Source organism: Streptomyces sp. NBC_01428, from assembly GCF_036231965.1.
Lineage (GTDB): Bacteria > Actinomycetota > Actinomycetes > Streptomycetales > Streptomycetaceae > Streptomyces.
On the sequence record NZ_CP109499.1, the window covers coordinates 3,602,523 to 3,659,011 of the forward strand.

Genomic DNA, 56,489 nt, shown 5'->3' on the forward strand with positions numbered 1-56,489 from the left:
GAAGATCGACCTGAACCAGCCGATGGAGGACATCCTCGCCGCGCTGACGCAGCAGCCGGTCAAGACCCGGCTCTCGCTCACCGGCCCGCTCGTCGTGGCGCGCGACATCGCGCACGCCAAGATCAAGGAGCGGCTGGACGCGGGCGAGGAGATGCCGCAGTACCTGAAGGACCACCCGGTGTACTACGCGGGCCCGGCCAAGACGCCCGAGGGGTACGCGTCCGGCTCGTTCGGCCCGACGACGGCCGGCCGCATGGACTCCTACGTCGAGCAGTTCCAGGCGGCAGGCGGTTCCAAGGTGATGCTGGCCAAGGGCAACCGGAGCAAGCAGGTCACCGACGCCTGCGGCACGCACGGCGGCTTCTACCTCGGCTCGATCGGCGGCCCGGCCGCCCGTCTCGCCCAGGACTGCATCAAGAAGGTCGAGGTCGTCGAGTACGAGGAACTCGGCATGGAGGCGGTCTGGCGCATCGAGGTCGAGGACTTCCCGGCGTTCGTCGTCGTCGACGACAAGGGAAACGACTTCTTCCAGGACCCGGCGCCCGCGCCCACGTTCACGTCCATCCCGGTGCGGGGCCCCGGCCTCGCGCAGTAGGACGCGCGCGCTGTCCCCGGTGACGTCGTAGCCCGCTCCCCCGGGCTTCCCACGAGCCTCACGAACGGCCGTCGAGCAGGCGGCCGTTCGTCGTGTCCGGGGACGGCGCCCGGACACGGGTTCCGCGTGCCGCGCGTGCCCGGGCGGGAACACGCGTCGCCTCCTGGATGCTGTCCCCCATGGAGGTGTCACCAATGGCAGATGGCCAGGGCGAAGGCGCGTACCGGATCGAGCACGACTCCATGGGTGAGGTGCGGGTGCCCGCGGACGCGAAATGGCGGGCGCAGACCCAGCGCGCCGTGGAGAACTTCCCGATCTCGGGGCAGCACATCGAGCGCGCGCACATCGAGGCCCTCGCCCGGATCAAGGCGGCCGCCGCGAAGGTGAACGGCGAGCTGGGCGTGATCGACAAGGATGTCGCCGAGGCGATCCAGGAGGCGGCGGAGGAGGTCGTCGAGGGGCGCTGGGACGAGCAGTTCCCGGTGGACGTGTTCCAGACGGGCTCCGGGACGTCCTCCAACATGAACACCAACGAGGTCGTCGCCACGCTCGCGACCGAGCGGCTGGGCCGGGACGTGCACCCGAACGACCACGTGAACGCCTCCCAGTCGAGCAACGACGTGTTCCCGTCCTCGATCCACATCGCCGCGACCGCCGCGGTGACCCGCGACCTGGTGCCCGCGCTGGAGCACCTGGCCGCCGCGCTCGGCCGCAAGGCGGAGGAGTTCGCCGACGTGGTGAAGTCGGGCCGCACCCACCTGATGGACGCCACGCCCGTGACGCTGGGCCAGGAGTTCGGCGGCTACGCGGCGCAGGTCCGGTACGGGGTCGAGCGGCTGCGGGCCTCGCTGCCCCGCCTGGCGGAACTGCCGCTGGGCGGCACCGCCGTGGGCACCGGCATCAACACACCGCCCGGGTTCTCCGCGGCGGTGATCGCGGAGGTGGCCCGGACGACCGGTCTGCCGCTGACGGAGGCCCGCGACCACTTCGAGGCGCAGGGCGCGCGCGACGGGATCGTGGAGACGAGCGGGCAGCTGCGGACCATCGCGGTCGGCCTGACCAAGATCGCGAACGATCTGCGGTGGATGGCGTCGGGACCGCGCACCGGGCTGTCCGAGATCAGCCTGCCGGATCTCCAGCCGGGCTCGTCGATCATGCCGGGCAAGGTGAACCCGGTGATTCCCGAGGCGGTGCTCATGGTCGCCGCGCAGGTGACGGGCAACGACGCGACGGTCGCCGTCGCGGGCGCGGCCGGGAACTTCGAACTGAACGTCATGCTGCCGGTGATCGGCAAGAACGTCCTGGAGTCGGTGCGCCTCCTCGCGAACGTCTCGCGGCTGCTCGCCGACCGGACGGTGGACGGGATCGTCGCGCACCGGGAGCGGGCCCGGGAGTACGCGGAGTCCTCGCCGTCGGTGGTGACGCCGCTGAACAAGTACATCGGGTACGAGGAGGCCGCGAAGGTCGCGAAGAAGGCGCTGGCGGACCGGAAGACCATCCGCGAGGTGGTGCTGGAGTCGGGTTACGTGGAGCGGGGGGATCTGACGGAGCAGCAGCTCGACGAGGCGCTGGATGTCCTGCGGATGACGCGTCCGTAACGGCCCGCCGCCGGGGAGAAACACCTGATGACGCCTCCGTAACAGGTCCCAGGCGACGGCGGGAACCATGACGCGTGCCGCAGCGTCGCATGCCCCGGGCACCTAATATCTGTTCATGGCAGACGGTGGAGCGGTGAGACGAGCGGAAGCGGGCGGGCCGGCGGCGTTCTGGGAGCCCGGGCACCAGATCCTGTGGCGGTACCGGGAGAACGCCGGTGAGCACGTCCACATCTGCCGCCCCGTGACGGTCGTACGGGACGACGCCGAGCTGCTCGCGGTGTGGATGGCGCCGGGCACCGAGTGTGTGAAGCCGGTGCTCGCGGACGGGTCGCCGGTGCACGGCGAGCCGCTGGAGTCGCGCTACACCAAGCCGCGGACGGTGCGGCGCGACCGGTGGTTCGGAACCGGGGTGCTCAAGCTGGCGCGGCCGGGCGATCCCTGGTCGGTGTGGCTTTTCTGGGAGCCGGGCTGGCGTTTCAAGAACTGGTACGTGAACCTGGAGGCTCCGCTGACGCGTTGGTCGGGCGGGGTGGACTCCGAGGACCACTTCCTCGACATCTCGGTGCACCCGGACCGGAGTTGGCGCTGGCTGGACGAGGACGAGTTCGCGATGGCGCAGCGGGCCGGTCTGATGGATGCTCAACTGGCCGCGCGGGTACGGGAAGCGGGGTGGTCGGCGGTGGAGGTGATCCGCGCGTGGGGGGCGCCGTTCTCGGACGGATGGCAGCTCTGGAGGCCCGACCCGGCCTGGCCGGTTCCCGCTCTGCCGGATGACTGGGACCGTACGCCCGCGCACGTGTCCTCATGAGACCCTTGATGCGCCCCCGTGGTACAACCGTAGGATCGTCTTCCGCAAGGGCGCACGGCAGCAACAACTCCCGCATGATGAGCCGGGCTTGACCATATGTCACCGAGGGGCGGCAGGACGTGAGCGAGGGGTACGAGGGGTACGGCGGCGTGGCCGGCCGAGGTCCGGTCGCTCCGCGTGGTGGCGTCACGACGGTCGTGCGGGCGGGGGCCGCGGTCCTGACGCCGTGTTCGGCGCGGCCCGTTTCCGGCCGTCCGCAGGCCGTTCCCGGCCATGCGCCGGCTGTGCCCACCACCGGTTCCGCACCTGACGACACGCAGAATCCGTTCCTGGGGCACACATTCCGGGTATCGGGGCTGCGGGACGAACTGCGCGCACGGCGCGCAGCCCCGGACGGATGGACTCGACACGCGTGACGGAGCACCCCACCTCGCACGAGCGCCGGCAGAACGGCGCCGGCCGGCCGGCCGCCCCCGCGGACCCTCGCGGGGCGCTCCTGCGTACCCCGGACCAGCCGTCCCCCCAGCCCGGGTCCGGCGCCTTACCTCTTCAGGCCCGCGCGGGTGACACCTCGCGCGGCCCCGGCACGGACGCGCCGTCGCCGGCCGCGCCCGGTGCGGGCGCGGAGCACTCCCAGCCCTCGGCCGCCGAGCCGGATCCGCACCGCCCGCGGCCCGCGCCGGAGAGCATCCCGGTGCAGCCGGACGCGGAGCAGGACCGTTCCGCGCGCACCTCGGGCGGCAAGGAGCGCCGTACCGGGCAGAGCCTGCCGCAGGGCGGGCCGATGCCGATGCGGCGGGACGGCGACCGGCTGCGCTTCGTGGGCGCCGCGACCCGGCGGATCGCCCGGGGCATCGACCTCGACGAGATCGTCATGGGGCTGTGCCGGGCGACCGTGCCGACGTTCTCGGACGCGATCCTCGTCTATCTGCGGGATCCGCTGCCGGTCGGCGACGAGCGGCCGACGGGACCCCTGGTGCTGCGGCTGCGCCGGACCGACCGGATTCCCGAGGAGCGGGACACCGAGGGCGGCTTCCTGCCGCTCGCGCGTCCCGAACCCAACGAGCTGTCGGCGATGACCGCGGAGCTGTGCGAGGTGCGCCAGGGCGGCGCCCTGGCCGAGGTGCTGCGCGGAGTGCGGCCGGTGTTCGCCGACGCGCCCGCGGCCCGCGCCGCGCTGCCGGAGCTGCTCGGCGACGATCTGGCGGTCCCGAGCGGGCAGCGCGCGATCCTCGCGCCGCTGCGCGGCCGGCGCCGGGTGATCGGCGCCGCCCTGTTCCTGCGGCGGCCGGAGCGGATCGCGTTCGAGGCGGACGACCTGCTGGTCGCCGCCCAGCTCGCGACCCACAGCGCGCTCGGGATCGACAAGGCGGTGCTGTACGGCCGCGAGGCGTACATCGCCGACGAGTTGCAGCGCACGATGCTGCCGGAGACGCTGCCGCGGCCCACGGGTGTGCGGCTGGCGTCCCGGTATCTGCCGGCCGCGGAGACCGCGCGGGTCGGCGGGGACTGGTACGACGCGATCCCGCTGCCGGGCAGCCGGGTCGCCCTGGTCGTGGGCGACGTCATGGGTCACTCGATGACGTCGGCGGCGATCATGGGCCAGCTGCGGACGACGGCGCAGACCCTCGCGGGGCTCGACCTGCCTCCGCAGGAGGTGCTGCACCACCTCGACGAGCAGGCGCAGCGGCTCGGCACGGACCGCATGGCGACCTGCCTGTACGCCGTGTACGACCCGGTGTCGCACCGGATCACCATCGCCAACGCGGGCCATCCCCCGCCGGTGCTGCTGCACCTGGGCGGCCGGGCCGAGGTGCTGCGGGTACCGCCGGGCGCGCCCATCGGGGTCGGCGGGGTCGATTTCGAGGCCGTGGAGCTGGACGCGCCCGCCGGGGCGACGCTGCTGCTGTACACGGACGGCCTGGTGGAGTCGCGGCTGCGGGACGTCTGGACCGGGATAGAGCAGCTGCGCGAGAAGCTCGCCGCCACGGCCGCGCTGACCGGCCCGGATCATCCGCCGCCGCTGGAGGCCCTCTGCGACGAGGTGCTCGACATGCTCGGCCCGGGCGACCGGGACGACGACATCGCGCTGCTCGCGGCCCGGTTCGACGGGATCGCGCCGAGCGACGTCGCGTACTGGTTCCTGGAGCCGGAGGACGCGGCGCCGGGCCGGGCACGGCGGCTGGCCCGGCGGGCGCTCGCGCGGTGGGGCATGGAGGACATGACCGACGCGGTGGAGCTGCTGGTCAGCGAGGTCGTGACGAACGCGGTGCGCTACGCGTCGCGGCCGGTGACGCTGCGGCTGCTGCGGACGGACGTGCTGCGCTGCGAGGTCGGCGACGACGTGCCACAGCTGCCGCGGCTGCGGCAGGCGCGGGCCACGGACGAGGGCGGCCGCGGGCTGTACCTGGTGAACAAGCTGGCCCGGCGCTGGGGTGCCACCCGGCTGAGCACGGGGAAGGTCGTCTGGTTCGAGTTGAACCGGGGCTGAGGTCCGCGGCGGAGACGCAGAAGCAAAAAGAGGGGCACCCGGATCTCCGGGTGCCCCTCTCACGTGCCGTGTGCCGTCGTGGCTACTGCCCCTGGCTCTGGTCGTCCTGGCCGAACGGGTTGTCCGGGAGCTGGCCGGTCGGGGTCTGCGACGGCGTGGACGGGGGCGGTGACGACGGCGGGGTCGTCGTCGGCTTGTCCGAGGGCGACGGCGGACTGCTGCTGGAGGGCGGCTCCGACGTCGGTTCCTCGGTCGTCGGCGTCGACGACGGCGTGTCGGACGGCGACTGGCTGATGGTCGGCGTGTCGGTCGGCTCGACCGCCGCGCCCGAGGTGGTGTTCAGGTCGAACTTGCTGACCTTGCCGTCCATCGCGCCGAAGGTGTACGCCGCCCATATCTGGGCCGGGAAGCCACCGCCGTTGACACGGCCGCCCTCGGCGAAGAGGCCGGTGGCGCCCTTCATGGGCACTTGGTGGTGGTTCTTGGCGTCCTCGCCGAACAGTCCGACCGAGGTGACGAGGTTCGGCGTGTAGCCCGTGAACCAGGCCGACTTGTTGTTGTCGGACGTACCGGTCTTGCCGGCGACCTGCTGGCCGTCACGGGACGGGTTGTCCCGCACCGAGACGCGGGCCGTACCGTCGTCGACCACGCCGGTCAGCACGGAGGTGACCGTGTCGGCGGCCTCCTCGCTGATGACCCGCTCGCCGATGGGGTCGGGCAGGTCGACCGTGAAGTCCTTGTGCTCGGCCGAGGCGAGGATCGACGGGGTGACCTTCTTGCCGTGGTTGTCGAGCGTCGCGTACACGCCCGCCATCTCCAGCGGGCTGGCGCCCATGGAGCCGAGGGTCTGGGCGGGCACCGCCTGGAGCCCCTTGGTGTTCATGCCGAGCTTGCCCGCGACCTTCAGCACCTCGTCCATGCCGATGTCGACGCCCATCTGGGCGAAGGCGGCGTTGATGGACTTGTTCATCGCGGTCTGCACCGTCACGTCGCCGTAGCTGTGCTCGTCCTCGTTCGGCGGCGCGAAGGCGATGTCACTGCCCACGACGGGACGGCGGTTGGTGCCGTCGTAGATCGTGTTCGCGGTGATCGGCCTGCCGGAGCGGGTCTTGGCCTCCTCGGCGAGGGCCGCGGCGAAGATCAGCGGCTTGAACGTCGAGGCCGCCTGGTAGTCCCGGCGGGTCGCGTTGTTGATGTAGTGCTTGAAGTAGTCCTGACCGCCGTACATCGCGACGACCTTGCCGGTCTTGGGATCGACCGACGCGGCGCCCGCCTGGATGTTGGCGTCGACCTTGCGCTTCTTCGGGTCCAGCTTGCTGGTGAGCTGCTTCTTGACCGTCTTCTCGAGCAGGGCCTGCTTCTTCTTGTCGATGTTGAGCTTGATGGTCCAGCCGCCCGCGTCGACCAGCGCCTTGGCGTCGTCGAGGTCGGCCGCCTTGCCCTGGGCGACGAGCTGCCGGGCCAGTTCGTCCTGCGCCTCGGTGACCAGGTAGCCGGTCTGGCCCTGCATGCCCGCCGCGCCCTGGGGGTCCTTGGGCTTGGGGAACTTCAGGCCCTGCCGCTCGCCCGAGCCGAGCCAGCCCTGCTCGACCATGTTGTCGAGCGTGTAGTTCCAGCGGGCCTGCACCAGCCGCTTGCCGGTGTCCGTGGCGACCGCCCAGTCGTACTGGCTGGGCGCCTGGAGCAGCGAGGCGAGGTAGGCGCCCTGCGCAACGTTGAGTTCGCTGGCGTCGACGCGGTAGTAGGCCTGTGCGGCGGCTTGGATGCCGTACGCGTTGCGGCCGTAGTAGCTGGTGTTGATGTAGCCCGCGAGGATGTCGTCCTTGGACTTCTTGCGGTCCACCTTCAGCGAGATGACCATTTCCTTCAGCTTGCGCGAAACGGTCTGGTCCTGGCTGAGGTAGTAGTTCTTGACGTACTGCTGGGTGATCGTCGATCCACCCTGCTTGCCCTTGCCGGAAAGGGTGTTGAGCAGGCCCCGGGCCGTGCCCTTCAGGTCGACGCCGGAGTCCTTGTAGAAGGACTTGTTCTCGGCGGCGACGAACGTCTTCTGGACGCCCTTGGGCACCTTGGAGAGGTCGACGATCTCGCGGTTGACCTTGCCGGTGCGGGCGAGGGTCTTGCCGTCGCCGTACTCGTAGACGTTGCTCTGCAGGCGCGCGGCCGCGTTGCCCTCGGGCACCGAGACGACCATGTAGAGCACGAGGAAGGCGCCCATGCCGAGCAGGCAGACGCCGAGGAACGTGCCGAGGATCGTCTTCCAGTTCACGAACCTGCGTATGCCGGTGCGGCGGGGCTTCTTCCCGCCCGGCGTCGCGCCGCCGCCGGGGCCCGCCGACTCGTGTCCGGACGAGCGCTTGGGCGCCGCGCGGCGGCCCTGCGCCTGCCGCGCTCGTCTCTCTTCCGCTCGTCCCATGGGTCGATCCGCTCCGCTTCACTCTCGTGTGGCACACACGTTCGTCGCTCAGGTCAGCTCAGCAAGCTAACACCGCGCGCTATGACAAAGGGCCGCCGATCCGGTCTTTTCCGGACGTGACAATCAGCACGCCCTCAGCACGGGCCCCAACAAAACCGACGACCGAGAGGCGCCGAAGGTTGCGATGCGGGGTAAAGTGATATCACTTAGCTAGACCGAAGCTATGCCGTTCGAACTGGGGGACCCACCATGTCGTCACACGCTTCCCACCCGTCCTCGCCCGCCCCGGGCGCACCGGACCCCACGCCGCCGTCCGACCTCCCCGAGATGCCCGCGCCGCACGTGCGGGAGTTCACCGCGCACAGCATCGGCGGGGGGCTCGCGCTGCTGCTCGGCCTCCTCGGACTGCTCGCCGGCGCCGCCCTGTGCGCCGTCGGCGGCGGGGTCGTCCACTCCGGCGGCGCCCAGGCGGCGCTGATCATCCTGGGCGTCCTGGTCGCCGTCGCCGCGTTCTTCGCGATGTGCGGCCTCAACACCGTCGCACCGGGCGAGGCCCGCGTGGTCCAGCTCTTCGGGCGCTACCGCGGCACGATCCGCCAGGACGGACTGCGCTGGGTGAACCCGCTCACGTCGCGCACCAAGATCTCGACCCGTGTCCGCAACCACGAGACCGCCGTCCTCAAGGTCAACGACGCCTACGGCAACCCGATCGAGCTCGCCGCGGTCGTGGTGTGGAACGTGCAGGACACCGCCCAGGCCACGTTCGAGGTCGACGACTTCCGGGAGTTCGTCTCGACGCAGACCGAGGCGGCGGTCCGGCACATCGCCATCGAGTACCCCTACGACGCGCACGAGGAGGACGGCCTGTCGCTGCGCGGGAACGCCGAGGAGATCACCGAGAAGCTCGCGGTCGAACTGCACGCGCGCGTGGCCGCCGCCGGGGTGCGGATCATCGAGTCGCGCTTCACGCATCTCGCGTACGCTCCCGAGATCGCCTCCGCGATGCTCCAGCGCCAGCAGGCCGGAGCGATCGTCGCGGCGCGGCGGCAGATCGTGGACGGCGCGGTCGGCATGGTCGAGGCGGCGATCACCCGGATCACCGAGCGCGACATCGTGGAGCTGGACTCCGAGCGGAAGGCGGCGATGGTGTCGAACCTGATGGTGGTGCTGTGCGGTGACCGCGCGGCGCAGCCCGTCCTGAACACGGGGTCCCTCTACCAGTGACGTCTCCCACGGAGGGAACTCCGCCGCGTCGGCCGCAGCAGCAGCGCAAGCAGGTACTGTTGCGGCTCGATCCGCTGGTGTACGAGGCACTGGCCCGCTGGGCCGGCGACGAACTGCGGTCCGCCAACGCGCAGATCGAGTTCCTGCTGCGCCGCGCCCTCGGCGAGGCCGGGCGGCTGCCCGGCGGCGCGGGCCCGATCGCGCGCCGGGGCCGGCCACCGGTCTCCGGGGATCCGGAGAGCTGAGAGAGCCGCGGCTCACCCCTCGGTCCGCCGGGGCGCCGACGGGCCGGGGCTCGCCCCGGCCCGAGCGTCTCGCGCGGGTGGAGGCCTCAAGAGCCTCGCGATACGGGGACGTCGGAGCCTGATTCGAAACCGTGACAATGCCTCCTGACCAGGCGGCTTCCCCCCGGCCACACCCCTCCACCCCCGCTCCTCCCAGCACTCTGCACCCTGCGTATACACACCATGTATACGCACTGTGTAGAGTGCTCCGCATGTCCATCGGTCACACCCTCCTGGGGCTCCTGGAGTCCGGCCCGCGCCACGGTTACGACCTGAAGCGGGCCTTCGACGAGAAGTTCGGTCACGACCGGCCGCTGCACTACGGCCAGGTCTACTCGACGATGTCGCGGCTGCTGAAGAACGGCCTCGTCGAGGTCGACGGCATAGAGGCGGGCGGCGGGCCCGAGCGCAAGCGGTACGCCATCACCGACGCCGGGATCACCGACGTCCAGCAGTGGCTCGCCACGCCCGAGAAGCCCGAGCCCTACCTCCAGTCGACCCTCTACACGAAGATCGTCCTCGCGCTGCTGACGCATCGCGACGCGAGCGAGATCCTCGACACCCAGCGCTCGGAGCACCTGCGCATGATGCGCATGCTGACCGAACGCAAGCGCAAGGGCGACCTGGCCGACCAGCTGATCTGCGACCACGCCCTCTTCCACCTCGAAGCCGATCTGCGCTGGCTGGAACTGACCGCCGCGCGGCTCGACAAGCTCGCCGAGGCGGTGACGACCCGATGACCTCGACCACCCCTCCTCCCGGCTCCCTGCTCACCGCGTCGGAGCTGCGCAAGGCCTACGGCCCGACCACCGCTCTGGACGGGGCGGAGTTCTCCATCCACCCGGGCGAGGTCGTCGCCGTGATGGGCCCCTCCGGCTCCGGCAAGTCGACCCTGCTGCACTGCCTCGCCGGCATCGTCACCCCCGACTCGGGCTCGATCACGTACAACGGCCGCGAGATGGCGACGATGAACGACGCCCAGCGCAGTGCGCTGCGCCGCTCCGAGTTCGGCTTCGTCTTCCAGTTCGGCCAGCTCGTCCCGGAGCTGACCTGCGTGGAGAACGTCGCCCTGCCGCTGCGGCTGAACGGCAGCGGACGCAAGGAGGCCGAGCGCGCGGCCCTCACGTGGATGGAGCGCCTGGAGGTCGACGACGTCAAGGGCAAGCGGCCCGGCGAGGTCTCCGGAGGCCAGGGGCAGCGCGTCGCCGTGGCCCGTTCGCTGGTCACCAGCCCCCGCGTGCTGTTCGCCGACGAGCCGACCGGCGCGCTCGACTCCCTCAACGGCGAGCGCGTGATGCAGCTGCTCACCGACGCCGCCCGCTCGACCAACGCCGCCGTCGTGCTCGTCACGCACGAGGCCCGCGTGGCCGCCTACTCGGACCGCGAGATCGTCGTACGCGACGGGAAGTCCCGTGACATGGAGCGGATCGTATGAGTGACCGCCCGTCCCCCGCCGCCCCCACCGGGGCGGCCCGCACCGCCCCGAGGCTTCCGCAGTGGTCCCGCGACCTCGGGATGGGCGCCAGGTTCGCGATGACCGGCGGCCGTGAGGCCTGGGTGCGTGTGCTGCTCACCGCCGTCGGGGTCGGCCTCGGGGTGGCGCTGCTGCTGCTCACCACGTCGATCCCGAGCGCGCTGTCCTCCCGGCACGACCGGGAACGCGACCGCAACGACATGACCTTCCGTTCGACGGTCATGAAGAAGTCGGACCGCACGCTCCTCGTCGGCAGCACCGACACCACCTACCGCTCCGCCGACGTACGCGGCCGGCTGCTCCGGCCCGAGGGGGACCGTGCCCCGCTGCCGCCGGGCCTGCGGACCTTCCCCCACCCCGGCGAGATGGTCGTCTCCCCCGCCCTCGACCGGCTGCTGAAGTCCGCCGACGGAGCGCTGCTGCGCGACCGCCTGCCCTATCGCGTCACCGGGACGATCGCGGACTCCGGGCTGATCGGACCGCACGAACTCGCCTACTACGCGGGCAGCGACAGCCTGTCCGTGGCGGGCAAGCTGACCGGGCGGATCGAGCGCATCGACGCCTTCGGCTCGAAAAGCCGTTCCGAGTCGTTGGACCCGGTCCTCCTGCTGCTCATCCTGATCGTCTTCGTCGTGCTGCTCATGCCGGTGGGCGTCTTCATCGCCGCGGCTGTGCGGTTCGGCGGCGAACGGCGGGACCGCCGGCTCGCCGCGCTGCGGCTGGTCGGCGCGGACGGACGGATGACGCGGCGGGTCGCGGCCGGCGAGGCCATGGCCGGAGCCCTGCTCGGACTGGTCCTCGGCGCCGGGTTCTTCCTGCTCGGCCGCCAACTCGCCGGACTGATCGACCTGTTCGAGATCAGCGTCTTCCCGGGCGACCTCAGCCCCGCGCCCGCGCTGGTCGCCCTGGTCGCGGTCTCGGTCCCGGCGGCGGCCGTCGGCGTGACCCTCTTCGCGCTGCGCGGGGTCGTCATCGAGCCGCTGGGCGTGGTGCGCACCGCGCGGCCCCCGAAGCGCCGCCTGTGGTGGCGGCTGCTGCTGCCGCTCGGCGGACTGGCCCTGCTCTACCCGATGGTCGGGCAGGGGCGGGACAACGGGAACTTCAACGAGTCCATGGTGATCGGCGGTGTCATCCTGCTGCTGGTCGGCGTGACGGCCCTGCTGCCCTGGGTCGTCGAGGCGGTCGTCTCCCGGCTGAACTCGGGCGGGGTCGCCTGGCAACTGGCGATCCGCCGGCTCCAGTTGAGCAGCGGGACCGCGGCCCGCATGGTCAACGGCATCGCCGTGGCGGTGGCCGGCGCGATCGCGCTGCAGATGCTGTTCGCCGGTGTGGAGGGCGACTACACGAAGCCCTCGGCGAAGGACCTGTCGCGCGCCCAGATGTCGGTCACCGTTCCGGCCGCCGTGGCGCTCGACGAGGCCGCGGGGAAGCTCGCCCGCACCGAGGGAGTCCGCACGGTCATCGCACTGTCGACCGCCTACGCGGGAGAGCGCCGCAAGGAGGCCGAACTGTCGGCGGCCGTGACGGTCGGCGACTGCACCGCCCTGCGCGAGGTCGCCGAGCTGCCCTCCTGCAAGGACGGTGACGTCTTCGCGGTCCAGCACGCGCAGTACGACAACGACACCCCGAAGCTGGCCCGGCCGGGCCGGACGATCTACATCGACCCGAGCTACAACGGCGGTGCGGCGTCCCAGGCGCCCTTCACCCTGCCGCACGCCATCCGCAAGGTGGAGGGACGCGAGGACCCGACCGGTTACGACCGCGGGGGCATCCTCGTCACCCGGGGCGCGCTGCCGCGCGGCGCGGCGGGCGCGCTCCAGGGTCAGGTCTACGTCAGGCTGGACCGCTCGGTGCCGGACGTGAACGAGCGGGTGCGGAACACCGCCGCGTCGATCGGTCCGTTCGCGGAGGCGATGACCTGGACGGCCAGTGAGCAGTCCCGGCGCTTCACCTCGATCCGCACCGGCCTGTTCGTCGGCGCCACCTGCGTGCTCTTCCTGATCGGCGCGAGCCTTCTGGTGTCGCAGCTGGAGCAGTTGCGGGAGCGCAGGAAGCTGCTGTCGGCGCTGGTCGCCTTCGGCACCCGGCGCCGCACGCTGAGCATGTCGGTGCTGTGGCAGACCGCGATCCCGATCGCTCTCGGGCTCGCCCTCGCCTCGGTGGTGGGACTCACCCTCGGCACGGTGCTGCTGAAGATGACGAACACCCCGGTGCGGGTCGACTGGCCGAGCATGCTGTCGATGACGGGCATCGGCGCGGGGGTCGTCCTGCTCGTGACCCTGCTCAGCCTGCCGCCGCTGATCCGGCTGATGCGGCCGGACGGGCTGCGCACGGAGTAGACCGCGCCCGCGTCACGCGCCGCCGCAGGTGGCCCTCCCCCTCGGGAGGGCCACCTGCGCGCGTCTCAGATGCTGTACTCGCGCACCACGCGGCGGACCTGGGCGAAGAGCATGCCCACGTTCACCGCCTTGCGGCAGACGACCACGGCGACCACGTCCTGCTCGTCGTTCATGCGCACGAACAGATGGGTGAGGTTCTCGCTGTTGACGAGGATCTCCTGGAAGAAGTGCTGGTCGGTCTCGACGCCGCGGCGTTCCTTGAAGACGTCCTCGATCATCTGGACGGTACGCCCCTGGAACAGGTCGAGCGTCGCGCCCGCGAGCAGGTCCAGCACCTCCGGCGGGTGGTTGTCGACGGTCTCGTAGGAGAGCAGCATGCCCGTCGACATGTCGACGGCGCCGGAGGCGACGCAGTCCGGGGCGTCGGTGCGCAGTGATTTCACCAGGCCCATGATCTGGTCGGAGAAACCCGGTCGCATTTGCTTGGTGGCCATGTCGTCATACCCCTTCGTTCGCGTTCGCTGTCTCGGTCACGGCTCCGGCGAACGCGCCGGAGGTGTACGGGGTCCCGGCGGCCGGCTCGGGATCGTCGCCCGCGAGGATCGAACCGATGCGTCCGAGGACCGGGCGGGTCTGCTCGTGGAGCCGTTCGAGGTCGATGCCCTCGTCGCCGAGGACGATCATCAGCGCGGTGTCGCCGACCGCGTAGAAGGCGGCGCATCCCTGGCTGCCGTGGGTCACGGTCTGCCGGAAGACGCCCCGGCCGGTCGCGGCGGTCGCGCGGCGGGCGATGCCGAGTCCGGCGGCGGCGATCGCGGCGAGGCTCTCCGCCTCGATGGTGTCGGCGGTGTCGGCCGCGATGAGCATGCCGTCGGCGGCGGCCACCGCCGTGTCGGTGATGCCGGTCACCCGTTCCCGGAGGCCTCTCATCTCGTTGGCCAGTGCCTCGTGATTCATGAGCTGAACTCCCTGGTCATGGGGTGCGTTTGGTCGAGAAGAAGGGCGGTGCGGGGTCAGGTGCCGGAATCCGGCGTCCAGATGCGGTGCCGCAGGCGGAAGAACCCTTTCCAGCTCGTCACCGCCCTTTCCGGGGCGAGCGTCTCGGTGATTCCGCTCGCTCCGGGTTCACGGCGGGGCAGGGACGGGGCGTCCGGACCGGGGAGCACGAGAGAGGCCGACCGGGGCGCGGTGGCCGGCCCCGCGGCCTCCCGGTGGCCGGGGATCTCGTCGTCGCGCACGCCCCCGGGATCACCGTCGACCGCTTCGGGGGTGTCCGTACGGGGCGTTCGGTCGCCCTCGTCGGCCGCGGGTGGGTCGGCGGTGCCGGCGGTCTCCGCGTCCGGATCGGGAGCGGGATCGGGGTCGGGGGCGGGGTCGTCCGTTCCGGCGGTCAGGGCCGCGGCCAGTGCGGAGAGCAGTTCCGGATCGGGGCCCGGCACGGTGGACGGCGACCGCTTCCTGAGGGACTCGGTGGGCGGGATGCGTACGGTGACCGGGGAGGCGGACGCGGGCGCCTCGGGCAGTTCGAGGAGTCCGTCGCCGAGCAGGCGGGCCATCCCGACGGTGGCGGTGTAGACGCCGAGGCCGGTCACGAAGGCGATGTCGCGAGCGGTCCGCCGGCCGTCGGCATGGGCGAACACCTCCCTCTGCCGAGGGGGCAGTCGGTCCCGTAACTCGTCCGGCACCGCGGCCTGCACGGGGCGTTCGCGGTCCGGTCGTACGGGACGGGGCAGCGCGGCGACGGCCGCGAGTTTGCGCGCCGCGTCCTGCAACAGGCGTCCCGGCGTCTCCCCCTGGTCGACGGGCGCGTACGGCTCGAAGACGGCGTCCAGCGGATCGCAGGCCTCGACCTCCCCCGCGACGACGGCGAAGGCCGCGTCCTGCATCGCCATCATGCAGACCACCCGGAGCTGTGCGGCGCCCGCGTAACCGTGCGCGATCAGCCCGGCCTGCGGCCACCGGGTGCCGCCCGCCTCCCGGAGCAGGTCGGCCCACTGCTCGCCGCCGACCCGGCCGGAGCGCAGCAGACGCGCCTCCGGTCCCGGAGCGCCGGGGCTCTCGACGGCGACGACACAGCCGTCACGCAGGTGGAAGACGCCCCCCGGCCTTCCGGACACCCGCAGTCTTCCCGTCGCCCGGGCCTGTCGGCATGCGCTCAGCGCGATCGTCAGCAGGTCGAATCCGACCCGGCCGAGGGAATCCCGATCGCCCGACATCGCTCCCCTTGGACCTTCCGGCATATCGCACAGACGCCTGACGCGTCACACTGAGGGGGTATGTGTATCAGCCGGGAAACAAGGATTCGCCGGAGTCGCGCTACCTGACGGAAGTTGAGAATTCCCGCCTTTCGAACGCCTTCATCGGTCGCTCAAATGACCGCCTGTGTGCGGCAGTTCAGTCCCGGGGGCCCACCATCCGGACGGGCAGGGGGCGGAGCGCGTCGCGCAGGGCCGCCGCCAGTTCCTCGTACTCGGTGCCACGGGCGGCGCCCGCGCGCATGGCGAGCGCGATGCGCCGCGTGGGTGCCGGGTCCGCGAAGTATCCGGTCAGCAGCTGGTTGCTGCGGGTCGTCTCCACCTTGACGGCCGTGCGCGGCAGAAGGGTCACGCCGAGTCCGCCGGCGACCAGTTGGACGAGGGTGGAGAGTCCCGCGGCGGTGGTGGTGACAGGGGCGTCGGCGCGTCCGGCCTCGCGGCAGATGTCCAGCGCCTGGTCGCGCAGGCAGTGCCCCTCGTCGAGCAGCAGGAGACGCAGGTCGCGCAGCGCCTCGCGCGGGATGCCCTCCCGGCCGCCCAGCCAGTGGTCGAGCGGGGTCACCAGGACGAAGTCCTCGTCGAACAACGGGAGTTCGGTGACGCCGGGCACTCCGAGCGGCACGGCGAGGAGCAGCAGGTCGAGCCGTCCGACCGCGAGCCCCTCCAGCAGGCTCGCCGTCTGCTCCTCGTGCACCTGGAGGTCGAGGTCGGGGTAGCGCTCGTGGACGAGCCGCAGGACGGTGGGCAGGAGGTAGGGGGCGACGGTGGGGATGACACCGAGGCGCAGGGCTCCGGTGAACGGCGCGCGGACGGCCTCCGCCTCCTCCATCAGCGCGCCGACCTCCTCCAGCACCGCCTTGGCGCGTACGGCGAGACGCTCGCCGGCGGGCGACAGGAGCACCTTGCGGGTCGTACGCTCCAGCAGGGTCACGCCGAGGGTGTCCTCCAGGGCGGAGACGGCTCCGGACAACGCGGGCTGGCTCATGCCGATCGCGGCGGCCGCGTCGCGGAAGTGCAGATGCTCGGCGACGGCGGCGAAGGCGCGGAGCTGGGCGAGACTGGGCTGCCGGCGCCCGTTGCCCTTGGCGCCCGTACGGCCGATGGTGGGGCCCCGGCCGAGGGGGACCGCCCGCGCGCCGGGGACGCTTCCACCCACCGTCGGCGTGCCGCCCACCGGGCCGGCCTCGCGGCTGGAGCTCGCCACCGCCGCACCTCTCTCTCCGCATCGCTTCACCGACGGTTACTGATAGACGCAACCGATCAACCCGACCGAGTGTAGCTATTTCCCGAATCAATGCAGCCTGTGCCACGATCGCGTTCGTCCAACCCAAGGGAAACGCCCTCAAAAGGGGCGGCTCCCCGTTGCAAGGAGAATGCGTGCTCACTGTTGGTGACAAGTTCCCCGAGTTCGACCTGACCGCCTGCGTCTCGCTGGAGAAGGGCCAGGAGTTCGAGGAGATCAACCACAAGACCTACGAAGGCAAGTGGAAGATCGTCTTCGCGTGGCCCAAGGACTTCACCTTCGTGTGCCCCACCGAGATCGCCGCCTTTGGCAAGCTGAACGACGAGTTCGCCGACCGCGACGCCCAGGTCCTCGGCTTCTCCGGTGACTCCGAGTTCGTGCACCACGCCTGGCGCAAGGACCACGCCGACCTGCGTGACCTGCCCTTCCCGATGATGGCCGACTCGAAGCACGAGCTCATGCGTGACCTCGGCATCGAGGGCGAGGACGGCTTCGCCAAGCGTGCCGTCTTCATCGTCGACCAGAACAACGAGATCCAGTTCTCCATGGTGACCGCCGGCTCCGTCGGCCGTAACCCCAAGGAGGTCCTGCGGGTCCTGGACGCTCTCCAGACGGACGAGCTCTGCCCGTGCAACTGGACCAAGGGCGAGACGACTCTCGACCCGGTCGCCCTGCTGGCCGGTGAGTGATCTTCCATGGCTCTCGATGAACTGAAGTCCGCCATACCGGACTACGCCAAGGACCTCCGCCTGAACCTCGGTTCGGTGATCGGCAACAGCGACCTCCCGCAGCAGCAGCTGTGGGGCACGGTGCTGGCCTGCGCGATCGCGTCGCGTTCGCCGCGCGTGCTGCGTGAGCTGGAGCCCGAGGCGAAGGACCGGCTGTCGCCCGAGGCGTACACGGCCGCCAAGTCGGCCGCCGCGATCATGGCGATGAACAACGTCTTCTACCGCACGCGGCACCTGCTCTCCGACCCGGAGTACGGGACGCTGCGCGCCGGTCTGCGGATGAACGTCATCGGCAACCCGGGCGTGGACAAGGTCGACTTCGAGCTGTGGTCGCTCGCCGTCTCCGCCGTCAACGGCTGCGGGCAGTGCCTCGACTCGCACGAGCAGGTGCTCCGCAAGGCGGGCGTCGACCGGGAGACCATCCAGGAGGCGTTCAAGATCGCGGCCGTCCTCCAGGCCGTCGGCGCCACGCTGGACGCCGAGGCCGTGCTCGCCGGGTAGTCCTCGCTCCGCACCACGCCCAGGGCCCCGCTCACCTCGACGGTGAGCGGGGCCCTGGGCGTTCTCCGTGCCGCATCCGGTCCCCCGGAGCGGCACGGGACCGCCTACGGTGTGAGGTGTTTCGCCGGTGCCGGGTCGAGCGCCGTGGCGCCCCGGGGCTCGGGCGAATGGCGCTGGCCCGCCTCGTGCGCGTACGAACGCAGGTAGGTGACGACGGTGTTGGTGACCGCGACGAGCGGGACCGCGACGACGGCTCCGCCGATGCCGGCGACCATGCCGCCCGCCGCGACGGACAGCACCACGGCGAGCGGGTGGACGCGCACCGCGCGGCCGAGGATGAACGGCTGCAGGACGTGGCCCTCGATCTGCTGGACCGCGAGGACCACGGCGAGCGTCATGAGGGCGGTGAACACGCCCTGGGTGACGAGGGCGACGACGATCGCGAGGGCTCCGGAGATGACCGCGCCCACGAGCGGGATGAACGCGCCGAGGAAGATGAAGACGGCGAGCGGGACGGCCATGGGCACGTCGAGGAAGTAGATGCCCAGGCCGATGAAGATGGCGTCGATCATGGCGACTATCACCGTGCCGCGGACGTACGCCGTGAGGGTGCGCCAGGCGCGGGGACCCGCGCCCGCGACTCCGGGACGGGCGGCGGCCGGGACGAGCTTGAGCGACCACTCCCAGATCCGCTTGCCGTCGTAGAGCAGGAAGAGCGTCGAGAACATCGTCAGGAGGATGCCGGTGAGGCCCTCGACGATGACCGTCACGCCCTGGAGGCCCGCCGAGGTGATCTGGTCGGTGTTCGCGCCGACCGCCTCGCGGAGGTTCTTCGCTATTTCGTTGATCTGCTTGTCCGTCACGTGGAACGGACCCTTGAGGAGCCACTTGCGCAGCTCGTCGATACCGTCCTGGATCTGGCCGGAGAGGTTGTCGATGTTCTCCTGGACCTGCCAGACCACGAACCAGCCGATCAGCCCCATGATGACGAAGCCGAGGATCGCGGTGAGCGCGGTGGCGACGCCGCGCGGCACCCGGTGGTGCGTGAGCCGGGCCACCGTCGGCTGGAGCAGCGCGGTGATGAGGAGCGCGGCCACGAAGGCCAGCACCACCAGTTGCACCGCGCTGATGACGCGCATCAGCACCCAGACCGTGCCCGCGAGGATGAGCAGCCGCCAGCCGGCCTCGGCGGCGACGCGCACGCCCCACGGCACCGCGAGCGCGGGGTTCGGACGGGGCGTCAGGACGTACGACGTCGGCGAGGACGTCTTCTCGGACGCGGGGCGCCGGGCCGGCAGCACGGCCGGTTCAGGGACCGCCACCGGGTGTTCGGGGGAGCCGAGGTCGTCCAAGACGTCCAGGTCGTTCAGGTCGTCCGGGGAACCGGGCGTTTCCGGCGTGTCGGAAACCGGTCCGTCCGACTTCTCGACGGAAACACGCACTGCGGACCGGTCCTGAAGGTCGGGGGAGCCCTGTGACTCCTTCTCGACCTCGGCCCGGCGTTCGTCCAACCGCTCGCCCAGCTCGGTGAGTCCTGCGCCGAGCCTGCCGAGCCACCCTGGTACTCGCGACATGATGCGTCCTTTTCCCCCGTTGCTCCCCACCACTCCCCCCAGGAGTCGTCGGATCCGACCGTACATGGCCGAAGCCCCTCCCCCTATGACGGGGAGGGGCTTCGAAAGGTTGAGCGCCCGACGTGCTGCGTGCGGCTCAGTACCAGCTGTTCGCCTGCCAGAACGACCACGCCTCACAGGGGCTGCCGTACCGGCCGTTCATGTAGTTGAGGCCCCACTTGATCTGTGTGGCCGGGTTCGTCTGCCAGTCGGAACCGACGGACGACATCTTGGAACCGGGCAGAGCCTGGAAGAGACCGTAGGCACCGGACGAGGCGTTGACCGCCTTGTAGTTCCAGCTGGACTCGTGGTTCACGATGTTGCTGAAGCACTGGAACTGCCCGCTCGGCACCATCTGGCGAGCCATCGCCTGGATCTGCGCGACGGAGTACGAGGACTGGACGCTGAAGGTGGTCGCGTCGCGCGTCGCGGAACGGCTGGCCTTCTCCGCCGCTTCCTTGCGCTCCTTGGCCTCCTTCTCGGCCTTCGCAGCCTTCTCCGCGGCCTTCTGCTTGGCCACGGCGTCGTCGGCCGCCTGCTTGCGGGCGGATTCCTCCGCGTCCTTCTTGGCGCTCGCGTCCGCGGCGATGGCCTGCGCGTCGGCCTGCTGCGTCAGGGACGCGGTCTGCACCTGGGCCTGCTGACCCGTGGGGATGTCCGCGAGGAGGGTCGAGTCGCTTGCCGTCGCCTCGGCGTCGATCGAGGGCTGAGCGGTGCTGCCAGAGGCAACTCCGACGACGCTTCCAACGGCGGTGACCGCGGTGGCCGAAGCCACTGCGAATCCCCGGACCGAAATCCGGCTCACACGGTTTCCTTCCAGCATGCCCGCTTAGGTGACCCTCGCGGACGCAATCGTGCCCCTTGGCGCTGGCCTCCCAACTGCGGGGTCACGGGAGGCACGGGCCCGGTGGGCAACTCCCGCTCGGGGAGCGCCGCGTGGTGCGCGGGCGGCATACGACGGCTTTATGGAGTTCTGAGGTTCCGGTGGTGCCGTACCGCTGGGGGTACAGGTGTGTCGTATGCGGGGCCTGACAGGAAGGAGACTCTAGCCGTAACCAGACGGCGCAAGGCAATTCCCCGTCGCGTGTGAAAGCTCACACCTCGTTTGCGGCCGGTCTTTTCAGGAAACGGGCGCGCAGCAGGACGCCGCCCGGCTAGGCTCCTTCGCCTTTGCCGGACGGCGCCAACCAGCGTGTATCCACCACCCTTTGACCAGGTGGGGACAGTCGGGATCAGATCTGCCCGTCCTCCAGCATTTCGGTCACGAGTGCCGCAATCTGGGACCTCTCCGAACGATTCAGCGTGACGTGCGCGAAGAGCGGATGGCCCTTCAACTTCTCGACGACGGCGACCACTCCGTCGTACCGCCCGACCCGCAGATTGTCCCTTTGCGCCACATCGTGGGTCAGAACGACCCGCGAGTTGGCGCCGATCCGGGAGAGGACCGTCAGCAGGACGTTCCGTTCCAGGGACTGGGCCTCGTCCACGATCACGAACGCGTCGTGCAGGGAACGGCCGCGGATGTGGGTGAGCGGCAGGACCTCCAGCATGCCGCGCGCCGTGACCTCCTCGATGACCTCGCGGCTGGCGACCGCGGAGAGCGTGTCGAACACCGCCTGGGCCCAGGGGCCCATCTTCTCGGACTCGGAGCCGGGCAGATAGCCGAGCTCCTGTCCGCCCACCGCGTAGAGCGGCCGGAAGACCATCACCTTCTGGTGCTGGCGGCGTTCGAGGACGGCCTCCAGGCCCGCGCAGAGCGCGAGCGCGGACTTGCCGGTGCCGGCCCGGCCGCCCATCGACAGGATCCCGATGTCCGGGTCGAGCAGCAGATCCAGCGCGATGCGCTGCTCCGCGCTGCGGCCCTTGATGCCGAACGCCTCCCGGTCGCCGCGCACCAGCCGGACGTTGCCCTCGGCGGTGACACGGCCGAGGGCCTTGCCACGCTCCGACTGGATCGTCAGGCCCGTGTGCACGGGCAGGTCGGCCGCTTCGGGGACGTAGACGTGTCCCTCCTCGAAGAGGATGTCCACCTGTTCGCCCGGCAGGGTCAGTTCGGACATTCCGGTCCAGCCGGAGGAGCCCGTGATGGCCAGCTCCGCGCGGTACTCCTCGGCGAGGAGGCCCACGGAGGAGGCCTTGATCCTGAGCGGCAGGTCCTTCGAGACGACGGTGACGTCGAATCCCTCGGCCTGGAGATTGCGGGCGACGGCGAGGATGCGGGAGTCGTTGTCCCCCAGGCGATACCCGCTGGGCAGGACGCTGGGGTCCGAGTGGTTGAGCTCGACGCGTACGGTCCCGCCGAGCTCCCCGACCGGGATCGGGGAGTCGAGGCGGCCGTGCCGGACCCGGAACTCGTCGAGCAGGCGCAGTGCCTGCCGGGCGAAGTAGCCGAGCTCGGGATGGTGCCGCTTGGCCTCCAGCTCCGTGACCACGACGATCGGGAGCACCACTTCATGCTCGTCGAAGCGGCTCAGAGCATTGGGATCGGCCAGCAGGACGCTGGTGTCGAGAACATAGGTGCGCCGGTCAGGCATGCGGCGCTTAGTGCTGGTCACCACGGAAGGACGTACCCCCTCGGATGAGGTCGGGGAGCGACGAAGGAGATCTGGACCGGTCTCGGGCACCGATGCACGGGCCGAGAACCGGCCCTCCGCTTCGTCCGTACTGACCGCACGGTCGGGCTGGTGCAAGGGGCCTCCCGGGCGGACGGCCCCGTGCCGTCCGCTGAGATACGACACCCGTGGTTCGGGCGTCGACCTGCAAGCGTTATGCCCTCGAACGAGCCAAGCCATGCAGCCGGAGCGGACGGCGCGTGCGTTAACTCCTGATGACGTACGCCCCCCGGGGCGCCCGCGACCTCACCGCGGGACCCCGGAAATCAGCCGCCGTAGCGGCGGTGTCGCGCCGCGTAGTCACGCAGCGCGCGCAGGAAGTCGACCTTGCGGAACGCCGGCCAGAAGACTTCGCAGAAGAAGTACTCGGAGTGGGCCGTCTGCCAGAGCATGAATCCGGACAGGCGCTGCTCTCCGCTGGTCCGGATCACCAGGTCGGGGTCGGGCTGGGCACCGGTGTAGAGGTGCTTGCCGATCAGGTCGACGTCGACGGCCTCGGCGAGTTCCTCCATGGAGGTGCCCTTGTCGTCGGCGTCGAGGATCATCGCGCGGACGGCGTCCGCGATCTCCTGGCGTCCGCCGTAGCCGATGGCGACGTTGACGACTATCCCCTCGACGTGGGCGGTGGTCTCCTCGGCCTCCTTGAGGGCCGACTGCATCTGCGAGGGCAGGATGTCGGGCGTGCCGACGTGATGCACCCGCCAGCGGCCGTCGGCCGCGAGGGTGCGGACGACGCCCTCGATGATGCCGAGCAGCGGGCCGAGCTCCTCCTGCGGGCGGTCGAAGTTGTCGGTGGACAGCAGCCACAGGGTGACGACCTCGACGTCCGTCTCGGAGCACCAGCCGAGGAACTCCTCGATCTTGTCGGCTCCGGCACGGTGGCCCTGGGCGGTGGTGGAACCCGCCGCCTTCGCCCAGCGCCGGTTGCCGTCCATGATGACCCCGATGTGCTTCGGCACCTGGTCGTGGTCGAGGTGGCCTTCCACCCTGCGTGCATAGAACCTGACCAGCAGACGGCGCAGGTTGTCGCGCAAGGTCACGTGTTGTCAGCCCCTCCGTGCGGATGGGACAGGCGCGCCCGAGCACAGTCCCTGTCCATATGGCGGTCCCCCGGGGCGAAGCCTACCCCCGTGAAACAGGGGCTCCGCCAAGGGGTGTCAGAGACCTGACAGTGCGGCACGGCAGGGCCCGAACGCGCTCCGGCCGTCGTGCCCGGCGCCTCGAGGAGGGGACTGGATGCCACTCCCCCGACCGCACCGGACGATGCGGGACGCCCGGACCCCGGGCCGGAAACCCACCGCCGAGGGACGCCCGGGCCCACGAGAGAGGACGGGTGTCCGCCAGGAAGGGCTGGTCGGGGACGGACCCGCCGCGCAGGGCGGCACTGTGTCACCGGATTCCCCGGCCTCCACCGGCGCCCCGCCCGGGGGGCGCACGGGGGCGCCTGCCGCACGGGCCGACGCGGGCACAAAAAACGGGCCGGTCCGTGGGGGGGAGACGGACCGGCCCGAGGGGGGGTTTCCACCATAACCCTTCGTAAGTGATGCTGCGTGCATCCGCGTGCCACAACTACTCTCCGGAGTCGGCCGACGACGCCGGGATGAGCGCGGAACTATCGATTCCGGGTGTGATCATGGCCGAATCCCAGCTGATTCAAAGGGAATCGCGAAGGATCGGTGGAGATCCAATGGGTTCGGAGCCGTTCCAGGGGGAGCACCCCGATGCCCGGCGAGGTACTCCGGGCGGGTGACGGGCGTGGCGTACTCCCTTGACGCCGCCGCTAGCTTCGCAGCCATGACGACCTTCACGACGGAGCGAACGTCCGGGCCGGTCCCGCTGGAACGGGCCGCGACGGCGCGCGCCCGGCGACGCGGGCTGCTCGGGCGCGACGGGATCGAGGGTGCGCTGCTGCTGACCCCGGCGAGCTCGGTGCACACCCTGGGGATGCGGTTCCCGATCGACGTCGCCTACCTGGACCGCGCGTCACGGGTCCTGGCGGTACGCACGATGCGTCCGGGCCGGGTGGGACTTCCCCGGCCACGGGCCCGGGCGGTCCTGGAGGCGGAGGCCGGCTCCATGGAGCGGTGGGGCGTGGAGCGTGGCGTACGGGTCGTGGTCCAGGACGGCTGACGTCACGTCACTCCACGAAGGCAGCACCGCGCAGCCCCCTCCACTGCGCGGTGCCACACGCGCAGCTTTGCTCACGCGAATTACCTTGGCCTGAACTTACGTCAGGCGAACAGCCCAGGCGAGCCACTCCCGATAACGATGTGGAAACCCTGTGCAGATCGGCCGGTTGACGTCCGGCGCTCACCCCGCACCCGTCCGCCATCCGGACGGTCATCTCATACCGAGTGCCCTTCATTGGGGTGTTTTCGGTCATTCCCGCGAGCGGGCCGCGAGCCGCCCTCTCGCCCGGGCAACGGACGATCGCGCGGCCGGTACTCCCCTGCGGGCACCGGTCAGGCAGCCTCGCCCGGCTTGCGTGCCTCGATCAGGAAACGGCTGCTGTGGGCGACGAAGGGACCCTGCGCCTGGATCTGCTCGTGCAGGGCGCGCAGCCGGGGCCGGTACGCCTCGACGGTGAATCCGGGGACCATCCAGATCACCTTGCGCAGGAAGTGGACGACGGCTCCGATGTCCCGGAACTCGACGCGCAGCCGTTCCGAGCGCAGGTCGACGACATCGAGCCCGGCGGCTTCGGCGGCGCGTCGGGCGGCTTCCGGGTCCCGGCCGGTGCGGACCTCCTCGGGCAGCGGGCCGAGGAAGTACTCCACGAGTTCGAAGACACTGGCCGGCCCGACCTGCTGGGAGAAGTAGGTGCCGCCGGGGCAGAGCACGCGGGCGATCTCGTCCCAGTGGGTCGCCACCGGGTGCCGGCTCGTCACCAGGTCGAACGCGCCGTCGGCGAACGGCAGCGGGGCCTCCTCCGGGGACGCGACGACCACGGCACCACGGGGGTGGAGCAGCGCGGTCGCCTTGGCGACGTTCGGCGGCCAGCCCTCGGTGGCGGCGAGGAGCGGGGGCAGCTTCGGGGCGGAGTTCAGCACCTCGCCGCCGCCTGTCTGGAGGTCGAGGGCGGCGCGGGCGCGGCCCAGCCGCTCCCCCATCGCCCGCGCGTACCCCCACGAGGGCCGCTCCTCGGTGGCCCGCCCCTCGAACCAGGAGAAGTCCCAGCCGTCGACGGACGCGGCCTCGGCTTCGGCGACGAGGTCCTCGAAGGTGCGCGTGGTGGTCATGGGCGCATTGTCGCAACGGGCGGGGCCTGCGGCGACGGATTTTCGAGGGCCCCGGGGCTCAGGGGACCAGGGGGCGCACCTGCTCGGCGGCGAAGCGGACGAAGCCCTCGGGATCCGGTTCGTCGGCGGTGGGCTGGAGGACCACGGTGTCGGCTCCCCCGTCCACGACCCGCCGGACGGCCTCGGCGACGGCCTCCGCGTCCCCGGCGGCCCCGTGTCCCGCCGCCGGGTCCTCGCCGTCGGCGACCATCTCGGCGCGCAGCCGGGCGGCCGCGTCGGGCCCGGTCGCGGCATGGAGATAGACGATCACCCGGTGCCGGCCGTCCGTCCGGCCGGCCTTCTTCCGTCCCTCCTCGATGAGGTCCCGGGCACGCCGTACCCCGTCGGGGGTCGTCGACGCCGTGAGGACGGTTCCGTCGGCGGCCTCTCCGGCGAGCCGGAGCGTCCGGGGACCGGTGGCGCCGGTGAGGATCTCGGGCGCCGAGGCGGGCGGCCAGTCGAGGGCGACCCCGTCCAGCTTCACGTAGCGGCCCTCCGTGGACACACGGTCGCCGTGCAGCAGGGCGCGCAGCGCGTCGAGGTGTTCGCGCAGCAGCGTGAGGGGTGATGCGGCGCGTGCTCCCACCTGTTCCATCCAGTCCTGGACGCCGTGGCCGACCGCGACGGCCGCGCGTCCCGGGAAGAGCCGGTGCAGGGTGGCGGCCTCCATGGCGGTCACGGCGACGTTCCGCAGCGGGACCGGGAGCAGGCCGACGCCGACCTTCAGACGTTCGGTCCAGGCGAGGGCGGCCGCGGCGGCGGAGACGCCCCCTTCGAGAAAGCAGTCCTCCCACAGCCACAGTTCGTCGAGCCCCGCCGCGTCCGCCGCGCGCGCCACGGCACGCAGGCGTTCGGGGGGCAGTTGCGGCCGGAAGACAACACCGAGTGACGTCATCCCGCCTTCCTACCGACGCCGCGCCCCCGCGACAAGCGCTTTACGACGCGTCGCCGGCCGAGCCCCTCGGGAAGGACACCTCCACACGGCGGTTCTTGCGGCGGCCCTGCTCCGAGGTGTTGTCGGCGATCGGGTAGTCCTCGCTGTAGCCCCGCACCTCGAACGTGATGTCCGTGTCCGACGAACCGAGCGCGGCGGCCAGCCGGTCGTGGACCTGCTCCGCGCGGTTCTTCGACAGGCTCAGACCGTGCGCGTACGAGCCGAGGTTGTCGGTGAAGCCGAAGACGCGGACGGTGGTGGCCTTCTGTGCCTTGATCTCGTCCGCGATCGCCTGGATACGGGACTGGGCGTCCGGGTTCAGTTTCGAGCTGTCCTTCGGGAAGAGGACCTCGGCCTGGAGCGCGAACGTCACATCCGCGTTGGTGTCCTCCCGGCGCTCCTCGCCTCCCAGGTCCTCGACGACCGACTTGATGTCCAGCACCTTGGCGCCCGCGAGCGTGGCACCGTCGGCCAGCTTGAGCCCGGGACTGTTGGCGTCGACGTCCGGGGGTGGGGACGTGGTGACGCTGCCGGGTGGGGCGCTGGGGTCGTCGTCGGCGTGGGCGGGGCCCCCGGCAAGGATCAGGGTGGCCAGCACGGCCAGCGCCGTGAAGGTATGGGCGCTGCGAGGGGTGGCGGCCATGGCTACTCACCCTCGGAGAGGTCGACGGAGGTCGGGGGCAGGGCACCGACCTGGAAGCTGACCGTGTCCGTGCCGTCCGGCGGAGCGGGGAACTGAGCGAACCACGATGCCGTGTCTCCGGGCCTCAGGCGCGAGAACTTCGTGCAGAGGCACCGCCCCGATGTGTCCCGCAGGACGAGGTACTTCTTCTTGCCCTTCTCGTCGACGAGGCTCGCGCCGGAGAGAGAACCGCCGTTGCCCGCCAACTCCGTCTCGTTGCTCTGCCAGTCGGCGCCGAGCCAGGAACTGCTTCCGCCGTTGGTGACCTGTCCCGCCACCGTCACAAAACCGCCCTGATCGCGCTGGGCGGAGTTGATGGTCACGGTGATGTCGCCGTCCTTCGCCGTCGCCAGGACCTTGTCGGCGGAAGGCGTCGACGACTCCTTGCTCCCACCGTCGTCCTGACTGGCGGTGGGCGACGAAGCGGCGGAACTCTCATTCGACTTGTCGTCGCCGCCGCTTCCACCGCAGCCGGCCACCGTGAGGAGCAGCCCAGTCGTGATCGCCACCGCGGTCATTGCCCTGCGGCCCATCATGGCGTGCCGGAGATCCATTGGTACGGCTTCCTCTCACTCGGCCAGATGCACAGAGAACAGCACATTCGCGTCCGGCAGGTCGTCCGGATTGAAATCTCCGGGGTCGATGTTCACGATCTGCCCGTCGCAGTCCAGCTCGACGGGTTTCGTGGGGTCCGTGTCCGGGGCGAAGTCGCAGCGCGGTTGGATGACAGCCACGGCGTGAGCCTCTGCGTGCTTGTTCTCGGTGCCAGGAATGATCGAGTCGCCGACGGTGTAGTTCGTCCGGATGCCGACCCGGTAGCCGGGAAACCCGTCCGAGACTGTGGGCTGTGCACCCCCCTGAACGGTCGAGTCGTTCTCGGAGGCCAGCTGTTGGGCGGCTGCCGTGGCTCCCACTCCCCGTGGCCCCTGGAGTCCGGTCAGCCAGTCCAGCCAGTCGTCGTCCTGACCCACAGCGGCCTTCAGACCGTCCATCAGTTCATCGCGTGCGTCCTGGGCGGCGGCCAACGCAGAAGCGTCCGCCGCGGTTTGAGCTCCATTGCGGGCGGACGCTGCTTGGGCGAAGGCGAAGAAGGCGAACGCGGCGAAGAGCAGAATCCCCGTCAGCCAGATGTAGATCGGGAGAGTCTGCCCTCGGTCACCGCGGAGGAGGGGCGGGGTCAGCCGCCGCCGATCACCCGGTCCACCGCGTCGCCGATCGCACCGGAGATCAGACCGTCGAGTCCCAACTGGTCGATCAACGTGAAGATCCCCGCAATGATGATCATCAACCCCGCGTACTCCACGAACCCCGCTCCCGCGTCCCGGTTCGTGTCCCGCATGCGGGAGATCACGGTTCGTGTCCACATGGCGAACCTGCTCATCAGCACTGCCCTCCCACCCGACGCCACTAACGACCCGTGCACCGTACGTGAGAAGGCCCTTACTCCGGGTGGGCCCAGGGGCCCAACTTCCGGTCCGGGGAGTCATCGGCCCCACCCCTCGCGGGCCGTGCCCAGCCAGTGGGCGATCGCTTCACTGCGCGAAGAACTGTGCAGCTTCGCGAAGATGCGGTTGATGTGGTTCTTGACGGTCTTCTCGGTGATGAAGCAGGTGGCGGCGATCTGACGGTTGTTCATGCCTGCGGCGATGAGGTCCATCACCTCCACCTCCCTTGAACTCAGGCCGAAATCAGTGCGGTTGGGGGCGCGGCGATGAAGTCCCGCCGTCACTGCGGGCCGAGCCTCCGACGACTGTGACACAGATGGTTGCAGGTGCGAAGAGAATGGCTCTGGTTGGTAGGAAACTCCGAGTGGATCCGGGACAGCGGAGCGGCCGTCGCGCACATCCCGTACGGCGGAGATCAGTTCGGCCGCCGTGAACTCGCCATGGACGAGGTAGCCGGCCGCGCCCTTGCGCAGGGCCTCCGCCACCACCTCGGGTTCGCGGCTGTAGGTGAGCATCATGACCGGGGCGATCCTGGTCAGCCGGGGCAGGGCGGTGAGGCCGTCGGTGCCGGGCATGCGGACGTCGAGGAGGACCACGTCGGGTGCGTGGCGCAGGGCGCAGGCGAGCGCCTCCTCGCCGTCCCGGGCCGCCGCGACCACCACGGTGTCGGGGTGCGCCTCCAGCAGGGCGGTCAGTCCGGCCCGTACGACCGGGTTGTCGTCGGCAACGAGGACGCGCAGGGGCGGGCCGGGAAGTGCCTGGTCAGGCATGTGCGGCCTCCTCTTGGTCGGTGGGGGCCGCGAGGCGTGCGGCCCCGCGGAGAGGGACGGTGAGACGGATCTCGGCGCCGCCCTGCGGTGCTCGGTCCAGCGCCAGCCGGCCGCCGACGCAGGCGGCGCGTTCCGTCATGCCGAGCAGGCCGAAATGGCCGGATCTCGTCCAGGTGGCGAGCATGGCCGGGGTGGCGGCCTCGGGGAGGCCCGCTCCGTCGTCCAGGACCCGTACCGAGAACTCGTCCTCGGCCACGGCCAGTTCGACGGCGGCCCGGGTGGCGCCCGCGTGGCGGTGGGTGTTCTCCAGTGCCTCGGACACGATCGCGAGGACGTGGTGGGCCGCCGCGCAGGGCAGGACCGGCGTCGCGCCCCGGTGGCGCACGGGGGTGGGGATACGGGTCCGGTTCTGGAAGTCGGCAGCCAGAGCCCGGAGTTCGGGCAGGAGGTCGGTGTCCGGGGCCGTGAGATCGGTGTGGCGGCGCAGGTCCGACAGGAGGGTGCGGGACTCGGTGGCGGCGCGGCGCGCAGCGCCGGCCACCACGGTCGCCTGACGTCGCAGTGCCTCGGGGTCCGCGGCGTCGGCGGAGGCGGCGAGGGCGTCCGCGGCGAGGGCGAGACCGTGCAGGGTCTTGGCCACCGAGTCGTGCATCTCGCGTGCCAGGCGGGCCCGTTCGGACTCGACGGCCTCGGCGACGGCGAGCCTGCTGGTCGCCTCCGACAGGGCCTGGCTGGCCGTGCCGAAGCGGAACATCAGGTTGCGCAGGGTGACGCCGACGATGCCGGCGCCGACGCAGAACCCCGCGACGAGCAGGGTGTTGGCGCCGGCTCCGGGCCGGTGTTCCCAGGCCCGGAACACCGTGAGGAGCACGACGAACTGGAGGCCGGTGAAGACGCCCGCGCCACGCCAGCCGTAGAGGAGGCCGGAGAGGAGCGGCGTGCAGACCGTGGCGTAGGCGAGGGGGGAGGCCGGGGACGCGGTGAGGAGCAGGATCGCGCCGAAGCTGAGGTCCAGGGCCATCAGGCTCGGGTGGGCGAGGAGGCGGGGTCCGAAGCGCTCCCAGTCGCGGAGCATGGCGTAGGAGCCCATGACGCCGAGGACGGCGGCGGCGAGGACGGCGTAGCGCGCGAGGCCGTCGGCCGCGTTCGTCATCGCGAAGGGGGCGCCGACGGCGATGGCGGCGAGGCGGACGCCGAAGGCCTGGCGGCACAGTGCCTGGAGGGCGTTGAGCTGGAGGCGGACGCCGCCGGGCGCGGGGACGTCGTCGGCGAGGTAGCCGGTGCCCCGCGCGCGGTTGCGTCCGGGGCGGGCGAGCGGACCGGGCGTGTGCGGGCGGGCGGTCCGCGCGAGGCGGTGCAGGATGCCGTCCATCAGCGCCCCAGGATCGAGCCGAAGTTCGTCCCCGAGCCCAGGAACATGCCGGTGGCGATGAGGATCATCGTCGCGGGGAGCATGAAGACGAGGGTGACCATGGTCGCCTTGGGGATGGTCTTGGCGGCACGGCGGCGGGCGTTCTGGGCGTCCGTGCGGCGCATGTCGGTGGCGAGCTGGATGAGCGTCTCGGCGATCGGTGAGCCGAGCTCCTCGCCCTGCTGGAGGGCCGAGACGAACTGGGCGACCTGCTCGGAGGAGTTGCGCCGGCGGAGTTCGTCGAAGGCCTGGCGGCGGCTGACGCCCATGTCCATCTGGCGCAGGGTGATGCGCAGTTCGTCGGCCCAGGGGCCCTCGTACTTCTCGGCGACGCGGTCGAGTGCCTGGCGGAAGCCGAGGCCCGCGGAGACGACGACGGCGAGGACGTCCAGGAAGTCGGGCAGCGTGCGGTCGATGACGTCCTTGCGTTCCCGGACCGCCTGCCAGATCAGGGCGTCCGCGGCGACCAGCCCGAAGGCCAGGGTGAGCACGGCGAACAGGAGCTGGCCGTTGGAGAGGAAGACCAGACCGAGGACGACGCCGAAGATGCCGTACACCGCGCGGCGGGCCGCGTAGCGGTTGAGCGTCAGGCCGCCGGGGTTGCCCGCCATGTCGATGCGGCGGCGTTTGGCGTCCACCCGGCGCGGGCCCATCAGGCGCAGCACGGTCGGCGCGAAGCGCATGCCGAGGCGGTCGACGGCCGAGTCCGCGGTGGAGACGCGGGTGCCGCCGACCTCCAGGGCGAGCTGGAGGTCGCTGGGGAGCTTGGCGTCGGCGCGGATCATCCGGACGCCCAGGAGGACGCCGGCGACGGCCGCGCCCATCAGGACGGCGAGCAGCAGCGGCAGCATGGTGACCCCTCCCTACACTTCGATCTTGCCGAGGCGGCGGATGACGAAGAAGCCCACGGTGTAGAGGCCGAGGGCCAGCAGGACGAGGCCCTGGCCGAGCGGGGAGCCGGTGACGCGAGCGAGGGCCCCCTCGTTCGAGGAGTTGATCAGGACCAGGGAGCCGATACCGAGGAACGGGACGGTGAAGGCGGTCGCGTTGACCTCGGAGAGCATGGTGCGGACCTCGCGCCGGGTCTCCTTGCGGTCCTCCAGGGTCTGGGTCAGGTTGCGCAGGGAGTTGACCACGGAGCCGCCCGCCTTGTTCGCGAGGACCAGCGTGGTGACGAGGACGATCAGTTCGCGGGACGGCAGCCGCTCGGACAGTTCGCCGAGCGCGTCGTCGATGGTCCGCCCCAGCATCAGCTGGTCCGCCACGTGGGCGAGTTCCTCGCCCGCCGGGGCCTCCAGCTCCTCGGCGGCCATGGCGAGCGCGGTGCGCAGGGCGAGACCGGCCGCCGTGGCGTTCGCCAGCAGGCGTGCCACGTCGGGGAGTTGGTTGATGAAGGCCTCGATGCGTTTCTGGCGCTGCCAGTTGAGGAAGATGGCCGCGCTCCACACCCCGAGGAGGGCGGCGATCGGGCCGAAGAAGGGGGCGAGGGTGGCGGCGGCGATCAGCCAGAGGGCGACGACCACGGCGGTGACGTAGGTGAAGAACTCCCCCGCGGTGATGTCGAGTCCGGTGGCCGAGAGGCGCAGGTGGATCGTGCGGCCGAGCCGGGTGCGGCGCAGCCTGCGGTCCACGCCCGCGAAGTGCCGGACACGGCCGGCGCCGGAGCGCGGCGGGCCGGTGCCGGAGAGGCGGTCGACGAGCGCCCGGCGCTGGGCGCGGCCCGAGGCGTAGGTGTGCACGCCCGCGACGGCGAGTGTGCCGCACAGGACGGTTCCGCCGAGGGCGAGGAGGGCGGGGTCGTTCATGGCAGCCTCCCTTCGGAGGTGGGCGGCGTCATCCGATGGCCTGCCGGGTGGGGAGGAGGTCGATGGCCTCGGCGACGCCGAAGGCGGGCGGCAGCGGCTCGTTGGCGACGTACAGCTTCTCCGCGACCGAGCGGGGCAGCGGGAGGTGCTCGAAGTGGCCCCGGACGACGCGGTCGGGGCCGACGGGGCGGGGCACGAACCGGGTGACGGGGCTGACGCGGAACTGTTCGCGGCCGTGCGAGACGAGCAGGGCGATCTCGGTGACCTTGCGGGAGCCGTCGGCGTGCCGGGAGAGCTGGACGACGACTTCGACGGCGGAGTTGATCTGGTCCTTCAGCGCCTCGAAGGGGATCTGCACCTCGGACATGGAGCCGAGGGTCTGCAGACGCATGAGGGCGTCCTCGGCGGAGTTCGCGTGCACGGTGGCGAGCGAGCCGTCGTGGCCGGTGGACATGGCCTGGAGCATGTCGAGGGTCTCGCCGCCGCGGACCTCGCCGACGATGATCCGGTCGGGGCGCATGCGCAGGGAGTTGCGGACCAGGTCGCGGATGGTGATCTGGCCCTTGCCCTCCACGTTCGGGGGCCGCGACTCCAGGCGGATGACGTGCTCCTGCTGGAGCTGGAGTTCGGCGGAGTCCTCGATGGTGATGATGCGCTCGTGGGACGGGATCAGTCCGGACAGCGCGTTCAGCAGGGTGGTCTTGCCGCTGCCGGTGCCGCCGCTGACGATGACGTTGAACCGGGCCCGGACGAAGGCCGCGAGGAGCATGAGCATCTGCTCGTCGAGGGAGCCGAGGCCGATCAGTTCGGGGAGCGTGTAGGCGCGCGGGAAGCGGCGGATGGTGAGGGTGGGGCCGGTCAGGGCGAGCGGCGGGATGATGACGTTGACGCGCTCGCCGGTGGGCAGCCGGGCGTCGACCATCGGGTTGGACTCGTCGACGCGGCGGTTGACCGTCGAGACGATGCGTTCGATGGTCTGCATGAGCTGCTCGTTCGACGCGAAGCGCAGCGGCAGCTGTTCGACGCGGCCGGCCCGCTCGACGAAGATCGAGTCGGGGCCGTTGACCATGATCTCGGTGATCGAGGCGTCCGCGAGGAGCGGTTCGAGGACGCCGAGTCCGAGGGCCTCGTCGACGACCCGGCGGATCAGCTGGGAGCGTTCGGCGGAGGACAGGACCGGGCCCTCGCGGCTGATGATGTGGCCGAGGACGCGTTCGAGGCGGACGCGGCGTTCGGCCGCGGCCAGGCTGGACATCTCCGCGAGGTCGATCTCCTCGAGGAGTTTCGCGCGGTAGACGGCGACGAGGTGTCCGTCCTCACGGGCGGGTCCCCCCTCGTCGGGGGTCGCGATGCGGGAACGCAGGCTCATGGTGTCGGCTCCTCCCGGTCAGTCGTCGGTGGGCATGGTGGCCTTGCGGGACAGGTCGTAGCCGCCGAAGAGCGGGATGACGCCCGGGACGTGGACGGTGACGGTCGCGGTGGTGAGGTCGGCCCCCTGGGCGGGCGCGACCTGCGGGTCGAGCCAGCCGCTGACGGCGGCCTGTCCCGCCGCGGCGCCGTCGCCGCCCTGGGAGGCGACGCGCGCGGCGGCCCGTGCCCCGGAGCCGGCCTGGTTCGCGCCGTACCCGATGAGGCCGAGCTGGATCGTCGCCATGCCGATGAGCAGCAGGATGGGCAGGAATCCGGTGAACTCCAGGATGGAGACGCCCCGGTCGTCCCGCAGGCGGCGGGTGACGCGGCGGGCACGGAGACGGGTGGCCGCGGCCGGGGGGCCGCCGGTGCCCGGCGCCGGGGCCGGGCAACGGGCGCCCGGCGTCAGGACGGCGTGCGTCGCCGGGACGGCGGGGGCGCTCCCGGCACGGCGGGCTCCGGTGGCGCGGAGCCGGCCGGCGGCCCGACGGGCGGCCGGCGTACGGGCGCTCCCGACCCGGCGGCCGCCGCCGCGCGGCGCTCCGGTCGGATCGGTGCACCCCGGTTCGCGGCGCCGGAGTCCGAGGCGGAAGCCCGGCAGGAGGACCGGTGGCCGTCGCAGGAACGTCCTCATCCGTCGTCCCCTTCCAGTGCCGCGCCCGCCGTGCCCTTCACGTGGAAACCCGCGTCGAAGCCGGGGAAGAACAGGGGGACGTCGACCTCGACGGTGGCCTTCATGACCGAGCCGGCCGGGGCGCAGCCGATGCCCGCGCCCTGCCAGGCGCCGGGGAGGTGCTTGCTGCCCGCCGCCGCGCAGGCGCCGCCGACGTCGCCGTTCACCGCGTACGCGGCGGTCGCGGCCCGTGCCGCCTCGTCGGCCGCGTTCCCGGCGAGGGAGTACGAGTAGCCGTACAGCACGCACTGCCACAGGATCGTCATGACGACGAGCAGCAGCGGGAACATCCCGGCGAACTCGAGGGTGACGGCTCCCCGGTCGCCGCCCCTGCGGCGCAGGCCGATCGCGCCCCGGTCGGCCACCGGTGCCTTGCGCCGTCGGCCGCCGGCCCCGCCCTCCTGCGCAACCACGAGGCCCAGCTCGCCGGCCAGGGTCCACTGGGCCTGCTTGACGGTCGAGCGGGCGTCCAGGTCCTGGAGCCGGCCCGCGTCGACGACGGCCTGGAGTTCCTTGAAGGCGGCGGGGACGGAGGTGCGGGCGACCTTGGTGCCGGTGACGCGTTCGACGAGGGACGGCTGGATCTCCGTACCGCGGGCGAAGCGGTTGACGACCGTGGTGGTCTCCTCCGCCTTGCGGATCTGGAGGCGGTCCCACATCCGGACCATGCGCTTGGCCGCGCGGACGGCGACGACGTCGGGGGTGACCAGCAGCAGGGCCACATCGGCCAGTTCGACGGCGGCGGCGGTCGCCGAGTTCATCTGGGAGCCGCAGTCGACGACCACCACGTCGTGGCGGGAGCGGAGCGCGCCGAGGACCTGGCGGGTCACCCGGTCGGTGACCTCCTCGCCGCGTTCGCCCTCGGCGGGGGCGAGCAGCAGGGCGACGCCGCTGTCGTGGGTGTAGACGGCGTCCTGGAGGACGCGCGGGTTGATGTCGGTGATGGCGGCGAGGTCGGCCACCGAGCGGCGGAACTGCACGTCGAGGTAGGAGGCCACGTCGCCGGACTGGAGGTCGAGGTCGAGCAGGGCGACGTTGCGGCCGGACGCCTGCGCCGCGAGGGCGAGTTGGACGGCGGTGACGGTCGCGCCGACACCGCCCTTGGCGCCGGTCACGGTGACGACGGTGCCGCCGGGGCCCGTGTACAGGGCGGGTGCGCCGCTGTGCAGGTGGCGGCGCATGCCGGCGGACCAGGAGGCGGCTGCCTGGACGCGTTCGGCGAGGGCGTCGTAGCCGAGGGGAAGGCCGATGATGCCGCGGGCGCCGGAGTCCATGGCGGCGGTCAGGACGCCGGTGCTGGTGTCGGCGGTGATGAGGACGACACCGACGGCGGGGAAGCGCATCACGAGGTCGCGGATCAGGTCCAACGCCGGTACGGGGCCGATGCGTTCGTGGACGAGGACCACTTCGGGCAGTTCGTCCAGGGACTCGGCGGCCAGCCGTGCCAGCGTGTCGAGCAGGGCCGTGGAGTCGGGGACCGGCGGGGCGGGTTCGGCGTCGGCGAGCTGGCTCAGCAGGGTGGTGAGGGCGCGGGCCGAGTCGATGTCGCCGACGGCGGAGAGGATGCGGACGGTCATCGGCCCAGCTCCTCGTGGGCGTGTGGCGCCGCGGGCCGCCGGGCCCGCGCGGCACGCGTGCGCGGTACCGGCCTCGGGTCCCGGCCGGTACGTGGGGGCCTCGGGCGGGGACTCCGGCAGCGCCCCGTGGGCATGGACCTCATGCGCGGCCTCCTACTTGTCCTCGTCGAGGGTGTACGTACGGTCGCCGGGCGCGACGGCCGCGTCGGAGCCTCCCGCGACCAGGGCGAGCCGGACGTGTTCGGCGAACGACTCCGCGTAGGCGACGCGTTGGGCGTCGGCGGTGCCGAGGGCGAAGGTGATGGGGACGGCCTGGTTGGCGTTGTTGCGCCGGTCGGAGCTGGACTGGCCGGGGTCGAGCGCGGTGAGTTTGCCGACGTCGATGACGCGGGCGTTCTCGACGATCACCTTGGACTGGTCGACGCCCTTGTCGTTCTCGGCCTTGAAGGTGGCGTAGATGTTCACCCGCGAGCCGGGGTTGATCTTGCCCGCGACACCGGTCGCCGCGTCGATCATGATGGCGATCTCCTGCTGCCCCGCGGCCAGCCGGGGCCGCTCGACGATCATGTCGGCCTGGAGCAGCGAGCCCTTCTCCAGCTGGGTGACGGCGATCTTGCCGCGGATCTGGGAGAGGCTGGTGACGGCGGTGGACGACAGCCATCGCTCGGGCATCGAGATCTTCTCGAACTGGTCGGCCGTCAGCTCCTTGTAGGGAGCGATGTCGTCCTTCAGGCGGTACGCCGTGACCTCCGGGCCGACCTTGGAGTTCACGTCGCGGATCACCGAGAGGACTCCGGCGAAGGCGCCGAGGGCGCACAGGACCGAGAGGACCAGCAGGATGACGCCGCGGCGCTGGCGCGAGTTCACTGAATCTCACCTCGTGGAGCGGGACCGGGGACGGGACCGAGCTGTCTGTTCTGCCAAGGTGCCGGGGGGTGTGCCCCGGGGTGGTGCAGCATGCTCCGGACAACCTCGATCTGCGGGGGACGGCGGGTCGTGCGGTGGCGCCTGGTGCTGTTCGGATGTGGCCGGTGATGCCGGGGCCTAGGTGGCACCCCGGGGCAGTGCGCGTACCGAGGAGGCTGCCCGGACGACGGTGGCCGGAAGCTCCTGCGCGGCGGACGGTGGCAGCGGTGCGGCGCAGAACCCGCAGCGGTCACCGATGAGTTCGAGGCCGCACCAGTGGCACTGCTCCCGCCGGACGGACGAGACGAGCTGGTAGAGCACGGAGACGTCGTACAGCCCGGCGGCGAACTCGACGAGGCGTGACGTCCCCCACCAGCGGGCCGATGCGGCGGGCAGCGGGACGGTCGCGGCGCTCTGGACGCGCCAGGCGGGGGCGAGGGTCTCGGTGACCCACTCGGAGGGGGCCTGCCCCGCCGCCGAGAGCAGCCGGGTGCCGAACTCCGGGCCGGAAAGGTCCTGTTGGCCGACTCGGACGATCTCGGGGCGCGGGTTGGCGAGGACCGCGAACTGGGCGCCCGGCACCCACGACTTGGCGTGCGAGCCGAGGGTGACCGGGACGCGGTCGAGCTTGGCGACCGAACCGAGCAGGGCGCCCGCGTAGATGTAGTGCGCGAGCAGCCGGGCGGCGGAGGCCAGCACGCCGGGGCTGAAGTCGCAGACGGACAGCTGGCGCAACTGCTGTGCGAGCAGGGCGATTCCGAGCGGCGGGAGGTCGAGGCCGAGCAGCGCGATGCGGTCGCTCTCCAGGACGGAGCGGACCGTGCGCAGCCGCTGGGTGACGGGCCCCTCGACGGAGGAGGGGTACAGCGCGATCACGTATCCGTGCTGCTCGATGAGGGCGTGCATCCCGGTGAGGGAGGCCTCCAGGGTGTCCAGGGGCTGGACGACCGCGGGCGGGGTCTGCCGGTCGTGCGGTGGGAGCACCAGGTCGGGACTGGTGACGGCTATCGCGGTCGGCACGCTGCACACACCCCGTTCGCTGCGGCGGGGTGGTCAACCACCGCCTCAGATCGCCCCTTTTATCGCCATGGAGCATCACGGACGACCTCGAACGGCCTCAGATCGTCACGGTGACGTCCTCTTGCATCAGCACCATATCCACGGCATGGCCCGCTCAACACCGAATCAGCGAGATCATCTCACCGAAGGTGCGGAAGTGATCAACGGAGAGTAAGACGCGCGTGGGGCAACTCAAGTCCCTGACAGGGGTGTTGGGCGCTCCAGAGGTCTTGACAACCGGATTGGTCTGGACCAACTTGTATCCACCGGCGGTGGCCACCGTTCCGATCCCCCTCCCCCACCTCTCCCCCGGAGGACCCAGTGGACCGCGTCACCAGAATGCCCAGGCGGAGATGGGCGGGCACCCTCGCCGCCGCCGTCACCGCATCCGTCCTCTCCCTCACCGGTCTGGCCGGCCAGGCCCAGGCCGCGGACGTCAACAACGCCAAGAACGGCGGCTACGAGTCCGGCCTCTCCAACTGGACGTGTTCGGCGGGCAGCGGCGCGACCGTCTCCTCGCCGGTGCACGGCGGCTCGGCGGCGCTGAAGGCCACGCCCGCCGGGCAGGACAACGCGCAGTGCACCCAGTCCGTGGCCGTCAAGCCCAACTCGACCTACACGCTGAGCGCGTGGGTGCAGGGCGGCTACTCCTACCTCGGCGCGACGGGCACGGGCACCACGGACGTGTCGACGTGGACGCCGGACTCCTCGTCCTGGAAGCAGCTGAAGACCACCTTCACCACGGGTTCCTCGACCACGTCCGTGACGGTCTACACGCACGGCTGGTACGGACAGGCCGCCTACTTCGCGGACGACCTCTCGGTGCTCGGCCCCGACGGCGGCGGTGGCGGTGACCCGGCTCCGACGGTCCCGGCGGCCCCCGGCGGCCTGGGCGTGTCCTCCACGACCTCCTCGTCCGTCTCCCTCGCCTGGAGCACGGTGTCGGGCGCGACCGGCTACAACGTCTACCAGGGCGGCTCCAAGGTCCAGTCGGTGACCGGGACCTCCGCGACCGTCTCGGGGCTCGCCGCCTCGACGTCGTACTCGTTCCAGGTGACGGCGACCAACGCGGCCGGTGAGTCGGTGAAGTCGTCGACGGTCACCGGGAAGACGGCCGCCACCTCCGGCGGTGGCGGAGGCGGCAACGTGCCCGCACACGCCGTGACCGGCTACTGGCAGAACTTCAACAACGGCGCGACCGTCCAGAAGCTCTCCGCCGTCCAGTCGCAGTACGACATCATCGCGGTCGCCTTCGCGGACGCCACGACCACGCCCGGCGCGGTCAGCTTCACCCTCGACTCGGCCGGCCTCGGCGGTTACACCGTCGACCAGTTCAAGGCCGACATCAAGGCCAAGCAGGCGGCGGGCAAGAAGGTCATCATCTCCATCGGCGGCCAGAACGGCACGATCTCGGTGAGCGACTCCGCGTCGGCCACCAACTTCGCCAACTCGGTCTACTCGCTGATGCAGACGTACGGCTTCGACGGCGTCGACATCGACCTGGAGAACGGTCTCAACGCGACCTACATGTCGCAGGCCCTGCGGTCCCTGTCCGCGAAGGCCGGCGCGTCCCTGGTCATCACGATGGCCCCGCAGACGATCGACATGCAGTCCACGTCGAACGGGTACTTCCAGACGGCGCTGAACATCAAGGACATCCTCACCGTCGTCAACATGCAGTACTACAACAGCGGTTCGATGCTCGGCTGCGACGGCAAGGTGTACTCGCAGGGCTCGGTCGACTTCCTGACGGCGCTCGCCTGCATCCAGCTCGAAGGCGGCCTCGCGCCCTCGCAGGTCGGCCTCGGTCTCCCCGCCTCCACCAGCGGCGCGGGCAGCGGCTACGTCTCCCCGTCCATCGTGAACAACGCCCTCGACTGCCTGGCCAAGGGCACCAACTGCGGTTCGTTCAAGCCCTCCAAGACCTACCCGGGTCTGCGCGGCGCGATGACCTGGTCCACCAACTGGGACGCGTCGGCGGGCAACGCCTGGTCGAACGCGGTCGGCCCGCACGTCCACGCGATGTAACCCCGCTCCCACCACCCGGCACCCCTGACGCACGGCCCTTCCCCTTCACCCCGTTCCCCGCATCCGCAGGGAGCGGGGTGAAACATTTCCGGGTCCCGGCGCATCAGTTAAGTGACGGCGTCGAGTTCACGGCCACCCGGGGGAGTCGGATGAGGAAGGTTCAGGGGGACGGGTACGCGGAGTTCGCGGGTGCCCGGGCGGGGCATCTGTACCGGTCCGCCTGTCTGCTGACCGGCGGGGACGTCCATCTGGCCGAGGATCTCGTGCAGGAGGCGCTCGGGCGGATGTACGTGAGCTGGGGGCGGGTGTCCCGCAGCGACAACCCGGCGGCGTACGCGCAGACCGTGCTGACCCGTACGTTCCTCGCGCACCGCCGGTTACGCAGCAGTTCGGAGCGCGCGACGGACGTGTTCCCCGACCTTCCCGACCCCGCCGGCGGCGGTGGCGACACACCGCTGCGGCTCACCCTCGTCGAGGCGCTGCGCGGGCTGCCGCCGAAGGACCGGGCCGTCGTCGTCCTGCGCTACTGGGAGGACCGCAGCGTCGAGGAGACGGCCGAGGTGATGCGCACCAGCTCGGCCGCCGTCCGCACCCGCAGCGTCCGGGCGCTGGCCCGGCTCCGCACGGTCCTGGGCGGCAGCCTCAGCGAGCACGTGGCGCCCTGAGGGGACCGTTCCCCCGTCCTTCCCCTCCCCCGCTCGCCCTTCTCCCCCCCCCTGCTTCCTCTCCTTCACCAGAAAGGGTGGTTCCCCATGCCCCTCGACGACTCTCCCGCCGACGACCTCTTCGAGGAGCGGCTCGGCAACGCCCTGCACCGGACCGGCAACGGGTTCGACCCCGACCGGCGCGCGCTGGCCGCGAAGGGCGAGGCACGGGGACGGCGGCTGCGGTCGCGGCGCCGGATCGCGGTGACCGGGAGCGTGGCCGGGCTCGCGCTCGTCGGGGTCGGCGGGGCGCTGCTGCTGCCCGGCACGGACGCCGGACGGGCCCCGGTGGCCGCGGCCACCTCGAAGTCCGGCACGGAGAAGCACAGCCGGATGTCGGCCGCCGACATGATCCGCGCCCTCGAAAGGACGCTCCCCAAGGGCAGGTTCAGCGAAGAGGCGGGCCGCCCCACGGATCATCCGCTGGGCCCGTACGCGTACGCCGTCTACGACGACGGACACGGCAAGACCGCGGTCTCGGTCGCGGTGAGCCTGGTGGACCCGGCGAGCCCGGAGGCCGGGGAGGCGGTCACCTGCCCGGACAGGAGCGCGGCGGGATACGACGCGTGCCACACGAGCACGCTCCGGGACGGCTCGCGCCTGATGATCTTCCAGGGCTACGAGTACCCGGACCGGCGCGCCGACACGAAGTACTGGTACGCCCAGCTCCTCACCCCGACCGGCCGGCAGGTCACCGTCTCCGAGTGGAACGCCGCCGCCGAGAAGGACAGCCCCGTCACCCGCCCGGAACCCCCGCTGTCGCCCGCCGGGTTGAAGCAGGCCGCGACGGCCGCCGTGTGGCGGACCGCGGCCGGCCTGATGCCGAAGCCGTCCGAACCGGCGGCGCCCACGACGACAGCACACCCGGCGGCCGACGGCGAGGCCGTCCTGGACCAGCTGGTCTCGCTCCTCCCCGCGGACGTCACCGTGACGTCGCGGGGGGCCGACGACCAGGAGTACGCCTGGGTGGTCGTCGACGACGGCAAGGGCCGCAGCCTGGTGCAGATCAACGTGCAGCCGAACATGGGCGACGTGGAGGGCCAGCTGTTCGGCGGCGCCGAGACCCTGCCCGACGGCACGAAGGTCGTCACGAAGAAGGCGCCCGGCGAGAAGGGCGGCGCCGGGGTGGTGATGTGGACCGCCGACACGATCCGGCCGGACGGGCTGCGCGTGGTGGTCTCCGCGTTCAACACCGACCGTCAGGACGCCGCGGCCACCCGGACGGCCCCGGCCCTGACGCTCTCCGAGCTGAAGGCGATCGCGACCGGCGCGCAGTGGTCGGGCCTGTCCTAGCGGACGTCTAGAGGAAGTCCGCCCACGGCTGGTCCCAGACCTGTTTGACGCACAGGACCAGGAACAGCACGCCCGCGATCACGAGCATGGAGTTGCTCAGCGGCCCGTTGCGCCATTCACGCGGTGTGCGGGAGGAGTTGAGGAGGCGGAGCAGGGTCAGGGCGAGGAAGGGCAGGAAGGCCGCGCCCAGCACCCCGTACAGGATGACCAGGCGGAACGGCTGGCCCTGGAAGACGAGGACGATCGGCGGGAAGGTCAGCCACAGGAGGTACCCGCGGAAGGCCCAGGACCGGTCGTGCCGGCCCGCCGCCACCTCCTCGGCCCCTTCCCCGCCGCCGCCGCGGTAGTGCGCGACGAAGTCCGCGAACATCAGGCTCACGCCGTGCCAGACCCCGATCAGCGAGGTGAACGAGGTGGCGAAGAACCCGATGAGGAAGAACTTCGCGGTCGCCGTGCCGTATTCGGCCGCCAGGATGTCACCGAGCTGGATCAGGCCCTTGTCGCCGCTCGCGATGGCCACGTGGGAGGAGTGGAGCATCTCCGCGCCGACGAAGAGCATCGCGATCACGAAGATGCCCGTGGTGGCGTAGGCGACACGGTTGTCGAGCCGCATGACCTTCATCCAGCCGGTGTCGGTCCAGCCCTTGGCGTTGACCCAGTAGCCGTAGGCGGCCAGCGTGATGGTGCCGCCGACCCCGCCGATCAGACCGAGGGTGTTGAGGACGGAGTCCTTCTCGTCGGGGAGGACGGGCAGCAGGCCGGCGAAGGCCTCCGGCAGGTTCGGCGTGACGCGGATCGCGAGGTACACCGTCACCACGAACATGACGCCCACCAGGACCGTCATGACCTTCTCGAAGACCGCGTACTTGTTGAACCAGACGAAGACGAGACCGACCAGCCCGCAGGCCACGCCCCACCAGGGGAGGCCCATGACGTGGGGGAACAGCGCCTGGAGGGGCAGCGCGCTCGACGACATCGCGGCGGCGCCGTAGACGAAGCCCCAGACGACCACGTAGACGACGAAGAAGTACGTGGTCCAGCGGCCGAGGCTCGCCCAGCCGTCGAAGAGGGTGCGGCCGGTGGACAGGTGCCAGCGGCCCGCCGCCTCGGCCAGCGAGATCTTGACGAGGCAGCCGATGACGGCGGCCCACAGCAGCGTGTAGCCGAAGCTGCTGCCCGCGATCAGCGTCGCGACGAGGTCCCCCGCCCCGACGCCGGTGGCCGCGACGACGATGCCGGGCCCGATGTACCTCCAACTGGACCTGCGGGGGCGGGAGACGGCCGGGCCGGTCTCCCCTGGCGCTGACGTGCCGGTGGTCTCCGTCATGCGGTTCAAGAAAGCGCAAAGGCGGGGGCGGGCACAAGGGCGCGTAGGCCGATCGCCACGCGATGTGCACAGCGCGGTACCAGAGCCCGCACCTCGGACGGCGCGCCCGGACCACCTTCCGGCGGCCCCCACCCGCGGCCGGTTCCCGTCACCCCTTCACGGGATGTCTTGACCTGCTCATGCCATAGCCGCACGATGAGCCCCACATCCGCACCGGCACGTCGCCATGAACCACCCCCCGCTCCACTCCACCATTCCGGGAAGACACCGGAATTCCAGGAGAATCCAGGAGATTTCATGCGACTTCGCACACGCGGCCGCGGCAGCCCCCACGGAGCGCGAAGAGGCGGACGGCGCACCGCCGCACTCGCCGTCCTCGCGGCCCTCGCCCTCGCGGCCCCCCTCACCGCCACCGCCACCGACGCCACCGCGAACGGCGCACGGACCCCCGCGTCCTCACCCGACGACATCCGCCAGTACGAGATCCACCAGGCCTCGACTCCGGTGTCCCGTACGGCGATCCAGCGATCGGGCGTCACCGTGGACGAGTCCGACGAGGAGACCGTCGTGGTCTCGGGCCGCGCCGACCAGATCACCGCGCTGCGCCGCCAGGGGTACACCGTCTCCCCGCTGGGCGCGGCACCCGACCGCGCCGCCGGAAGCGGCGGCACCCGCCTCTTCGACTTCCCGACGGCCGACGCGAAGTACCACAACTACGCCGAGGCGAACGCCGAGATCGACCAGCGGCTGGCGGCCTACCCGGCCATCATGAGCAAACGGGTGATCGGCCGGTCCTACCAGGGCCGCGACATCATCGCCGTCAAGGTCAGCGACAACGTCGGCACGGACGAGAACGAGCCCGAGGTCCTCCTCACCTTCCACCAGCACGCCCGCGAGCACCTCACGGTGGAGATGGCGCTGTATCTCCTGCGCGAACTCGGGGCCGGCTACGGCGGCGACGCGCGCGTGACGAGCATGGTGAACAACCGTGAGATCTGGATCGTCCCGGACCTCAACCCGGACGGCGGCGAGTACGACATCGCGACCGGCTCCTACCGCTCGTGGCGCAAGAACCGGCAGCCCAACTCCGGTTCCTCGTACGTCGGCACGGACCTGAACCGCAACTGGAACTACAAGTGGGGCTGCTGCGGCGGCTCTTCGGGCTCCACGTCCTCGGAGACCTACCGGGGCGCGTCCGCCGAGTCGGCGCCCGAGGTGAAGGTCGTCGCCGACTTCGTCCGCGGCCGGGTCGTCGGCGGCAAACAGCAGATCACCGCCGGGATCGACTTCCACACGTACAGCGAACTGGTGCTGTGGCCCTTCGGGTACACCTACTCGGACACCGCGACGGGCATGACGGCGGACGACCAGAACGCCTTCAGGACCGTCGGGCGGAAGATGGCCGCGAGCAACGGCTACACCGCCGAGCAGTCGAGCGACCTGTACATCACGGACGGCTCGATCGACGACTACCTGTGGGGCACCCAGAAGATCTTCGACTTCACCTTCGAGATGTATCCGACGTCCAGTTCGGGCGGCGGCTTCTACCCGCCGGACGAGGTCATCGAGCGCGAGACCTCACGCAACAGGGACGCGGTGCTCCAACTCCTGGAGAACGCCGACTGCATGTACCGGTCGATCGGCAAGGCGGCGCAGTACTGCGCCTAGGACACGGACCGGCCGACGGCCGGGGATCCGCGCGGCCGGTCTCACCGGGCGCGCGGATCCCCGTACCGGCTAACGGCTTTCGGCCTCGTCGGCGGGCTTCCCGGCGGACTTCGCCGCGGACTTGTCAGCGGTCTTCGGCTCGGAGTCCTTCACCTCGGAGTCCTTCACCACGGCATCCGTCGGCTCCGCCTCCGCCGCTTCCCGTTCGCCCTCGCCCTCGACGTCGACATCCGCTTCGGCTTCGGCTTCGGCGCCGTCCTCGAAGTACGTGTCCAGGACGGCGTCGAGCTGCTCCTCCCACTCCTTGAAGCGGGAGCGGGCCGCGGCCTCGATCTCGATGGGGTACCAACGGGCGTCCGGCGTGTGCACCGTGACGGTGAACCGCTTGCCGAAGCGGGGCGACTCCGTCTCCACCGCGCCGATCTCGTCCCAGCGGAACTCGGCCTCCTGGTCGTCCAGACGCAGGCGGACTCCGCCGTGGTCGGCTCTGATCGAGGCCCGCCGGTCGGAGGCCTCGAAGACCGGGCCCTCCGGTTCGGCGTCGGCCTCCTCGTCGGCCGCGGCCCCGGGCCCGGCGTCCTCGGCGTCCGCGTCCGGCGCCTCGTCGGACACCGCGTCGTCGGGGACCGCCGGGTCGGAGGCCGCCGCGGAGGGGGTCTCCTCCGCGGCCGCCTCCCCGGTCTCCTCGACCGCGTCCTCCGGTTCCGCGGGCACGGGTGACGTAAGCCCGGGGATGTACGCCGGGTTCACCGCGGCGGCGTCCAGGGGCTGGCTCTTCGAACCTATGCGCTGCTCCACAGCGCGAAGTATGGTCGAAGATCCTGTGCCGGACACAGCCAGCCCCTACTTAGCTATGCCTCTGTTACATGGGAACGCCTGTCCCCGCTACACGAAGAGGCTGACCACGGCGGCCACCGCGAACCCCGCGACGGACAGCACCGATTCGAGAACGGTCCAGGTCCGCAGGGTGTCGCGCTCGCTGATGCCGAAGTACTTGGCGACCATCCAGAAGCCGCCGTCGTTGACGTGCGAGGCGAAGATGGAACCCGCCGAGATCGCCATGATGACGAGCGCCACGAAGGCCTGGGAGTGGTCGCCCTCGGTCAGGAGCGGCGCCACGATGCCGGCCGTGGTGACGATCGCGACCGTCGCCGAGCCCTGCGCGACCCGCAGCACCAGGGAGATCAGATAGGCCAGGACGATGATCGGCAGGCCGACGTCGTGGAAGGTGTCCGAGAGGGCCTGGGCGACTCCGCTCGCCTTCAGCACGGCGCCGAAGATGCCGCCCGCGCCGACCACCAGCAGGATGTTGCCGACCGGCTTGAGGGACGAAGTCGACACCGTCTCCAGGGACTTGCGGGACCAGCCGCGCCGGATGCCGAGCAGGTAGTAGGCGAGCAGCAGAGCGATCGTGAGGGCGACGAACGGGCTGCCGAAGAACTCGATGACCGAGCGCAGGGTGGACGGGTCCAGGACGATCGAGGAGAAGGTGGCGGCGAGGATCAGCACCAGCGGCGTACCGATGATGCCGATGACCGTGCCGAGCGGGACGGGCTCCTCGCGCGGTTCGACGCCCTGCGCGCGCTGCTCCTCGACGACGGCCTGCTTGGCCTCCTCGGCCGCCTCGACCATGTCCTGCGGCACGGGGACGAAGATGCGCCGGCCGATCCAGGCGGCGTAGACCCAGGCGGCGAGGACGGACGGGACGCCGCAGATGATGCCCATGAGCAGGACCCAGCCGAGCTGGACGTGCAGCAGTCCGGCGGCGGCGACCGGGCCGGGGTGCGGCGGCAGGAACGCGTGGGTCATCGACAGGCCGGCGAGCAGCGGCAGACAGTAGAGCAGGATCGACTTGCCGGAGCGCTTGGCGGAGGCGTAGACGAGCGGCGCGAGGACGAAGATGCCGACGTCGAAGAAGACCGGGATGCCGAAGATGAGGCCGGTCAGGCCCATCGCGAGCGGGGCGCGCTTCTCGCCGAAGAGGTTGAGCAGGCGGGTGGCCAGGACCTCGGCGCCGCCGCTGACTTCGAGGATGGCGCCGAGCATGGTGCCGAGGCCGATGATGATCGCGACGTGGCCGAGGATGCCGCCCATGCCGGACTCGATGACCGAGACCGCGTCGGACTTCTGGACCGTGCCGAACAGTTCCGTGACGGAGAGTCCGGCGGCGAGGCCGACGGCTATGGAGACGGCGAGCAGGGCGACGAACGGCTGGAGTCTGACCTTGATGATGAGGAAGAGCAGGAGCGCGATACCGAGGGCGGCGACCGTGAGCAGTCCGGCCGTGCCGTCGAGGAGGGTCAGGAGGCCGCCGGTGTGCGGTGGCGTCTCGGGGGCCGGCGCGGCGAGCGGATACGACGACATGGGTGGAGGGCCTCGTTTTCGTCAGTCCATCGTGCTTTCGGGCAGGGGATATCGCGGTGCGGCGCCTCCGGGTTCGGGGGCGCCGCACCGTGATGACGTACGGGGTGCGGGAGTCGGACGGGCGTGAGCCCGCGAGCGGACGTCAGCCGAGGACGGCGAGGACGTCGATCTCGATGAGGAGTCCGGCCGGCAGACCGACGTAGACCGTCGTGCGGGCGGCGGGGGGCGCGGTGAGGCCCTGCTCCTCGAAGTACTGGTTGTAGATCTCGTTCATCTCGGCGAAGTGGTCGACGTCGGTGAGGTAGACGCGGATCATCATCGCGTCGTCCCAGCCGGAGCCGCCCTCTTCGAGGATCGCCTTGACGTTGGCGAGGGTCTGGAGGGTCTGCTCGCGCAGGGTGGGCCCGGCGGGCGTCGGGGGCTTGCCGTCCTCGGCGGGCAGGAAGCCGACCTGGCCGGCGACCTGGAGGATGTTGCCCTTCTTCACGCCGTGCGAGAACTTCGCGGGCGGGGTGGTGTGGGTCGAGGGGGTGAGAGCGGTCTTGTCGGTCATGCGGCGATCATTCCTTCGTGGGTGCTTTGCCGGAGTAGTCGCGGCTGATGGCGTCCGCCGTACGGCGCACCAGCGGGAGAAGGGTGAGGAGTTCGTCGGCGGTGACGACGACGTTGGGCGCGGAGACCGACATGGCGGCGGCGACCCGTCCGTCGGCGCCGCGGATGGGCGCGCCGACGCAGTTGATGGACTCCTCGTGGCCACCGAGGTCGGTGGCCCAGCCTTGTTCGCGCACCGTCGCCAGTTCCTTCATGAAGGCGGCGGCGCTGGGGGTCGAACGGGCCGTGTACAGGGGGTAGTCGAGTTTGTCGGCGACGGCACGCCGCTCGGTCTCGGGCAGGTCGGCGAGGAGCAGTTTGGCGACGGCGGCGACGGTGATGGCGACGGGCTTGCCGATCCGCGAGTACATGCGCACCGGGTAGCGGCTCTCCACCTTGTCGATGTAGAGGACCTCGTTCTCCTCGTACACGGCGAGGTGGACGGTGTGGCCGCACTGCTCGTTGAGGCGGACGAGGTGGGGGTGGGCGATCTCGCGGACGTCGAGGTTCTCGACGGCCTCCTGCGCGAGGGCGAAGAGGCGGGCGCCGAGGCGGTAGCGCTGGTCGGACTGGCGGTGGACCAGGCCGTGTTCGTGGAGGGTGCGCAGCAGGCGGAGCGCGGTGGACTTGTGGACGCCGAGGCGTTCGGCGACCTGTCCGAGGTCGGCGGGGCCCTCGGCGAGCAACGGCAGGATGCTCAGCGCTCGGTCGACGGTCTGGCTCATGGCGTACGTACCTCCTCGGCGGCCCGTGCGTCGGCTTCGGTCCAGCCGGGGCCGAGACGAAGTGTCTCCCAGGCGCGGTCGTCGAGTGCGGCCAGCCGGTCGGCGTGGCCGCGGGCGGGCGGCTGGGCGAGGTCGCCGGGGACGGTGAGGGCGGCGGCGGCCATCAGGTGGCCGTGCCGGATGCGGTCGCGGACGGGCAGGCCGCGCAGGGTGGCGGAGAGGAATCCGGCCGCGAAGGCGTCCCCGGCGCCGACGGCGGCGACGACGTCGACGTGCAGGGCGGGGACGAAGGTGCCGTCGGCCGGCGCGGTCCCTTCGCCGGCCCGCTTGTCGAAGACGACGGCTCCGTCCTTGCCGTGCTTGACGACCAGGACGTCCGGTTCGGGCAGGGCTTCGCGGACGGCCCGGGCCCCGTGCAGGTCCCAGGCCTCGCTCGCCTCGTCGTCGCCGACGAAGACGAGGTCGGCGCCGCGGGCGAGGTCGAGCAGGACGCGCGGGCCCTCGGGGTGGTCGCGCCAGAGTCCGGGGCGGTGGTTGACGTCGAAGGAGACGAGGGGGCGGCCGGGACGCGGGGCGGTCAGCTCGCGCATCAGGGCCAGACAGCCGGCGGACAGGGCGGCGGTGATGCCGGACAGGTGCAGGACGCGCGCCGACCGGGTGGCGGTCAGGTCGGTGTTGTCGGCGGTCATCGCGGAGGCGGCGGATCCGGCGCGGTAGTAGGCGACTTCGTGGGCGTCGGTGGCCCGGTCGCCCGCCGTGCGGAAGTAGATGCCGGTCGGCCGGTCGGGGTCGCGGCGGACGGCGGAGGTGTCGACTCCGTACGCCGCGACGGCCTCCACGAGGTGGTCGCCGAACCCGTCGGCGCCGACCCGGGAGACCCAGCGCGCGGAGTGTCCGGCGGAGGCGAGGACGCACGCCACGTTGGACTCGGCGCCGCCGATGCCCCGCTCGAAGGACGGTACGTCGGCGAGGCGCCCGGCCCGGGTGGGCAGGAAGGTGACCATGGACTCGCCGAGCGCCACCACGTCCACGCCGCCGGCGTCGGTGCCGGTGCCGGTGTCGGCGGTCGCGCCGGGGGACGCTGCGCCTGCGGGTCCGTTGCTGGTCACGATGGTCGGGGCTCCTCGCTGTAGCGGCCGACGGCGGCGAACGGCACCGTTGACCCTGCGTTGGCTGGGATGTTAGACAGCAGTAAGCGACATACGCAATGAGCGTTGCACACCATGCAACACCCTCAGGCCGCAGCACACCGAGCACCTGTTCCGAGCACCCGGGACACGGACACCAAGGAGGCCCCATGAGCGCCGACACCGCCGCCGCACCCCTGGCCGCTCTCGCGGCGGACCGCGTAGACCACCGCTTCAAGGGCCTCCCCCCGGACGCGTACGGCCTGACCGTGGGCGAGCTGGCGGCGCGGCGCAGGAACCTCTTCACGGACGGCTTCACCACCCCGGTGCTCGCCCTCTCCGCCGAGCGCCTGGCCCACAACCTCGACCTGATGGAGACGTACGCCACCCGGCACGGGCTCGCCTTCGCCCCGCACGGCAAGACGTCCATGGCCCCGCAGCTCTTCCACCAGCAGATCGAGCACGGCGCCTGGGGCATCACCCTCGCCGTCCCCCACCAGGTGCGCGTGGCCCGCGAGTTCGGCATCGACCGGATCTTCCTGGCGAACGAGCTCGTCGACGCGGCCGCGCTGCGCTGGATCGCCGCCGAGCTGGCCGGGGACCCGGACTTCCGCTTCATCTGTTATGTCGACTCGGTGCGCGGTGTGGAACTGATGGACGCCGCTCTGGACGGCAGCGCCCGTCCGGTGGACGTGGTCGTCGAGCTGGCCGCCGGCGAGAGCGCCCGTACCGGCGTGCGGACGGAGGCGGAGTGCGCGGCGGTCGCGGACGCGGTGGCGGCCACCGCCACGCTCCGGCTGGTGGGTGTCGCGGGCTACGAGGGCGAGGTGCCGGACGCGGACCCGGAGCGGGTGCACGCCTGGCTGCGCCGGCTGACCGCGCTCGCGGTGGCCTTCGACGGCGCCGGGCGGTTCAAGGGCCTCGACGAGGTCGTGGTGAGCGCGGGCGGCAGCGCCTGGTTCGACGCGGTCGCCGACGTCTTCGCGGAGATCCCCGAACTCTCCCTGCCCGTCCTGAAGCTGCTCCGGTCGGGCGCGTACGTCTCGCACGACGACGGCCACTACCGGAAGCTGACGCCCTTCACCCGGGTCCCGGAGGAGGGCGCGCTGCACCCGGCGTTCCGGCTCTGGGCGCAGGTCGTCTCACGGCCCTCGGCCGAGCAGGCGTTCGCGAACGCCGGCAAGCGGGACGCGGCCTACGACCTCGACCTCCCCCTCGCCCAGGTGGTGCGCCGGGACGGTGCCGAGCGCCCGGCGGACGGCGTCGAGGTCACCGGCCTCTCCGACCAGCACGCCTGGCTGCGGACGGGGCCGGAGGCGGATCTGGAGGTCGGCGACTGGCTCGGCATGGGCCTGTCGCATCCGTGCACGTCCTTCGACAAGTGGCAGCTGATCCCGCTGGTCGAGGCGGACGGCACGGTCGTCGACTACATCCGCACGTTCTTCTAGAAGAGTGGGTCGTTCCATGGATCACGCCGATCTCGTCATCCGGGACGTGGACGTCGCCGACGGCAGCGGCGCCGCCTCCTACCGCGCCGACGTGGCGGTCCGCGACGGCCGGATCGTGTCGATCGTGCAGGAGGCGGCGGCCGCGGGCTGTCAACGGCCGCGCGGGACGCGTGAGCTGGACGCGGAGGGGCTCGTCCTCGCCCCCGGCTTCATCGACATGCACGCGCACAGCGACCTCGCGCTGCTGCGGGATCCGGACCACAGCGCGAAGGCCGCGCAGGGCGTGACCCTCGAAGTCCTCGGCCAGGACGGCCTGTCCTACGCGCCGGTGGACGACCGGACGCTCGCCGAGGTCCGCCGGGCGATCACCGGGTGGAACGGCTACGGCGAGGACATCGACTTCACCTGGCGCTCCGTCGGCGAGTACCTGGACCGCCTCGACCACGGCTTCGACGGCGAGGGCATCGCGGTGAACGCGGCGTACCTGATCCCCCAGGGCACCGTCCGCATGCTCGCGGTCGGCTGGGAGGACCGCGACGCCACGCCTCAGGAGCTGGACCGGATGCGGCAGTTGGTCGCGGACGGCCTGCGCGAGGGCGCCGTCGGCATGTCCTCCGGACTGACGTACACCCCCGGGATGTACGCCAAGGACGCCGAACTCACCGCCCTGTGCCGGGTGGTGGCGGAGCACGGCGGCTACTACTGCCCGCACCACCGCTCCTACGGGGCGGGCGCCCTCGCGGCGTACGAGGAGATGGTGGCCCTCACCCGCGAGGCCGGCTGTCCGCTGCACCTCGCCCACGCCACCATGAACTTCGGGGTGAACGAGGGGAAGGCGCCCGACCTGCTCGCCCTGCTCGACACGGCGCTCGCGGGCGGCGCCGACATCACCCTCGACACGTATCCGTACACGCCCGGCTGCACCACGCTCGTGGCGATGCTGCCGAGCTGGGCGAGCGAGGGCGGGCCTGAGGCGGTCCTCGCCCGGCTGCGGGACGACACGACCGCCGAACGCATCCGGCACCACATGGAGGTGCTGGGAGCCGACGGCTGTCACGGCGTGCCCATCGAGTGGCGCACGATCGAGATCTCCGGGGTGAGCGACCCGGACCTCGGTTGGTACGTCGGCCGGTCCGTCCAGGACGCCGCCGACCTGCGCGGCGAGGCACCCTGGGTCACCGCGCGCCGCCTGCTCGTCGAGGACGGTCTCGGCCCGACGATCCTCCAGCACGTCGGCCACGAGGAGAACGTCCGCGCCATCATGCGGCACCCGGTGCACACCGGCGGCTCCGACGGCATCCTGCGCGGCGACAAGCCGCACCCGCGCGCCTACGGCACCTTCCCGCACTATCTCGGCCGGTACGTACGGGAGTTGGGCGTGCTGTCCCTGGAGGAGTGCGTCGCCCACCTCACCGGCAGGCCCGCCGCCCGGCTGCGGCTGCCCGACCGCGGGCTCGTCCGCGAGGGCTACCGCGCCGACCTGGTCCTCTTCGACCCGGCGACGGTGGCGGCGGGCTCGACCTTCGAGGCGCCGCGCACGCTGCCGACCGGTATCCCGCACGTCCTGATCGACGGGCGGTTCGTCGTCGAGGACGGCCGCAGGACGGACGTCCTGGCGGGACGGGCGGTCCGCCGCACGGCGTGACCGCCCGCCCCCCGTCGGCCCGTTCCCGGACGGGACCTACGGCTTGGGCAGGACGCAGCCGCTCGCGGCCAGGTTGAGCTTGTTGCCGGTCGTGAAGCACGCCGGGATCTGGTACGTCTCCTCGGCGTAGTTGATGCCCTGGCGGACGGTGACGTTGCCGCTCGCGTCGACCTCGCACGGGTTGTTCACCGTGCAACGCTCGCCGTCCTCGTTGCCCGTGTTGTTGACGGCCACGACCTTGCCGGTGGCCTGGTCGACGACCGGGGAGCCCGAGGTGCCGCCGATGGTGTTGCAGGCGGAGGTGTAACGGACCGAGTCCTTCCAGGTCCAGTCACCCTCCTTGAGGCGGTACACGAACCCGTCGACGTTGCAGTTGTAGAGCTTCTTCCAGTAACCGGAGGCCACGGTGATGGCCGTACCGGCGGTCGGGTGCGTGTTCTGCACGGTCAGCGCGCTGATGCCGTACGAGTTCCTGATGGTCGCGTAGGTGCTGGTGAGCTGGTAGATCGTGATGTCCGTGTCGGTCATCGTGGAGTACGCGACCTTGCTGGCCCGCAGCGTGGCGACCTTGGTGCCGGCCGAGTTGAGCAGGCCGAAGGTCCGGCTGGAGCTCTGGCCGACGATCACCTCACCGGGCTCCGGGAATCCGGTCTCCAGGCAGTGCCCGTTGGAGAGCACGAGCGCCGGGTCGGTGTCCGCCGAGTTGGGGAAGCGGACGACGGATCCGGAGCAGTTGCTGAGCGCGACGGTCCCGGCGAGGCTGACGGCCTTCAGGGCCGGCGCCCTGGTGTCCGCGGTGACGGCGGAGGCCGAGCTGTGCGCGGGAGCCGACTCGGGCGCGGGTGCCGCGACCGCGGGTGCCGCGCCGGCCCCGGCGATCACCAGGGCGAAGAGCGCGGCGACGAGAGGCTTTCTCATGTGGGGGTCCCCTCTTGCGACGTGGGGCGACCGGAGGTCTTCCGGCCACCTTCTGTTTTGTCATGCGCATTGTGAGGGGGGTGGGACGGGTGGACAAGAAGCGGTTTCCGGCCGGGGATGTCCCGAACAACACCCTTTACAGAAAGGCCTGTTCGTATGCCTCCTGGACGGAACGGAGGAGCAGCGCCTCGCTCGTGGCCACGCGGGCGTCGACGGCCCGCGCGAGCGCTTCGCGGTTCGGCGTGACGCGGTTGGTGAAGAAGACGGCCGGCCCCCGGTACAGCCCGCTCTCCCGCCAGCCCGCCAGATCCGTGAGCCCCGCCGCGCGGTCCGACCCGCGCTGCACGTCGGAGACGAGCAGGTCGATCCGGTCGGCCACGAAGGCCCGCTCGGCGCCGTCCCGGCCGGTGGCCACCCGCACGCGCGCGCCGCGCTCCTCCAGCGCGTCGACGAACCGGGTGTTGCGCTCGGGGTGGTCGTCGACCCAGAGGATCTCCATCCCGGTGTACGGCCGCCGCGCGGTTCCGGCGCGCGCGGGTTCCGGACCGTCGTCCGCACGCACCGACGCGAGCTGCGGCACTCCCTGCTGCAACCGCCCCACCAGGTCGTCCACCTCGTCCAGCGCCATCAGGTCCTCGACGAGCCGGCCGAAGTTCGCGTCGCGCGCCAGGTCCGGGAACCCGGTGGGCAGTTGCTCCTCCAGGCGGGCGAGCAGTTCGCTCCAGTCCTGAGCCGCGTCCCCGCCGTCCCGCTCCGGGGCGATCAGTCCGTACGCGCGCAGACAGCCCACCGCGACGTCCCAGTCCCCTTCGACGGGCCGGGCGAACGGCCGGCCGAGCACCCGGCGGGCCGCCCGGTAGCGGAGGAACTCGCGGGCGGCGTGCACGTCGGCGCCGTCGCGGGCGAGCAGCACCCGGTAGAAGTCGGGGTACAGCTGCTGGAGGAGCAGGACGCGGATGACGGCCTCGGCGCTGAAGGCCTGCCAGACGGGGTTGAGCGCGGACTCCAGGCCGAAGCCGTTGATGAGCCGCTTGATCCGGCGCGGGTTGCGGGCCGAGCGCCGGGCGATCAGCTCGGCGAGGTGGTCGTCCAGCAGGTCCTGGATGCCGGAGCGCCGTGCGCAGGCGTCCACGTACGCGCGGACCTCGGACTCCGCCGGGACCGGCACCCGGTAGCTGGTCTGGAGGACCTTCTCCATGAAGGCCGACCCGGCCGGCGACAGGTCCCGCAGGAGTCCGTCCGGTCCGAGCGCGGAGCGGTCGCACCCGATGACGAAGGCGAGCCCCGGCACGTCGAGGTACACCTTCACCGCCTCGCACACCGCGAGCACGGTCTCCTCCGAGCAGCGGTCGAGGTCGTCGATGAAGACGACGAGGAGGCGCCGGGTGTCATGGGGCGCGGACGCGGTCCACTCCGCCGTCAGCTCGCGCAGCGCGTCGCGCATGGCGTTGCGGGAGCGCGCGTCGACGGACAGGTCCTGCCAGAGCCGGTCGACGAGGGCGGCGGCCCCGAGCGGTCCGGACAGGACGGTGAGCGCCGCCCGGAACACCCCGACGATCGCCCGCCGCTCGGAGACGCGCTGCAGGGCGCGCCGCAGCACCCGGCGGTCGAAGCGCACGAGGACCGACTTGATCAGCCCTTCCAGGGCGTCGGCCCCGGTGGAGGTCCAGGCGTTGTACCAGACGGTGTGGACACCCTGTCTGGCCCCCAGCTCGGCGTCCACCAGCCGCATGAGGCTGCTCTTCCCCATGCCCCACCCCGCGTCCACCGCGAGGGTGAACGGGGTCGCGGCGCGTGAGCCGTGGAGCAGCCGGGCGAGTTCCCGGGCGGCCCGGCCCGCGCCCAGCAGATCGTCCCCCGGCCCGCTCACCGGCTCGTCGTTCAACAGCGAGAACTCCACGCCCTGCCTCCCCCGTGCGGCAGGGTCAACCTACTGGGAGGGACGGCCGGCCGGGGGCCTTCCGTCGCCCTGAGGGAGGAACCTCCCCCGGCGGGCTTCGCGGCCCCGTGGACCCGGGGCCCGGCGGTGCGCCGCCGCGATCACCAGGGCTTTCGGAGCACCGCGCGGACAAAGACGCCCGAACCATCACGTCTCACGTGGTGAAAAACACCCCCCGGTCCTCGTTACGCGGCCGTAAGCTCACGGACATGCAGGTGATCCAGTCCACGAAGCTCGCCAACGTCTGCTACGAGATCCGGGGTCCGGTTCTTGAGGAGGCGATGCGGCTGGAAGCGGCCGGTCACCGCATCCTCAAGCTCAACACGGGCAACCCGGCCGCCTTCGGGTTCGAGTGTCCGCCGGAGATCCTGGAGGACATCCTCCGCAACGTCTCGTCGGCGCACGGTTACGGCGACGCCAAGGGCCTGCTCGCCGCCCGGCGCGCGGTGGTCATGCACAACCAGACCCTCGGCATCGAGACGGACGTCGAGCACGTCTTCATCGGCAACGGCGTCTCCGAGCTGATCGTGATGGCGATGCAGGGCCTGCTGGACGACGGCGACGAGGTCCTCGTGCCGGCG

51 protein-coding genes (2 of these 51 cut by a window edge) are annotated in these 56,489 nt (G+C 71.4%); 19 read left to right on the forward strand and 32 right to left on the reverse strand.

Annotation, left to right across the window (positions count from 1 at the left end; all coding sequences use genetic code 11):
• From OG406_RS15475 to OG406_RS15490, 4 genes are all read left to right on the forward strand, one after another.
• Window positions 1-595 carry the 3' portion of a fumarate hydratase gene (locus OG406_RS15475; RefSeq protein ID WP_164372037.1) on the forward strand. Its footprint begins 1,076 nt before the window's first position, so the window shows 595 of its 1,671 coding nt (coding positions 1,077-1,671); its start codon lies off the left edge, out of view; its stop codon occupies window positions 593-595.
• 194 nt (window positions 596-789) lie between these two features.
• Window positions 790-2,193: a class II fumarate hydratase gene (locus tag OG406_RS15480; protein WP_329186232.1), complete on the forward strand. Its 1,404-nt coding sequence runs from the start codon at window positions 790-792 to the stop codon at window positions 2,191-2,193.
• Window positions 2,194-2,308: 115 nt separating this feature from the next.
• Window positions 2,309-3,001, forward strand: a complete 693-nt coding sequence (fomD, locus tag OG406_RS15485) for a cytidylyl-2-hydroxypropylphosphonate hydrolase (RefSeq protein ID WP_329186233.1) — start codon at window positions 2,309-2,311, stop codon at window positions 2,999-3,001.
• Window positions 3,002-3,398: 397 nt separating this feature from the next.
• Window positions 3,399-5,492, forward strand: a complete 2,094-nt coding sequence (locus tag OG406_RS15490) for a SpoIIE family protein phosphatase (RefSeq protein WP_329186235.1) — start codon at window positions 3,399-3,401, stop codon at window positions 5,490-5,492.
• Between the two features lie 82 nt (window positions 5,493-5,574).
• Here OG406_RS15490 and OG406_RS15495 read toward each other — a convergent pair whose 3' ends face one another.
• Window positions 5,575-7,908, reverse strand: a complete 2,334-nt coding sequence (locus OG406_RS15495; RefSeq protein ID WP_329186237.1) for a transglycosylase domain-containing protein — start codon at window positions 7,906-7,908, stop codon at window positions 5,575-5,577.
• A gap of 327 nt (window positions 7,909-8,235) precedes the next feature.
• On the opposite strand from OG406_RS15495, the gene OG406_RS15500 reads away from it, so the two are divergent.
• The 5 genes from OG406_RS15500 (at window position 8,236) to OG406_RS15520 (ending at window position 13,229) form a co-directional block, all read left to right on the forward strand.
• Window positions 8,236-9,132 carry an SPFH domain-containing protein gene (locus tag OG406_RS15500; RefSeq protein ID WP_164372071.1) on the forward strand — a complete coding sequence of 299 codons (897 nt, stop codon included), beginning with the start codon at window positions 8,236-8,238 and terminating at the stop codon, window positions 9,130-9,132.
• A complete protein-coding gene (locus tag OG406_RS15505) occupies window positions 9,129-9,377 on the forward strand; it encodes a hypothetical protein (protein WP_329186238.1) in 249 nt (82 codons plus the stop codon). The genes OG406_RS15500 and OG406_RS15505 overlap by 4 nt, the downstream gene beginning before the upstream one ends.
• A 251-nt stretch (window positions 9,378-9,628) precedes the next feature.
• Window positions 9,629-10,156, forward strand: coding sequence for a PadR family transcriptional regulator (locus OG406_RS15510; protein ID WP_081221784.1), 528 nt, complete (start codon window positions 9,629-9,631; stop codon window positions 10,154-10,156).
• On the forward strand, window positions 10,153-10,851 hold the full coding sequence (locus tag OG406_RS15515; protein WP_081219154.1) for an ABC transporter ATP-binding protein: 699 nt from the start codon (window positions 10,153-10,155) through the stop codon (window positions 10,849-10,851). Before OG406_RS15510 ends, OG406_RS15515 begins: the two co-directional genes overlap by 4 nt.
• Before the next feature lie 80 nt (window positions 10,852-10,931).
• Complete coding sequence (locus OG406_RS15520) at window positions 10,932-13,229, forward strand: ABC transporter permease (protein ID WP_443067144.1); 2,298 nt, start codon at window positions 10,932-10,934, stop codon at window positions 13,227-13,229.
• Between the two features lie 65 nt (window positions 13,230-13,294).
• Here OG406_RS15520 and OG406_RS15525 read toward each other — a convergent pair whose 3' ends face one another.
• The 4 genes from OG406_RS15525 to OG406_RS15540 form a co-directional block, all read right to left on the reverse strand.
• Complete coding sequence (locus OG406_RS15525) at window positions 13,295-13,723, reverse strand: hypothetical protein (protein WP_164372031.1); 429 nt, start codon at window positions 13,721-13,723, stop codon at window positions 13,295-13,297.
• A gap of 4 nt (window positions 13,724-13,727) precedes the next feature.
• Entirely contained in the window at window positions 13,728-14,186 is a 459-nt protein-coding gene (locus OG406_RS15530) for a roadblock/LC7 domain-containing protein (RefSeq protein WP_203660119.1), read from the reverse strand.
• 56 nt (window positions 14,187-14,242) lie between these two features.
• Window positions 14,243-15,445 (reverse strand): hypothetical protein, encoded by a 1,203-nt coding sequence (locus tag OG406_RS15535; RefSeq protein ID WP_329186245.1) that lies wholly within the window; start codon window positions 15,443-15,445, stop codon window positions 14,243-14,245.
• Window positions 15,446-15,623: 178 nt separating this feature from the next.
• Window positions 15,624-16,586 carry a LysR substrate-binding domain-containing protein gene (locus OG406_RS15540; protein ID WP_329190812.1) on the reverse strand — a complete coding sequence of 321 codons (963 nt, stop codon included), beginning with the start codon at window positions 16,584-16,586 and terminating at the stop codon, window positions 15,624-15,626.
• 275 nt (window positions 16,587-16,861) lie between these two features.
• Here OG406_RS15540 and OG406_RS15545 point away from each other — a divergent pair, with 275 nt between their 5' ends.
• Entirely contained in the window at window positions 16,862-17,416 is a 555-nt protein-coding gene (locus OG406_RS15545) for a peroxiredoxin (protein ID WP_081219150.1), read from the forward strand.
• Between the two features lie 6 nt (window positions 17,417-17,422).
• On the forward strand, window positions 17,423-17,956 hold the full coding sequence (locus OG406_RS15550) for an alkyl hydroperoxide reductase (protein ID WP_164372030.1): 534 nt from the start codon (window positions 17,423-17,425) through the stop codon (window positions 17,954-17,956).
• Window positions 17,957-18,060: 104 nt separating this feature from the next.
• Here OG406_RS15550 and OG406_RS15555 read toward each other — a convergent pair whose 3' ends face one another.
• The 4 genes from OG406_RS15555 to OG406_RS15570 all read right to left on the reverse strand — a co-directional run bounded on the left by OG406_RS15555 (window position 18,061) and on the right by OG406_RS15570 (window position 23,221).
• Window positions 18,061-19,530, reverse strand: coding sequence for an AI-2E family transporter (locus OG406_RS15555; protein ID WP_329186247.1), 1,470 nt, complete (start codon window positions 19,528-19,530; stop codon window positions 18,061-18,063).
• Window positions 19,531-19,666: 136 nt separating this feature from the next.
• Window positions 19,667-20,392 carry a transglycosylase SLT domain-containing protein gene (locus tag OG406_RS15560; protein ID WP_164372028.1) on the reverse strand — a complete coding sequence of 242 codons (726 nt, stop codon included), beginning with the start codon at window positions 20,390-20,392 and terminating at the stop codon, window positions 19,667-19,669.
• Window positions 20,393-20,801: 409 nt separating this feature from the next.
• A complete protein-coding gene (locus tag OG406_RS15565) occupies window positions 20,802-22,127 on the reverse strand; it encodes a PhoH family protein (RefSeq protein WP_164372027.1) in 1,326 nt (441 codons plus the stop codon).
• A gap of 320 nt (window positions 22,128-22,447) precedes the next feature.
• Window positions 22,448-23,221 (reverse strand): isoprenyl transferase, encoded by a 774-nt coding sequence (locus OG406_RS15570; RefSeq protein ID WP_267048422.1) that lies wholly within the window; start codon window positions 23,219-23,221, stop codon window positions 22,448-22,450.
• A 754-nt stretch (window positions 23,222-23,975) separates the two neighbouring features.
• Between OG406_RS15570 and OG406_RS15575 the strand changes: the two genes are divergently transcribed.
• On the forward strand, window positions 23,976-24,311 hold the full coding sequence (locus tag OG406_RS15575) for a DUF192 domain-containing protein (protein WP_164372025.1): 336 nt from the start codon (window positions 23,976-23,978) through the stop codon (window positions 24,309-24,311).
• Window positions 24,312-24,643: 332 nt separating this feature from the next.
• On the opposite strand, the gene OG406_RS15580 is transcribed toward OG406_RS15575, so the two are convergent.
• The 15 genes from OG406_RS15580 to OG406_RS15650 all read right to left on the reverse strand — a co-directional run bounded on the left by OG406_RS15580 (window position 24,644) and on the right by OG406_RS15650 (window position 38,092).
• Complete coding sequence (locus OG406_RS15580) at window positions 24,644-25,420, reverse strand: class I SAM-dependent methyltransferase (RefSeq protein WP_266616170.1); 777 nt, start codon at window positions 25,418-25,420, stop codon at window positions 24,644-24,646.
• A 58-nt stretch (window positions 25,421-25,478) separates the two neighbouring features.
• Window positions 25,479-26,354, reverse strand: coding sequence for an LLM class flavin-dependent oxidoreductase (locus OG406_RS15585; protein ID WP_329186249.1), 876 nt, complete (start codon window positions 26,352-26,354; stop codon window positions 25,479-25,481).
• A gap of 40 nt (window positions 26,355-26,394) precedes the next feature.
• Window positions 26,395-27,036 carry an OmpA family protein gene (locus OG406_RS15590; RefSeq protein ID WP_164372022.1) on the reverse strand — a complete coding sequence of 214 codons (642 nt, stop codon included), beginning with the start codon at window positions 27,034-27,036 and terminating at the stop codon, window positions 26,395-26,397.
• Window positions 27,037-27,038: 2 nt separating this feature from the next.
• Window positions 27,039-27,629 carry a hypothetical protein gene (locus OG406_RS15595; protein WP_266847155.1) on the reverse strand — a complete coding sequence of 197 codons (591 nt, stop codon included), beginning with the start codon at window positions 27,627-27,629 and terminating at the stop codon, window positions 27,039-27,041.
• A gap of 15 nt (window positions 27,630-27,644) precedes the next feature.
• The gene (locus tag OG406_RS15600) at window positions 27,645-28,256 is read right to left on the reverse strand and encodes a pilus assembly protein TadG-related protein (protein WP_266849426.1); all 612 of its coding nucleotides are present in this window, start codon (window positions 28,254-28,256) and stop codon (window positions 27,645-27,647) included.
• Window positions 28,253-28,456: a hypothetical protein gene (locus OG406_RS15605; protein WP_164372020.1), complete on the reverse strand. Its 204-nt coding sequence runs from the start codon at window positions 28,454-28,456 to the stop codon at window positions 28,253-28,255. The genes OG406_RS15600 and OG406_RS15605 overlap by 4 nt, the downstream gene beginning before the upstream one ends.
• Before the next feature lie 102 nt (window positions 28,457-28,558).
• Window positions 28,559-29,290 (reverse strand): response regulator, encoded by a 732-nt coding sequence (locus OG406_RS15610; protein WP_266847157.1) that lies wholly within the window; start codon window positions 29,288-29,290, stop codon window positions 28,559-28,561.
• Window positions 29,283-30,662 (reverse strand): sensor histidine kinase, encoded by a 1,380-nt coding sequence (locus OG406_RS15615; RefSeq protein ID WP_329186251.1) that lies wholly within the window; start codon window positions 30,660-30,662, stop codon window positions 29,283-29,285. The genes OG406_RS15610 and OG406_RS15615 overlap by 8 nt, the downstream gene beginning before the upstream one ends.
• A complete protein-coding gene (locus OG406_RS15620; protein WP_081219137.1) occupies window positions 30,662-31,552 on the reverse strand; it encodes a DUF5936 domain-containing protein in 891 nt (296 codons plus the stop codon). The genes OG406_RS15615 and OG406_RS15620 overlap by 1 nt, the downstream gene beginning before the upstream one ends.
• A 12-nt stretch (window positions 31,553-31,564) precedes the next feature.
• Entirely contained in the window at window positions 31,565-32,506 is a 942-nt protein-coding gene (locus OG406_RS15625; RefSeq protein ID WP_329186254.1) for a type II secretion system F family protein, read from the reverse strand.
• Window positions 32,507-32,534: 28 nt separating this feature from the next.
• On the reverse strand, window positions 32,535-33,875 hold the full coding sequence (locus OG406_RS15630; protein ID WP_081219135.1) for a CpaF family protein: 1,341 nt from the start codon (window positions 33,873-33,875) through the stop codon (window positions 32,535-32,537).
• An 18-nt stretch (window positions 33,876-33,893) separates the two neighbouring features.
• Window positions 33,894-34,550 carry a TadE family protein gene (locus OG406_RS15635; protein WP_329186256.1) on the reverse strand — a complete coding sequence of 219 codons (657 nt, stop codon included), beginning with the start codon at window positions 34,548-34,550 and terminating at the stop codon, window positions 33,894-33,896.
• A complete protein-coding gene (locus OG406_RS15640; protein WP_266616152.1) occupies window positions 34,547-36,166 on the reverse strand; it encodes an AAA family ATPase in 1,620 nt (539 codons plus the stop codon). The genes OG406_RS15635 and OG406_RS15640 overlap by 4 nt, the downstream gene beginning before the upstream one ends.
• A 153-nt stretch (window positions 36,167-36,319) precedes the next feature.
• Window positions 36,320-37,033: a Flp pilus assembly protein CpaB gene (gene cpaB / locus OG406_RS15645; RefSeq protein WP_081219132.1), complete on the reverse strand. Its 714-nt coding sequence runs from the start codon at window positions 37,031-37,033 to the stop codon at window positions 36,320-36,322.
• 177 nt (window positions 37,034-37,210) lie between these two features.
• Window positions 37,211-38,092: a hypothetical protein gene (locus OG406_RS15650; protein WP_329186260.1), complete on the reverse strand. Its 882-nt coding sequence runs from the start codon at window positions 38,090-38,092 to the stop codon at window positions 37,211-37,213.
• 378 nt (window positions 38,093-38,470) lie between these two features.
• On the opposite strand from OG406_RS15650, the gene OG406_RS15655 reads away from it, so the two are divergent.
• The 3 genes from OG406_RS15655 to OG406_RS15665 all read left to right on the forward strand — a co-directional run bounded on the left by OG406_RS15655 (window position 38,471) and on the right by OG406_RS15665 (window position 42,156).
• Entirely contained in the window at window positions 38,471-40,159 is a 1,689-nt protein-coding gene (locus tag OG406_RS15655; RefSeq protein WP_164372403.1) for a chitinase, read from the forward strand.
• Window positions 40,160-40,308: 149 nt separating this feature from the next.
• Complete coding sequence (locus tag OG406_RS15660) at window positions 40,309-40,824, forward strand: SigE family RNA polymerase sigma factor (RefSeq protein WP_164372402.1); 516 nt, start codon at window positions 40,309-40,311, stop codon at window positions 40,822-40,824.
• Between the two features lie 87 nt (window positions 40,825-40,911).
• On the forward strand, window positions 40,912-42,156 hold the full coding sequence (locus OG406_RS15665) for a hypothetical protein (protein ID WP_266847173.1): 1,245 nt from the start codon (window positions 40,912-40,914) through the stop codon (window positions 42,154-42,156).
• 7 nt (window positions 42,157-42,163) lie between these two features.
• Here the strand turns inward: OG406_RS15665 and OG406_RS15670 are convergent, their stop codons facing one another.
• On the reverse strand, window positions 42,164-43,483 hold the full coding sequence (locus OG406_RS15670; RefSeq protein WP_267048412.1) for an Nramp family divalent metal transporter: 1,320 nt from the start codon (window positions 43,481-43,483) through the stop codon (window positions 42,164-42,166).
• 297 nt (window positions 43,484-43,780) lie between these two features.
• Between OG406_RS15670 and OG406_RS15675 the strand changes: the two genes are divergently transcribed.
• Entirely contained in the window at window positions 43,781-45,151 is a 1,371-nt protein-coding gene (locus OG406_RS15675; protein WP_164372399.1) for a M14 family metallopeptidase, read from the forward strand.
• A 69-nt stretch (window positions 45,152-45,220) separates the two neighbouring features.
• On the opposite strand, the gene OG406_RS15680 is transcribed toward OG406_RS15675, so the two are convergent.
• From OG406_RS15680 to OG406_RS15700, 5 genes are all read right to left on the reverse strand, one after another.
• A complete protein-coding gene (locus OG406_RS15680; RefSeq protein ID WP_329186264.1) occupies window positions 45,221-45,949 on the reverse strand; it encodes a hypothetical protein in 729 nt (242 codons plus the stop codon).
• Window positions 45,950-46,036: 87 nt separating this feature from the next.
• Complete coding sequence (locus tag OG406_RS15685; protein ID WP_164372397.1) at window positions 46,037-47,515, reverse strand: GntP family permease; 1,479 nt, start codon at window positions 47,513-47,515, stop codon at window positions 46,037-46,039.
• A 142-nt stretch (window positions 47,516-47,657) separates the two neighbouring features.
• Window positions 47,658-48,068, reverse strand: a complete 411-nt coding sequence (locus OG406_RS15690; RefSeq protein ID WP_081219124.1) for a RidA family protein — start codon at window positions 48,066-48,068, stop codon at window positions 47,658-47,660.
• Window positions 48,069-48,075: 7 nt separating this feature from the next.
• Window positions 48,076-48,831, reverse strand: a complete 756-nt coding sequence (locus tag OG406_RS15695; protein ID WP_081219123.1) for an IclR family transcriptional regulator — start codon at window positions 48,829-48,831, stop codon at window positions 48,076-48,078.
• On the reverse strand, window positions 48,828-49,862 hold the full coding sequence (locus tag OG406_RS15700; protein WP_329190814.1) for a sugar kinase: 1,035 nt from the start codon (window positions 49,860-49,862) through the stop codon (window positions 48,828-48,830). The genes OG406_RS15695 and OG406_RS15700 overlap by 4 nt, the downstream gene beginning before the upstream one ends.
• A gap of 266 nt (window positions 49,863-50,128) precedes the next feature.
• On the opposite strand from OG406_RS15700, the gene OG406_RS15705 reads away from it, so the two are divergent.
• Both OG406_RS15705 and OG406_RS15710 read left to right on the forward strand, forming a co-directional pair.
• Entirely contained in the window at window positions 50,129-51,406 is a 1,278-nt protein-coding gene (locus OG406_RS15705; protein WP_329186267.1) for an amino acid deaminase, read from the forward strand.
• 16 nt (window positions 51,407-51,422) lie between these two features.
• A complete protein-coding gene (locus OG406_RS15710) occupies window positions 51,423-53,051 on the forward strand; it encodes an N-acyl-D-amino-acid deacylase family protein (protein WP_329186269.1) in 1,629 nt (542 codons plus the stop codon).
• Window positions 53,052-53,087: 36 nt separating this feature from the next.
• On the opposite strand, the gene OG406_RS15715 is transcribed toward OG406_RS15710, so the two are convergent.
• Window positions 53,088-53,969 carry a S1 family peptidase gene (locus tag OG406_RS15715; protein WP_266616131.1) on the reverse strand — a complete coding sequence of 294 codons (882 nt, stop codon included), beginning with the start codon at window positions 53,967-53,969 and terminating at the stop codon, window positions 53,088-53,090.
• 136 nt (window positions 53,970-54,105) lie between these two features.
• On the reverse strand, window positions 54,106-55,869 hold the full coding sequence (locus OG406_RS15720) for a KAP family P-loop NTPase fold protein (RefSeq protein WP_329186272.1): 1,764 nt from the start codon (window positions 55,867-55,869) through the stop codon (window positions 54,106-54,108).
• 248 nt (window positions 55,870-56,117) lie between these two features.
• Here OG406_RS15720 and OG406_RS15725 point away from each other — a divergent pair, with 248 nt between their 5' ends.
• Window positions 56,118-56,489: the 5' end (the start) of a pyridoxal phosphate-dependent aminotransferase gene (locus OG406_RS15725; protein ID WP_081219117.1), read on the forward strand. The gene runs 840 nt beyond the window's last position; 372 of the gene's 1,212 nt are visible here — the first part of the coding sequence; its start codon is at window positions 56,118-56,120; the stop codon falls past the right edge of the window.

What these genes read in the sequence shown, in the direction of transcription:
- OG406_RS15595 (WP_266847155.1), bottom strand. Translation starts at nt 27,629, where the DNA reads ATGGATCTCCGGCACGCCATGATGGGCCGCAGGGCAATGACCGCGGTG.
- OG406_RS15580 (WP_266616170.1), bottom strand. Translation starts at nt 25,420, where the DNA reads ATGACCACCACGCGCACCTTCGAGGACCTCGTCGCCGAAGCCGAGGCC.
- OG406_RS15635 (WP_329186256.1), bottom strand. Translation starts at nt 34,550, where the DNA reads ATGAGGACGTTCCTGCGACGGCCACCGGTCCTCCTGCCGGGCTTCCGC.
- OG406_RS15705 (WP_329186267.1), top strand. Translation starts at nt 50,129, where the DNA reads ATGAGCGCCGACACCGCCGCCGCACCCCTGGCCGCTCTCGCGGCGGAC.
- OG406_RS15500 (WP_164372071.1), top strand. Translation starts at nt 8,236, where the DNA reads ATGCCCGCGCCGCACGTGCGGGAGTTCACCGCGCACAGCATCGGCGGG.
- OG406_RS15655 (WP_164372403.1), top strand. Translation starts at nt 38,471, where the DNA reads ATGCCCAGGCGGAGATGGGCGGGCACCCTCGCCGCCGCCGTCACCGCA.
- OG406_RS15490 (WP_329186235.1), top strand. Translation starts at nt 3,399, where the DNA reads ATGGACTCGACACGCGTGACGGAGCACCCCACCTCGCACGAGCGCCGG.
- OG406_RS15630 (WP_081219135.1), bottom strand. Translation starts at nt 33,875, where the DNA reads ATGAGCCTGCGTTCCCGCATCGCGACCCCCGACGAGGGGGGACCCGCC.
- OG406_RS15625 (WP_329186254.1), bottom strand. Translation starts at nt 32,506, where the DNA reads ATGAACGACCCCGCCCTCCTCGCCCTCGGCGGAACCGTCCTGTGCGGC.
- OG406_RS15660 (WP_164372402.1), top strand. Translation starts at nt 40,309, where the DNA reads ATGAGGAAGGTTCAGGGGGACGGGTACGCGGAGTTCGCGGGTGCCCGG.
- OG406_RS15665 (WP_266847173.1), top strand. Translation starts at nt 40,912, where the DNA reads ATGCCCCTCGACGACTCTCCCGCCGACGACCTCTTCGAGGAGCGGCTC.
- OG406_RS15590 (WP_164372022.1), bottom strand. Translation starts at nt 27,036, where the DNA reads ATGGCCGCCACCCCTCGCAGCGCCCATACCTTCACGGCGCTGGCCGTG.
- OG406_RS15615 (WP_329186251.1), bottom strand. Translation starts at nt 30,662, where the DNA reads ATGGACGGCATCCTGCACCGCCTCGCGCGGACCGCCCGCCCGCACACG.
- OG406_RS15710 (WP_329186269.1), top strand. Translation starts at nt 51,423, where the DNA reads ATGGATCACGCCGATCTCGTCATCCGGGACGTGGACGTCGCCGACGGC.
- OG406_RS15575 (WP_164372025.1), top strand. Translation starts at nt 23,976, where the DNA reads ATGACGACCTTCACGACGGAGCGAACGTCCGGGCCGGTCCCGCTGGAA.
- OG406_RS15670 (WP_267048412.1), bottom strand. Translation starts at nt 43,483, where the DNA reads ATGACGGAGACCACCGGCACGTCAGCGCCAGGGGAGACCGGCCCGGCC.
- OG406_RS15560 (WP_164372028.1), bottom strand. Translation starts at nt 20,392, where the DNA reads ATGCTGGAAGGAAACCGTGTGAGCCGGATTTCGGTCCGGGGATTCGCA.
- OG406_RS15715 (WP_266616131.1), bottom strand. Translation starts at nt 53,969, where the DNA reads ATGAGAAAGCCTCTCGTCGCCGCGCTCTTCGCCCTGGTGATCGCCGGG.
- OG406_RS15555 (WP_329186247.1), bottom strand. Translation starts at nt 19,530, where the DNA reads ATGTCGCGAGTACCAGGGTGGCTCGGCAGGCTCGGCGCAGGACTCACC.
- OG406_RS15610 (WP_266847157.1), bottom strand. Translation starts at nt 29,290, where the DNA reads ATGCCTGACCAGGCACTTCCCGGCCCGCCCCTGCGCGTCCTCGTTGCC.
- OG406_RS15640 (WP_266616152.1), bottom strand. Translation starts at nt 36,166, where the DNA reads ATGACCGTCCGCATCCTCTCCGCCGTCGGCGACATCGACTCGGCCCGC.
- OG406_RS15480 (WP_329186232.1), top strand. Translation starts at nt 790, where the DNA reads ATGGCAGATGGCCAGGGCGAAGGCGCGTACCGGATCGAGCACGACTCC.
- OG406_RS15675 (WP_164372399.1), top strand. Translation starts at nt 43,781, where the DNA reads ATGCGACTTCGCACACGCGGCCGCGGCAGCCCCCACGGAGCGCGAAGA.
- OG406_RS15520 (WP_443067144.1), top strand. Translation starts at nt 10,932, where the DNA reads ATGGGCGCCAGGTTCGCGATGACCGGCGGCCGTGAGGCCTGGGTGCGT.
- OG406_RS15515 (WP_081219154.1), top strand. Translation starts at nt 10,153, where the DNA reads ATGACCTCGACCACCCCTCCTCCCGGCTCCCTGCTCACCGCGTCGGAG.
- OG406_RS15535 (WP_329186245.1), bottom strand. Translation starts at nt 15,445, where the DNA reads ATGTCGGGCGATCGGGATTCCCTCGGCCGGGTCGGATTCGACCTGCTG.
- OG406_RS15685 (WP_164372397.1), bottom strand. Translation starts at nt 47,515, where the DNA reads ATGTCGTCGTATCCGCTCGCCGCGCCGGCCCCCGAGACGCCACCGCAC.
- OG406_RS15585 (WP_329186249.1), bottom strand. Translation starts at nt 26,354, where the DNA reads ATGACGTCACTCGGTGTTGTCTTCCGGCCGCAACTGCCCCCCGAACGC.
- OG406_RS15510 (WP_081221784.1), top strand. Translation starts at nt 9,629, where the DNA reads ATGTCCATCGGTCACACCCTCCTGGGGCTCCTGGAGTCCGGCCCGCGC.
- OG406_RS15605 (WP_164372020.1), bottom strand. Translation starts at nt 28,456, where the DNA reads ATGAGCAGGTTCGCCATGTGGACACGAACCGTGATCTCCCGCATGCGG.
- OG406_RS15495 (WP_329186237.1), bottom strand. Translation starts at nt 7,908, where the DNA reads ATGGGACGAGCGGAAGAGAGACGAGCGCGGCAGGCGCAGGGCCGCCGC.
- OG406_RS15695 (WP_081219123.1), bottom strand. Translation starts at nt 48,831, where the DNA reads ATGAGCCAGACCGTCGACCGAGCGCTGAGCATCCTGCCGTTGCTCGCC.
- OG406_RS15620 (WP_081219137.1), bottom strand. Translation starts at nt 31,552, where the DNA reads ATGCTGCCGCTGCTGCTCGCCGTCCTGATGGGCGCGGCCGTCGCCGGC.
- OG406_RS15530 (WP_203660119.1), bottom strand. Translation starts at nt 14,186, where the DNA reads ATGAATCACGAGGCACTGGCCAACGAGATGAGAGGCCTCCGGGAACGG.
- OG406_RS15690 (WP_081219124.1), bottom strand. Translation starts at nt 48,068, where the DNA reads ATGACCGACAAGACCGCTCTCACCCCCTCGACCCACACCACCCCGCCC.
- OG406_RS15550 (WP_164372030.1), top strand. Translation starts at nt 17,423, where the DNA reads ATGGCTCTCGATGAACTGAAGTCCGCCATACCGGACTACGCCAAGGAC.
- OG406_RS15525 (WP_164372031.1), bottom strand. Translation starts at nt 13,723, where the DNA reads ATGGCCACCAAGCAAATGCGACCGGGTTTCTCCGACCAGATCATGGGC.
- fomD (WP_329186233.1), top strand. Translation starts at nt 2,309, where the DNA reads ATGGCAGACGGTGGAGCGGTGAGACGAGCGGAAGCGGGCGGGCCGGCG.